This window comes from Shewanella sp. VK101 (genome assembly GCF_056497865.1).
In genome coordinates this window covers 173,014-230,684 of the sequence record NZ_CM151402.1, presented here as the reverse complement: position 1 = coordinate 230,684, position 57,671 = coordinate 173,014, and the positions used below count along the sequence as shown (strand labels likewise).

53 protein-coding genes and 1 pseudogene (1 of these 54 running past the window's edge) are annotated in these 57,671 nt (G+C 51.9%); 24 read left to right on the top strand and 30 right to left on the bottom strand.

Annotation, left to right across the window (positions count from 1 at the left end; genetic code table 11):
• Positions 1-58: 58 nt before the first annotated feature.
• The 17 genes from ACSHSR_RS01035 to gspC all read right to left on the bottom strand — a co-directional run bounded on the left by ACSHSR_RS01035 (position 59) and on the right by gspC (position 16,423).
• A complete protein-coding gene (locus ACSHSR_RS01035) occupies positions 59-1,930 on the bottom strand; it encodes an MFS transporter (protein ID WP_101060225.1) in 1,872 nt (623 codons plus the stop codon).
• A complete protein-coding gene (locus tag ACSHSR_RS01030; RefSeq protein WP_167716717.1) occupies positions 1,921-2,535 on the bottom strand; it encodes a TetR/AcrR family transcriptional regulator in 615 nt (204 codons plus the stop codon). The genes ACSHSR_RS01035 and ACSHSR_RS01030 overlap by 10 nt, the downstream gene beginning before the upstream one ends.
• A gap of 323 nt (positions 2,536-2,858) precedes the next feature.
• On the bottom strand, positions 2,859-3,296 hold the full coding sequence (locus ACSHSR_RS01025) for a GNAT family N-acetyltransferase (RefSeq protein ID WP_107005981.1): 438 nt from the start codon (positions 3,294-3,296) through the stop codon (positions 2,859-2,861).
• Between the two features lie 4 nt (positions 3,297-3,300).
• A complete protein-coding gene (gene cysQ, locus ACSHSR_RS01020) occupies positions 3,301-4,113 on the bottom strand; it encodes a 3'(2'),5'-bisphosphate nucleotidase CysQ (RefSeq protein ID WP_107111712.1) in 813 nt (270 codons plus the stop codon).
• Positions 4,114-4,174: 61 nt separating this feature from the next.
• Positions 4,175-4,738 (bottom strand): ADP compounds hydrolase NudE, encoded by a 564-nt coding sequence (nudE, locus tag ACSHSR_RS01015; protein WP_025010652.1) that lies wholly within the window; start codon positions 4,736-4,738, stop codon positions 4,175-4,177.
• Between the two features lie 205 nt (positions 4,739-4,943).
• The gene (locus ACSHSR_RS01010) at positions 4,944-5,705 is read right to left on the bottom strand and encodes a type II secretion system protein N (RefSeq protein ID WP_071238913.1); all 762 of its coding nucleotides are present in this window, start codon (positions 5,703-5,705) and stop codon (positions 4,944-4,946) included.
• 9 nt (positions 5,706-5,714) lie between these two features.
• Positions 5,715-6,194 (bottom strand): type II secretion system protein M, encoded by a 480-nt coding sequence (locus ACSHSR_RS01005; protein ID WP_025010651.1) that lies wholly within the window; start codon positions 6,192-6,194, stop codon positions 5,715-5,717.
• A complete protein-coding gene (gene gspL, locus ACSHSR_RS01000; RefSeq protein WP_071238912.1) occupies positions 6,195-7,385 on the bottom strand; it encodes a type II secretion system protein GspL in 1,191 nt (396 codons plus the stop codon).
• A 48-nt stretch (positions 7,386-7,433) separates the two neighbouring features.
• Positions 7,434-8,426, bottom strand: a complete 993-nt coding sequence (gene gspK / locus ACSHSR_RS00995; RefSeq protein WP_071238911.1) for a type II secretion system minor pseudopilin GspK — start codon at positions 8,424-8,426, stop codon at positions 7,434-7,436.
• Positions 8,426-9,163, bottom strand: coding sequence for a type II secretion system minor pseudopilin GspJ (gene gspJ / locus ACSHSR_RS00990; RefSeq protein ID WP_025889490.1), 738 nt, complete (start codon positions 9,161-9,163; stop codon positions 8,426-8,428). Before gspJ ends, gspK begins: the two co-directional genes overlap by 1 nt.
• Positions 9,144-9,527 (bottom strand): type II secretion system minor pseudopilin GspI, encoded by a 384-nt coding sequence (gene gspI / locus ACSHSR_RS00985; RefSeq protein ID WP_037467875.1) that lies wholly within the window; start codon positions 9,525-9,527, stop codon positions 9,144-9,146. The genes gspJ and gspI overlap by 20 nt, the downstream gene beginning before the upstream one ends.
• On the bottom strand, positions 9,514-10,089 hold the full coding sequence (gspH, locus tag ACSHSR_RS00980) for a type II secretion system minor pseudopilin GspH (RefSeq protein WP_071238910.1): 576 nt from the start codon (positions 10,087-10,089) through the stop codon (positions 9,514-9,516). The genes gspI and gspH overlap by 14 nt, the downstream gene beginning before the upstream one ends.
• A 1-nt stretch (position 10,090) precedes the next feature.
• Positions 10,091-10,525 carry a type II secretion system major pseudopilin GspG gene (gspG, locus tag ACSHSR_RS00975; protein WP_025010647.1) on the bottom strand — a complete coding sequence of 145 codons (435 nt, stop codon included), beginning with the start codon at positions 10,523-10,525 and terminating at the stop codon, positions 10,091-10,093.
• A 49-nt stretch (positions 10,526-10,574) separates the two neighbouring features.
• Complete coding sequence (gene gspF / locus ACSHSR_RS00970; RefSeq protein ID WP_093981841.1) at positions 10,575-11,798, bottom strand: type II secretion system inner membrane protein GspF; 1,224 nt, start codon at positions 11,796-11,798, stop codon at positions 10,575-10,577.
• 3 nt (positions 11,799-11,801) lie between these two features.
• Positions 11,802-13,367, bottom strand: a complete 1,566-nt coding sequence (gspE, locus tag ACSHSR_RS00965) for a type II secretion system ATPase GspE (protein WP_071238909.1) — start codon at positions 13,365-13,367, stop codon at positions 11,802-11,804.
• The gene (gene gspD, locus ACSHSR_RS00960; protein WP_025010645.1) at positions 13,360-15,483 is read right to left on the bottom strand and encodes a type II secretion system secretin GspD; all 2,124 of its coding nucleotides are present in this window, start codon (positions 15,481-15,483) and stop codon (positions 13,360-13,362) included. The genes gspE and gspD overlap by 8 nt, the downstream gene beginning before the upstream one ends.
• A gap of 25 nt (positions 15,484-15,508) precedes the next feature.
• Positions 15,509-16,423 carry a type II secretion system protein GspC gene (gene gspC / locus ACSHSR_RS00955; protein ID WP_025010644.1) on the bottom strand — a complete coding sequence of 305 codons (915 nt, stop codon included), beginning with the start codon at positions 16,421-16,423 and terminating at the stop codon, positions 15,509-15,511.
• 258 nt (positions 16,424-16,681) lie between these two features.
• Here gspC and hslR point away from each other — a divergent pair, with 258 nt between their 5' ends.
• From hslR to ACSHSR_RS00850, 21 genes are all read left to right on the top strand, one after another.
• Positions 16,682-17,080, top strand: a complete 399-nt coding sequence (hslR, locus tag ACSHSR_RS00950; RefSeq protein WP_025010643.1) for a ribosome-associated heat shock protein Hsp15 — start codon at positions 16,682-16,684, stop codon at positions 17,078-17,080.
• Positions 17,081-17,099: 19 nt separating this feature from the next.
• Complete coding sequence (gene hslO, locus ACSHSR_RS00945; protein ID WP_107111713.1) at positions 17,100-17,963, top strand: Hsp33 family molecular chaperone HslO; 864 nt, start codon at positions 17,100-17,102, stop codon at positions 17,961-17,963.
• A 166-nt stretch (positions 17,964-18,129) separates the two neighbouring features.
• Positions 18,130-19,671: a phosphoenolpyruvate carboxykinase gene (locus tag ACSHSR_RS00940; protein WP_208155519.1), complete on the top strand. Its 1,542-nt coding sequence runs from the start codon at positions 18,130-18,132 to the stop codon at positions 19,669-19,671.
• A gap of 362 nt (positions 19,672-20,033) precedes the next feature.
• Positions 20,034-20,330: a Flp family type IVb pilin gene (locus tag ACSHSR_RS00935; protein ID WP_044733382.1), complete on the top strand. Its 297-nt coding sequence runs from the start codon at positions 20,034-20,036 to the stop codon at positions 20,328-20,330.
• Positions 20,331-20,400: 70 nt separating this feature from the next.
• The gene (locus ACSHSR_RS00930; protein ID WP_107111715.1) at positions 20,401-20,703 is read left to right on the top strand and encodes a Flp family type IVb pilin; all 303 of its coding nucleotides are present in this window, start codon (positions 20,401-20,403) and stop codon (positions 20,701-20,703) included.
• A 38-nt stretch (positions 20,704-20,741) separates the two neighbouring features.
• A complete protein-coding gene (locus tag ACSHSR_RS00925) occupies positions 20,742-22,127 on the top strand; it encodes a Tad domain-containing protein (RefSeq protein WP_037474985.1) in 1,386 nt (461 codons plus the stop codon).
• On the top strand, positions 22,127-22,975 hold the full coding sequence (locus ACSHSR_RS00920; RefSeq protein ID WP_044733383.1) for a hypothetical protein: 849 nt from the start codon (positions 22,127-22,129) through the stop codon (positions 22,973-22,975). Before ACSHSR_RS00925 ends, ACSHSR_RS00920 begins: the two co-directional genes overlap by 1 nt.
• Positions 22,976-22,977: 2 nt before the next feature.
• The gene (locus tag ACSHSR_RS00915) at positions 22,978-23,634 is read left to right on the top strand and encodes a hypothetical protein (protein WP_025010637.1); all 657 of its coding nucleotides are present in this window, start codon (positions 22,978-22,980) and stop codon (positions 23,632-23,634) included.
• 1 nt (position 23,635) lies between these two features.
• On the top strand, positions 23,636-23,827 hold the full coding sequence (locus ACSHSR_RS00910; protein WP_025010636.1) for a hypothetical protein: 192 nt from the start codon (positions 23,636-23,638) through the stop codon (positions 23,825-23,827).
• Between the two features lie 14 nt (positions 23,828-23,841).
• Complete coding sequence (gene cpaB / locus ACSHSR_RS00905) at positions 23,842-24,750, top strand: Flp pilus assembly protein CpaB (protein WP_028780580.1); 909 nt, start codon at positions 23,842-23,844, stop codon at positions 24,748-24,750.
• A gap of 32 nt (positions 24,751-24,782) precedes the next feature.
• Positions 24,783-26,048, top strand: a complete 1,266-nt coding sequence (locus ACSHSR_RS00900) for a type II and III secretion system protein family protein (protein WP_479631181.1) — start codon at positions 24,783-24,785, stop codon at positions 26,046-26,048.
• Between the two features lie 9 nt (positions 26,049-26,057).
• A complete protein-coding gene (locus ACSHSR_RS00895; RefSeq protein WP_025010633.1) occupies positions 26,058-27,764 on the top strand; it encodes a TadA family conjugal transfer-associated ATPase in 1,707 nt (568 codons plus the stop codon).
• A complete protein-coding gene (locus ACSHSR_RS00890) occupies positions 27,757-28,608 on the top strand; it encodes a type II secretion system F family protein (RefSeq protein WP_025010632.1) in 852 nt (283 codons plus the stop codon). The genes ACSHSR_RS00895 and ACSHSR_RS00890 overlap by 8 nt, the downstream gene beginning before the upstream one ends.
• Positions 28,609-28,622: 14 nt before the next feature.
• Positions 28,623-29,486 carry a type II secretion system F family protein gene (locus ACSHSR_RS00885; RefSeq protein WP_044733386.1) on the top strand — a complete coding sequence of 288 codons (864 nt, stop codon included), beginning with the start codon at positions 28,623-28,625 and terminating at the stop codon, positions 29,484-29,486.
• Positions 29,487-29,488: 2 nt separating this feature from the next.
• On the top strand, positions 29,489-29,836 hold the full coding sequence (locus ACSHSR_RS00880) for a DUF192 domain-containing protein (protein ID WP_037437059.1): 348 nt from the start codon (positions 29,489-29,491) through the stop codon (positions 29,834-29,836).
• Positions 29,821-30,288, top strand: a complete 468-nt coding sequence (locus ACSHSR_RS00875; RefSeq protein WP_025010629.1) for a tetratricopeptide repeat protein — start codon at positions 29,821-29,823, stop codon at positions 30,286-30,288. Before ACSHSR_RS00880 ends, ACSHSR_RS00875 begins: the two co-directional genes overlap by 16 nt.
• Entirely contained in the window at positions 30,285-30,965 is a 681-nt protein-coding gene (locus tag ACSHSR_RS00870) for a TadE family protein (RefSeq protein ID WP_028780577.1), read from the top strand. The genes ACSHSR_RS00875 and ACSHSR_RS00870 overlap by 4 nt, the downstream gene beginning before the upstream one ends.
• 24 nt (positions 30,966-30,989) lie before the next feature.
• The gene (locus ACSHSR_RS00865; RefSeq protein WP_187575552.1) at positions 30,990-35,024 is read left to right on the top strand and encodes an IPT/TIG domain-containing protein; all 4,035 of its coding nucleotides are present in this window, start codon (positions 30,990-30,992) and stop codon (positions 35,022-35,024) included.
• A 49-nt stretch (positions 35,025-35,073) separates the two neighbouring features.
• Positions 35,074-35,487 carry a hypothetical protein gene (locus ACSHSR_RS00860; protein WP_144380383.1) on the top strand — a complete coding sequence of 138 codons (414 nt, stop codon included), beginning with the start codon at positions 35,074-35,076 and terminating at the stop codon, positions 35,485-35,487.
• A 36-nt stretch (positions 35,488-35,523) separates the two neighbouring features.
• A complete protein-coding gene (locus ACSHSR_RS00855) occupies positions 35,524-37,263 on the top strand; it encodes a hypothetical protein (RefSeq protein WP_479631180.1) in 1,740 nt (579 codons plus the stop codon).
• A 20-nt stretch (positions 37,264-37,283) separates the two neighbouring features.
• Entirely contained in the window at positions 37,284-37,625 is a 342-nt protein-coding gene (locus ACSHSR_RS00850; RefSeq protein WP_025010624.1) for a DUF5713 family protein, read from the top strand.
• Between the two features lie 62 nt (positions 37,626-37,687).
• On the opposite strand, the gene urdA is transcribed toward ACSHSR_RS00850, so the two are convergent.
• From urdA to ACSHSR_RS00825, 5 genes are all read right to left on the bottom strand, one after another.
• Positions 37,688-39,442: a urocanate reductase gene (gene urdA / locus ACSHSR_RS00845; RefSeq protein ID WP_025010623.1), complete on the bottom strand. Its 1,755-nt coding sequence runs from the start codon at positions 39,440-39,442 to the stop codon at positions 37,688-37,690.
• A 42-nt stretch (positions 39,443-39,484) separates the two neighbouring features.
• The gene (locus ACSHSR_RS00840; protein ID WP_025010622.1) at positions 39,485-40,249 is read right to left on the bottom strand and encodes an outer membrane protein OmpK; all 765 of its coding nucleotides are present in this window, start codon (positions 40,247-40,249) and stop codon (positions 39,485-39,487) included.
• A gap of 278 nt (positions 40,250-40,527) precedes the next feature.
• Positions 40,528-41,739 carry a sensor histidine kinase gene (locus ACSHSR_RS00835; RefSeq protein WP_062793501.1) on the bottom strand — a complete coding sequence of 404 codons (1,212 nt, stop codon included), beginning with the start codon at positions 41,737-41,739 and terminating at the stop codon, positions 40,528-40,530.
• 2 nt (positions 41,740-41,741) lie between these two features.
• The gene (locus tag ACSHSR_RS00830; RefSeq protein WP_025010621.1) at positions 41,742-42,404 is read right to left on the bottom strand and encodes a response regulator transcription factor; all 663 of its coding nucleotides are present in this window, start codon (positions 42,402-42,404) and stop codon (positions 41,742-41,744) included.
• A gap of 1 nt (position 42,405) precedes the next feature.
• Positions 42,406-43,146 carry a helix-turn-helix transcriptional regulator gene (locus ACSHSR_RS00825; protein ID WP_025010620.1) on the bottom strand — a complete coding sequence of 247 codons (741 nt, stop codon included), beginning with the start codon at positions 43,144-43,146 and terminating at the stop codon, positions 42,406-42,408.
• Between the two features lie 343 nt (positions 43,147-43,489).
• Here ACSHSR_RS00825 and ACSHSR_RS00820 point away from each other — a divergent pair, with 343 nt between their 5' ends.
• Entirely contained in the window at positions 43,490-44,185 is a 696-nt protein-coding gene (locus ACSHSR_RS00820; protein WP_101060204.1) for a hypothetical protein, read from the top strand.
• Between the two features lie 67 nt (positions 44,186-44,252).
• On the opposite strand, the pseudogene ACSHSR_RS00815 reads toward ACSHSR_RS00820, so the two are convergent.
• Positions 44,253-45,905 (bottom strand): annotated as a pseudogene (locus ACSHSR_RS00815) (HAL/PAL/TAL family ammonia-lyase).
• A 443-nt stretch (positions 45,906-46,348) separates the two neighbouring features.
• On the opposite strand from ACSHSR_RS00815, the gene ACSHSR_RS00810 reads away from it, so the two are divergent.
• Together ACSHSR_RS00810 and ACSHSR_RS00805 are read left to right on the top strand one after the other, a co-directional pair.
• Positions 46,349-48,169, top strand: coding sequence for a M14 family metallopeptidase (locus ACSHSR_RS00810; protein WP_479631179.1), 1,821 nt, complete (start codon positions 46,349-46,351; stop codon positions 48,167-48,169).
• 32 nt (positions 48,170-48,201) lie between these two features.
• Positions 48,202-48,618 carry a GFA family protein gene (locus tag ACSHSR_RS00805; protein ID WP_479631178.1) on the top strand — a complete coding sequence of 139 codons (417 nt, stop codon included), beginning with the start codon at positions 48,202-48,204 and terminating at the stop codon, positions 48,616-48,618.
• Positions 48,619-48,693: 75 nt separating this feature from the next.
• Here ACSHSR_RS00805 and ACSHSR_RS00800 read toward each other — a convergent pair whose 3' ends face one another.
• The 7 genes from ACSHSR_RS00800 to ACSHSR_RS00770 form a co-directional block, all read right to left on the bottom strand.
• Positions 48,694-50,031: a coproporphyrinogen III oxidase family protein gene (locus tag ACSHSR_RS00800; protein WP_144168698.1), complete on the bottom strand. Its 1,338-nt coding sequence runs from the start codon at positions 50,029-50,031 to the stop codon at positions 48,694-48,696.
• A gap of 257 nt (positions 50,032-50,288) precedes the next feature.
• Entirely contained in the window at positions 50,289-51,875 is a 1,587-nt protein-coding gene (locus ACSHSR_RS00795) for a methyl-accepting chemotaxis protein (RefSeq protein ID WP_101094686.1), read from the bottom strand.
• Between the two features lie 427 nt (positions 51,876-52,302).
• Positions 52,303-53,283, bottom strand: a complete 981-nt coding sequence (locus tag ACSHSR_RS00790) for a formate dehydrogenase subunit gamma (protein ID WP_044733397.1) — start codon at positions 53,281-53,283, stop codon at positions 52,303-52,305.
• A 53-nt stretch (positions 53,284-53,336) separates the two neighbouring features.
• Positions 53,337-53,906, bottom strand: a complete 570-nt coding sequence (gene fdh3B / locus ACSHSR_RS00785; RefSeq protein ID WP_025010615.1) for a formate dehydrogenase FDH3 subunit beta — start codon at positions 53,904-53,906, stop codon at positions 53,337-53,339.
• 29 nt (positions 53,907-53,935) lie between these two features.
• Positions 53,936-56,788 carry a molybdopterin-dependent oxidoreductase gene (locus ACSHSR_RS00780; protein WP_335901258.1) on the bottom strand — a complete coding sequence of 951 codons (2,853 nt, stop codon included), beginning with the start codon at positions 56,786-56,788 and terminating at the stop codon, positions 53,936-53,938.
• A gap of 18 nt (positions 56,789-56,806) precedes the next feature.
• Positions 56,807-57,004, bottom strand: a complete 198-nt coding sequence (locus tag ACSHSR_RS00775) for a twin-arginine translocation signal domain-containing protein (protein ID WP_025010614.1) — start codon at positions 57,002-57,004, stop codon at positions 56,807-56,809.
• A 371-nt stretch (positions 57,005-57,375) separates the two neighbouring features.
• A protein-coding gene (locus ACSHSR_RS00770; RefSeq protein WP_044733398.1) for a formate dehydrogenase subunit gamma crosses the window boundary here: on the bottom strand, positions 57,376-57,671 show its 3' end. It continues 709 nt past the right edge of the window; only the last 296 of its 1,005 coding nucleotides appear in the window; its start codon lies beyond the right edge, outside the window; the stop codon is at positions 57,376-57,378.

Genomic DNA, 57,671 nt, shown 5'->3' with positions numbered 1-57,671 from the left:
GCCCGGCAACTGCCGGGCTCTGTCCGTTATCTCCTACCTTCCTCAACAGCAATACCGCTCAGCTGTCGGGTTTGGCCAGCAGATCGGCTACCCGCTGCTGCAGTGAGTGACGGCTCTCTTCTGCGCCGGGTACCTGAGATGCAATATTGACCTTAAGCCTTGACCAGAAACGTCTTGGTCGGGTCGTCAGGGCATGTCCATCTTTGTGGCTAAAGAAAGATCCCCACAAACCTTTGAGCGCCATAGGCACCACAGGCACAGGATCCTTTGCCAGTATCTGTTCGATACCGGGCCGAAACTCATGCAACTCACCATCGGGAGACAACCTGCCCTCAGGGAAAATACACACCAACTCTTCATTGGCCAGCGCCTGGTGGATACGCTCGAAGGCCCGGGTATAGGTATCAATGCACTTTTTCGGTGAGCAGATAGGGATCACCCCGGCATGGCGGAACAGATACTTGAGCAAGGGCATTTCACTTATGCTCTTGTCCATCACAAAGCGCACCGGACGAGTGGATGCTCCCAGCAGCACCAAGGCATCGACGTAACTGACATGGTTACACACCAGCACGGCGGCCCCCTGCTTGGGAATGTTTTCCCGGCCTTCAACCTTGAGACGATACAACAAATGGCTCAGCAAGTAACTGATAAACCTCAGCGTAAACTCAGGCACCTGGCTATAGACATACAACGCCACCACGGCGTTGAATACCGCCAACAGAGTAAATAACTGAGGAATCGATAGGCCGACCAGCTCCAGCAATATTATCGACAATATCGCCGAGCACACCATAAACAGGGCATTGACTATATTATTGGCGGCTATGGCCTGGGCACATTCACCGGGGGCCGATCGCGACTGAATAAAGGCATACAGAGGCACAATAAACAGGCCGCCACTGACCCCTACCATAAACAGTGCGAACATCAGCCTGAAGTGTTCACTGCGGCCGACAAACTCGGCTATGTCGTAAAGATATCCCGCCGGCAGTTGGCTGTAGTCAGGAATGGCCCACAGCAGATCCAGGCCAAAGAAGGTTAACCCTGCTACCCCGAAAGGCAGCAACCCCAGCTCTACATGGCCAAAGGAGAAGCGTTCGCAGACAAAAGAGCCGACCGCAATACCTATGGAAAACAGCGCCAACAGCAGCGACACCACAGTGGCGTCCGAGTGCAGCGAGCCTCTGGCAAAATTGGGGAACTGGGTCAGGTAGGTGGCACCCAAAAACCAGAACCAGCTTATCGCCAGAATCGCCATCCAGATTGACGGCGTTTGCCGTACCCGCTTGATACTGGCCAAAGTACCGGACAAGGGGGCAAAGCGTACCTTGTCTATCGGCAACGGCGCCGGCAGTGATGGAATCGCCCGGCTGGAGAGGAAACCGGCCAAGGCCAGCATACATACAGTTATCGCCGCCCACATCAGGCCGTTGTCACTGGTTACCAGCAGCCCGGCACTCAGGGTGCCTATCAAAATTGACAGGAAGGTGCCCATCTCTACCCAGGCATTACCAGTTACCAACTCATCCTCTCTAAGCGCCTGCGGCAGCAGCGAGTATTTTACCGGACCAAAGTAGGCCGATTGGGTGCCGGTAAGAAACAGCAGCAGCAACATCAACAGATAGCTTTGCGCCATAATCGCCGCGGCGGCGCAGGACATGATGATAAGCTCCAGCAGCTTTAACCTGCGGATCATCAGCGCCTTGTCCATATTGTCGGCCACCATGCCCGCATGGGCGGAAAACAGAAAGAAAGGCAGGATGAAGATCCCTGCCGCCAGATTGACAAACAGATCGACACTCATCGGCAGGTTATCGACCTGGCTGTAGGTCACCAGCAGCAGCAACACATTCTTGTAGATGTTGTCGTTGAGCGCCCCCAAACATTGAGTGGCGAAATAGGGTAAAAATCGTTTGCTCAGGAACATGCTCCCTCCTCCTGTTGCATTGCCGTCCACCACAAGTGCACCTGAAATGTCAGTAACTGCAACCAAGAAGCCTGACTGAAAAGCTTATCGTCCAGCGCCAGGCCGGTCAGCCCATGGATACTGCTCCAGAAGCTGCGACTGGCGAGTGCCAGCTTGGATGAGGACAAGTTTGGCAACAAGTCACCGAGTTGCTGCTCGAGTAAACCTATCAGCTCGGCAATCAACTGTTGTTGCGATTCGGGCAGAGGTTCTTCCGGCCCCAGATGTAAGGCAAACACCAAACGAAATGCCTGTGGTTGGTTATGGGCAAACTCGGCATAGGCCTTACCTAACGCCAACAGCTGCTGCTCACCGGATGTGAATGTTTGTCCGCACACCAACTGCATTTGCTCAAGCAGACGCCCCAAGACCCTGGCGGATACACTCAAGAGCAGATAGTTATAGCTACCAAAGAGGTTGATTAGGGTACTGGGGGCATAGCCCACTTGGGAGGCGATCCGCCTAAGACTCAGGCTGGTATATTCCTCCTGCGTCAACAACTGCTCGACGGCATCCAGTGCCATGAGGCGGATCTCTTGATGACTGTGTTCCTTGCGTCTTGCCATAGTGTCCATTCCTGAGAAGAGATGGCAGCAGACTAACAGCCTTCAAAATAAAAAACAATGTTCACAATATGATATTTTTTAGACACCCGTGCTGAATACCATTAATTAACCTTGGAAAATATCTTCAAAAAAAGCTAGCGAAAATCGGGCGATCAGCCTCTGGAGCACAAGAGCCCCGAGCGTATCAGGGCTCCAGCACAAAGGCGCACGGGGCAAAACAAGCAGGAAATGGATTCAAAGGTTTGGGAATATGGCTCTATATTGAATCGAAGGGCGTTTTCAACCACGGCCCAGGCGCGTTCACTCAAACCACAAGTGCCAGCCTATTGACCTTGCCAGCGCAGCAGCAACCTGTGCTCACCGACGCCGAAATAGTCGGCTTCCAGCCCCAGGTTTTCAAACCCCATGCGGCTGTAGAGATGGCGGGCGGGATTATCCGGCGCTACCGTCAGTAACAGTTCATCGACACCATGGCGGCAGTCTTCCAGGCACGTACTGAGCAAGCTTTTGCCTATCCCTCGGCCCTGCTGCGCAGGAGACACGGCCAGTGACAGCAACCAGTGTCGCCCCGGCTGTTCACCGCTCACCCGCAGCAGATAACCGGCCAGTTTCCCGTCGACAAAGGCCCCCAGAAAACCTGTGGGCCAGGCATCCAGTGCTTGACGGAAGAAGAAGTCCGGGTAGCAGTGCTCACCGAAGGTTGCCAACTCCAAGGCCAATACGGCATCCAGATCGGCTCTGGATATTGGTCTTATCTGCATCCGATTAATCTCCGGCCAGTATCTTGTCCCACTCAAGGTTAGGGGAGCCGACCACGATAAAGTTGGGGTTTTCCAGCGATTCGTGCTCGTTGTAGGTCAAGGGCTGCAGCTCGGTATCCATCAACTGGCCACCGGCTTCTTCTATGATAATCTGCGCCGCCCCTGTGTCCCATTCACCCGTGGGGCCCACCCGCACATAGCAATCTGCCCTGCCCTCTGCGACCAGGCAGCTCTTGAGTGCCGCACCGCCGAGCACCACGAGTTCACAATGCTTGGGTTGGTTGAACAGCTTGAGCACAGACTGAGGGTCCTGACGCCGACTGACCGCCAGGCGCAACGAATTGTCCTGCTCTTTCGGCAACTGCTTACTGTGAATTCTCAGCTCTGCCTGGAGGGTACGTTTGTAAGCGCCAAGACCTGCTATGGCGTAGTAACATACTTCAGTCATGGGCACATAAACCACACCCATGATCGGGCGGTTATGCTCAACCAGGGCAATGATGACCGAGAAGTCGCCGCTGCCGGCGATGAACTCTCCGGTACCATCCAAGGGATCTACCAGCCAGTAGCGGCGCCACTGGCTACGCTCAGAGAGGGGAATATCGGCGGCTTCCTCGGACAAAACCGGGATCTCCGGGGTCAGCGCCTTTAAGCTGCTGCAGATAATCTCATGGGCCGCGATGTCGGCCGAAGTGACAGGGGTGTTGTCTTCCTTGGTTTCCTTGCTGAAACTGCCTTGTTGGTAGATCTGGCGAATTTTCTGTCCCGCTTCCGTTGCAATGACAATAACGTGATCTATCAACTCTTCTGGCTTCATAACTACTCCAAACGCCTTCCATCGGATAAGCAAAAGTCAGTGGCCGGGTGTGGCCAATTTTTTAGGGTGACTCAGTCAGTTTCAGCTGTTTCATCGCCAAAAACAAGGCGCTGACGCTGCGTCCTTCTGAAAAATCATTCATATCCAGCAGTTCTTGCCAACGCTCCAGGGGCCAGGGAACCAGTTCTATCGGTTCAGGTTCATCGCCTTCCAGGCGACTCTCGTAGAGATCTTCGGCCAGGAAAATCTGCATCTTACTGGCGAAATACCCGGGAGCCAGGCTTAACTCTTTCAGTTTAGTCAGTTTGCGGGCGCCATAGCCTATCTCTTCCTGCAATTCACGGTTGGCGGCTTCGGCGGCTGTCTCTCCCGGGTCGATCAGTCCCTTGGGGAATCCCAGCTCATAGTTATGGGTACCCGCGGCATACTCGCTGCCCAGCAGTAACCATTCACCATTGAGAACCGGCACCACCATCACGGCGCCGCGGCTGGCGCCTTTCATCCGTTCGTAGTGGCGTTCCTCTTGATTGGAGAAACGCAGATGTACCTGTTCTATTTGAAACAGACGACTGCGGGCAACAACTTCGGTGTGCAATATTTCCGGCTTCTTCTGCCGCTCTGTCATAGAGGCCTCTGACGCTGACAAACTGAAAATGTGACTCAGGCTACAATGTTATACCAATTCACACGAAATAACAGAGCCGCGGAGTTTGTCTGGGCGGTGGGAATTTTCAGATTAGTCCAAGCGCTGGCGGGTTACCGCAGGGGTTTTAAACGGGAAAGCTCAACTGAACAAACGGCAGCCGAGAGAACCCCGGCTGCCAGCCTCTTTAAAGGCCCGGGATCTTGCCGTTGTAATTGATAGGGAAATATCCCTGGGCATCTCGCTTGCCCAGAAATGGCAAAGCTTTTTTCAGATCTTCAGACTGAGCCTGAGTCTCACGAATGCGGGCTTTGACCTCAAGTTGTTCATTGGCCTTGAGCAGCAAGGTGCCGGCCACGCCTATGGCGTTTTTCTCTTCATCGGTCGCCAGTTGTACCTGACCGGCAACACACTGCAGACCGAGTTCTATGTCTCCCAAAGGATACTGGCCAAACTGATTCCTGATGCCGACCCGGTTGAGAAAGACTTTGCCGCTGAGCGCCTCACACCAAGGCTGCCCCTGCGCCAGGGTGTCGAGCAACACTGAGATATCACCGCTTACCTGAGTGCGAAATGGCAGACGACTGCCGGCCATTAAAAACTCGGCCGGAGCTTCAAAACGCAGCTTCTCGGCGCTGATACCGCCGGCAGCCAAGGTGACTTGGCCCTTGGCATTGACGGCACTGGCGCGGCTGCCCAATTGGAAGTCCAGTTTGGCTCTGCCGGTCAGCAGCGCCCAGGGGCTGAGCTCCCAACTCAGTTGCTCCAACTGACGTTGCTGCAATTTAATCACATCGATACTGCCACTCCAGATGGTGCCGCTGACACCGCCAAGCTGCAAATTGGCCGGCAGCGGGGCCAGCGAAACAGCCAAGCGTGCAGGGAAGAGTGCCAGCATAAACGCCAGGTAGATCAGCACACAGAGTATTATTTTACTAATCAGTTTCAAGACAACACCTTACGACTGAGATAACTGGATTCGTCTGACTTTCACCATGCCAGGGCTATCACCTTCGGCCAGATCCAGGCTATCCAGCGACAAGCCCTGTTTCTGTACCAGATCACCAAGATAGGAGATCAGGCTATCGAAGGGCACTTCATCCATCCAGATCTGGATCTGTTTTCCCTGCGGTGCCATGCGGGTGATCTCCAGGTCATAGCTGGCGGCGCTCTGGGTCACCACAGTACTGAGACTCCCCTTGAGAGCCGGTCTATTACCGCTCTGTTTGATACCGGCAATCTTATTGGCCGTCTGTTTCACAAAGCTGAGCATCTGGGTCTGAGCATTGAGGCTATTCTGCGCCTTCTGCTCGGCATTGCTTATCGGTGTCCAGATCCCCCAGTAAAGGATGCCAACAGCCACTATCACCGCCATGGCAGCGACCAGCTGTTGCTCCCTCTGTGCCAGTGATTCCCACCAGTTACGCAAATTTTCCATTTATTTGCTCCTTAGGGTCAGGGTACTGGTGACCGCATTTTCAGTACTGTTCATCGCCCCGCCCTCGAGACGGAATTTACGCCCGGCCAGCTCTTTAAACTGCTCTATCTGGGCATAGCTCTTGGCCGTCACCTGCATACGAATTTCACTGCGTCCGGCATCAAACCTCAGGCTGTTGGGCTTGAGATCCGGCACTTGTTTGAAAGCACCTTCGAGCCCATCCAGCATGGCAAAGAACTCACCACCCGAACCACTGCCCTGCAGGGTTCTGAGTTGAGATTCCAGCTGCGACCGCAAGTTAACTATCCGCGAACTACCGGGAACCACCTGACGATAAATACTTTCGCTCTGGGCCCTCAGTTCATCGGCCTCTGTCTGCATCTGATGTATGTTCAGCCCCTTGTTGACCAAACCGAGCAGCAGCGCGACAGCGGCGACGATAGCCACCCGCTTCCATAACAGCAGGTGCTTGCTGTATTCACGCTTGGGAACATAGGGGCCGGACAGCAGATTGATAGGCGACTTGTGTAGCCCCTTGGCCAACACCAGCATGGGCATTTCCAGTGGCATCTGCCGACACTCAAGCTCTGGCCATTGAAATTCGGTATAGCAGGCCAGACTCGGCGCCGTTTGCTGCTCTTCGAGCAACCCGGGCAGCAAGGGCTGCAGCCAGTCCTTGGGCATACTCATACCCATGCCTTCGCCGGTACGCAGCAACAGCTGATCTTCATAGGCCATCAGGGCCCAGTCACAGTATTCCCGTTCCAGTGCCAGACAATCCGGCACCATTTTACGCACCTTGAGCCCGGCCTCATCCAACCAGGAGAGCCAGTTTTGCATCTGCTCATGAGCAACCACAGCCACACTCAGGCTCTCGCCATCGCGGGGACCAACCACAAAGTGCAGTTCATCAACATTTTGGGCCAGGGTGTCTTCAAGCAGGAAAGGCAATGCCTTTAGAGCCTGGCGTTGCCCCTTCTCCGGCAGATTAACCGAAGTGAGCTGAAGGGCACTGGCCGGCACCAGTACGTCGACCGGGCGATTACCGGCTCGCTGCGCCAGAGTCTCCAGTGACCGCGCATCAGCCAGCTCTCCCGAGGCAATAATCTCCTGTTCCTGCTCAGACCATACGACCCAGGCGCAGGGCGAGCCCAGGTTTTTGCCTAAACGGATAAATAAGCGTTCACTCACTATTGTTCTCCACAATCCCTGGCCTTGGTGGCTTAGGGGCTTGTCCTGTTATTCTTGTCCGCCATATTGCCGGGTCAACACTTCGAGCTGATTACCACCCACTATGTGCAGCATGCTCTCCAATCGGAACAGGGCATCATCCACCCTGGCCTTGGCCTCCAGTTTGAAAAACTTACTGTCGACCACGAAACTGGACTTGAGCTGATCATTCTTACTGGCAATAGTGGTCAGCGATCCCAGCGCCCAGAAATCTTCTATCTTGTCGAAGCCCCCCGCAGGGCGCTGGTTAATAATACTTTCGGCCTCGCCTACCGAGATTTGATTTTCCAGCATTCCCGCCAGCAGTGCTGCCTGCTCGACCTTGATGGTGTTGACGTTCAGCAACTGTCGGTCATTTCCCGGTATGGCGCAAACATAGGGCCTTAAAATGCGATAAGTCTCTTGGTTAAAGCCAAAAACGGCCCGTAACTCACTGCTGTGACTCATTAAGGTATTGGCCGCCCGATAAGGGACCACCCTTGCTTCATACTCGGCATCTTCGGCACCGAAGGGCGAGGCTATCGAGTCCTCGTCCAGATAATCTTTCAAGGTATGGGTCAGACGCTCGGCGCCGAACTCATCCATCCCCAAGGATTCCAACAATCCCTTGAACTGTCTGACGGCCAGCGGCATCTTTTGCGGCTGACCATCTGCCGCCTCTTTGCTGCTGACACTCAAGGCATTGAGGTTAAAGCAGCTGCGAAGGTCGGAAATGGTGCCACCAATCTCGCCGTTCTCCGCCGGAAAAACCACATCCGCCATGGCCCAGTATTGCTGCAGATGCACCCGACCTTCCGAGTCATCCAAATCCTGCTTCAATACCTTACGCGCCAATTCTTCGGCCGAAATAGCGTACCAGTAAGCCTGGTCATACTGCGCCAGATTCAAGGTTCTGCGCACCGACAACTGGTTGCGCCCGGTAATACTGGTAGCCAGCACGGCCACAATCGCCACTATCAGCAATACCACTATCAGGGCGACGCCTCTTTGCTTGCCTCCCATCAGAACTCCTCCTTGCCTTGGCCTGAGTTATTGCCGTCCTGGCCGTCGGAGTCCTGCTTGTCGTCGTTCTGATTGCCATTGTTGTCACCCTTGTTGGTGTCGCCACCATTGTCGTCCTGTTTGTCGGCCGCAGGTGCCCCAACAGGCAACAGGAATTTGCGGGTGATAATACCTCTGTCCTCTGTCTCTATCTCTATGGCGATCGCCTTGGGCAACTTGCTGGCCTCAACCTTGCGTTGCCACTTATCCTCGACAAAAAACGCGTATTTGACTGATAACACCTTATCCATCAATACGGTTTTAATCGGTTCGGCACCAAACTCCGGCTCGGGGTAAGGGTAGTACCAACGCTCGAGCCGCCCCTCCTGCACTACATAGGCCACAGACTGCAGACTGCCTCTTGGCAGCAAGCCACCCGGATTGAGCCACCCCAGGCGAAAAAACACCAGCGCCTCGGACTCAGAGTCCAGAATATCTGTCCCGGTCTGAAACACTGTGCTGCCGCGGCCGCCTTCCAACAGCCTGGGAGTACGGGCAACCATCTGCCCCAGATCCCGCTCCAACACCCCAAAGCCCTGCTGCAGGTACTTGAGCTGTTTTGAAAAGTCGCGGGTGACCTCGTCATTTTTCAGCACAGTTTGCAATACGGCGTTAGCCGCCAGGCCCAGCATGGCGAAGATCGCTATGGCGATCAGCATCTCCAGCAGGGTAAAACCGCTATTCCTGCTTGAGTACATATGAATTCACCTGAGCGATGATCCGCCCGAATCTGTCATCATCACTGACACTGATACGGATCATCCGAAAATTATCATCTGTGGTCTTGACCACTTCTTTGCGCCAATACCAGGTTTGGCCGGCCAGTTCGCTGCGACCATCTTTACGCCCAAGGGCCGGAAAACCCTTTTCCAACCTGGCATCTACCATCTGGTTATCTGCTACCCACTGCGCCAGGGTGCGTTCTTCCAGTATCGGCATATTGGCAATCTGATCGCCTATGCTTTTGGTAATTGCCACGGCCGCAATGGCAAACACAGCCAAGGCGACTATGACTTCCAGCAGCGTCATCCCCTTTTGCCGGGCAGGTTTATTCAAAATCATCGAACCTCCCCAGTTTGAGGCGACCCAGGCTATCACCGCTGACCAGTACCTCTACGGTTTCGCCTTGACTATCGCGGGCGATAAAGCTCAGCTCGAAAGCGGTCATTTCGCCACTTGGCAACAGCATGATCTGCGGCTCGGGAAACTTCTTTTTGTCCGCGTCCGATTCCTCAATAAAGGGCTCGTCGAACCAGGAGTCCTGCTCTTCATCTTCCTGCACCAAAGGCAGGCCTTCGAGCTCGACCGACAGGCTGATGCCTTCCGGCAACTGCTTTTCGGCCAGCAGTCGGTCCTGTTCCAGCGGTTGCCATTTGTTCTCTTTAAACTGCACGAAGTGGTACTTGTCCTTGTCCACCACTATGCCGATAAACTGACCACTGAGCACAGTTTCATCCAGCACTGTCTCGGTGGCCGCCATAAACCTCTGCGCCTCACGGGTTAACTGCTGCTTGGGGCCACTATTACCCATGGTCATGGTCACAGCCGTAGCTGCCAGCCCCATCAGCAGCACCACCAACATCACTTCCAGCAGGGTAAAACCCCGTGAGTGCCTGATTTGCATCTTATTGGAAGTCTTGCAGATTCCAGTTGCCTATGTCGTCTTCTGTGCCGGGTTGGCCGTCAGGGCCTGAGCTGAAGACGTCGATCTTGCCGTGTTCGCCCGGGCTCATCAGCAGATAAGGGTTGCCCCAGGGATCCATAGGCAAGCGCTTAACGTAACCGCCGTCACGATAGTTGCGTGGCTCAGGAGAAATGTTGGGCTTCTCGACCAGAGCTTCCAGCCCCTGTTCGGTTGTGGGGTACACGCTGTTGTCCAGCTTGTACATATCCAGCTGGTTTTCCAGTGCAACTATGTCAGACACCGCCTTTTGCTGGTCGGCCTTGTCCTTGTTACCCATCAGATTGGGCACCACCATGGAGGCCAGGATCCCCAGGATCACTATCACCACCATCACTTCCAGCAGGGTAAAACCTTTCTGTCTGTTGTTGCTTTGCATTAACTTACTTCCTCCTAAAAAACCTCAAATGGCTGCGGTGAAATGAGACTCAGCCACTAATCATATTGTTGAGCGCCAATATCGGTTGCAAAATCGCCAGAACAATAAACAACACTATCCCGGCCATACTCACCACCAACAGGGGTTCAAACACCCCCAAGGCGATATTGACGTTGGACTCGAACTCCCTGTCCTGGTTATCTGCGGCGCGCTCGAGCATCTGCTCCAGCTCACCACTCTTCTCGCCCGAGGCTATCATATACAACATCATGGGCGGGAACAGCTTGGTATTAGTCAGTGCCGCCCCCAGACTGGTTCCCTCACGCACTCTGGCCGTGGCCTCTTCCACCGCCTGACGCACCCGCACATTCAGCAAGACCTCACTGGCAATCCGCATGCCATCAAGCAGCGGCACTGAGCTGGCACTGAGGATACTCAAGGTTCGGGCAAAGCGTGAAGTATTCAGCCCCTTGCTGACCTTGCCCACCACAGGCAAACGCAGCAACAGCTTGTGATACTTGAGTTTGAAGGCGGGCTTGGTGAGCATCTTCTGAAACAGCAGTGCCAGCAATACTATGGCGCCCAGGACGAACAAGCCGTAATGCTGAACAAAGTCAGAGGCGGCGATCAAAAACTGAGTGGTACCGGGTAACTCCTGGCCCATGTGTTCAAATTGGCCAACCACCTTGGGCACCACGGCCGCCAGCAGCACGGCGATAACACCGATAGCCACTGTGGTCAGCACTATGGGATAGATCATCGCCTGGGTCAGCTTGGTCTTGAGTTGTTGGCGCCGCTCCGTGTAGTCCGCCAGGCGATTGAGTACGATTTCCAGATGGCCGGACTTTTCGCCCGAGGCCACCATGGCACGGTAGAGATCATCAAACACATGGGGAAACTCGGCCATGGAGTCGGCCAGCGAGTAGCCTTCCACCACCCGCGAGCGCACCGCCATCACCATGGAGGCGAGACGGTCTTTTTCGCACTGTTGGCCTACGGCCTTGAGGGCCTCTTCCACCGGCAAACCGGCGGCAACCAGGGTCGCTATCTGGCGGGTGATCAGCGCCAGTTCGGCCACGGAGATCTTCTTGCGCCGGGCCAACCAACTGCCACTACTGGCCTTGGCTTCCTTTTCGGTAACCGGGGCGATATCCAACGGCATCAGCTTCTGCTCACGCAGCTGACTGCGGGCCTGTCTGGCGGTATCGGCTTCGATAACCCCTTTGACCTGCTTCCCGGCTTGATTGAGCGCCTTGTACTCGAATGCCGCCATGAATTACTCCTCGCGGGTCACGCGCAGCACTTCTTCCAGGGTAGTGATCCCCGCCAGCACCTTAACCATGCCGTCATGGCGAATGCTGGGGCTGTGCTGACGAATATATTTTTCAATCGCCAGTTCGCCACGGCCGCCGTGAATGAGTTCGCGGACATTGTCGTCCACCAGCAGCAGTTCATGGATCCCGGTACGGCCACGATAGCCGTTATGGCCACAACTCTTGCAGCCCTTGGCGCGATAGATCACTGCTTCTTCATCGCCTATGCCCAGGAGCTCACGTTCGCGGGCATCCGGGGCGTGGGCCTCCTTACACTCGTTGCATAGAGTCCGCACCAGGCGCTGGGCCAGCACTCCCAGCAGACTGGAAGACACCAGGAAAGGCTCAACGCCCATGTCCTGCAAACGGGTAATGGCGCCGGAAGCCGTGTTGGTGTGCAAGGTAGAGATCACCAGGTGGCCAGTGAGAGAGGCCTGCACCGCAATCTGGGCTGTTTCCAGGTCACGGATTTCCCCTATCATCACCACATCAGGATCCTGACGCAGAATGGCCCGCAAACCGCGGGCAAAGGTCATGTCCACCTTGGTGTTGACCTGGGTCTGGCCTATGCCTTCCAGTTCGTATTCAATCGGGTCTTCAACTGTGAGTATGTTGATGTCGTTGTGATTGATTTCGGTCAGACCGGCATAGAGGGTAGTACTCTTGCCCGAACCTGTAGGGCCGGTAACCAGAATAATGCCGTGAGGTTTACGGATCAGCTCATCAAACTGGCGGCGGATGCTGTCTTTCATCCCCAGCTGTGCCAAGTCCAGATTACCGGCGTTCTTGTCCAACAGACGCAGCACGACCCGCTCGCCGTGGCTCGACGGCATGGTCGATACCCGCACATCCACGGCGCGGCCACCAATACGCAGCGAGATCCGGCCGTCCTGCGGCACCCGCTTCTCGGCGATATCCAAACGAGCCATTACCTTGATCCGCGATACCAGGAGTGAGGAAAGCTTACGGTTCGGCTTGAGTACTTCCTTGAGCACACCATCGACCCGGAAACGCACCACCAGCTGCTTCTCGTAGGTTTCAATATGAATATCCGAAGCCTCTTCTTTGATGGCTTCAGACAATAAGGCGTTGATCAGCTTGATGATAGGTGCATCATCTTCCCCTTCCAGCAGATCTTCGGTCTGCGGCATCTCTTCTGCCAGGGTAAAGAGATCCATCTCATTGCCTATGTCTTCCATCAGCTGCTGCGCCTCGGAAGAGTTACTCTGATAGGCCTGGGTCAGGTAGCGCTCAAACTCATTGGCTTCCAGCTTGTGCAGCGGTAGCTCCTGACCGGCATAACGACGCACCTCAAACAGCACAGACAAAGGTGTTGCCTGGGTGTAATACAGAGTCAGCCGTTCATCTTGGTCTTTGCTGAGCACCAGGTTGTATCTGTGGGCGAAGGCGAACGGCAGCCGCTCACGGCTGTTGGAATGAAACAGTTCGTCACTCTCTGCCTCGGCGACCAGCACCAGCTCACTGGAAACCTGAGCCAGCTCTTCTGTTGGCGGCTGGACTTCACTCATCGGCTTCGCCCTGTTTGTTCTCATCCAATGTTTTCAGGGTGGAGTCCGTCTTGCGCATCTTGGTATCCAGCCCCTTACCTTGCTTATAGCGCTCGAGGATCTCATTGACCTCGGGTGGCAGATACTCTTCCTGGCTCCATTCTTCCAACATAGGCACATTGGTGTTTGGCATCAGGTTAATGCCGCGCTTCTGTTGCTCCAGCTGCAAGGCTCGGAAGTAGTTATACTTACGGCCGGCAATGCCTTCCATGGTGACACCATCACGAATAATGGTCGGCTTGATAAACACCATCAGGTTCTTTTTCTTCTTGCCGCTGCTGGACGATTTGAACAAGTGTCCCAGAATTGGAATATCACCCAGGAAAGGCACTTTCTGTACGCTCTCCTGCACCTCTTCATTGATCAGTCCACCCAGCACCACGATTTGGCCCGAGTCGGCCATCACAGTAGTCGTCAGGCGACGGGTGGCAAAGGTCACGTCCACATTGGTCTTGCCGTTGATGCCGGACACTTCCTGCTCAATGGTGAGCTTGACCGCGTTGCCTTCGTTGATCTGTGGCACCACCTTGAGCTTGACCCCGACTTCCTTACGTTCAACGGTTTGGAACGGGTTACTGTTGCCATTGGTCGAGTTTTGCGCACCAGTGAGGATAGGCACTTCGTCACCGACAATGAAGGAAGCTTCCTGGTTATCCAGGGTGGTAATAGAAGGCGTCGCCAACACGTTGGAGTTGGTATCGCTGGACACGGCCTGAACCAGAGCGCCAAAGTCGCCCATGGTCACGCCCCAGGCCATACCGTTCACCTTACCGAGCGCCTGAGCCAACAGGGTGATATCACCCTTGGTGTCAGGGTTTTGGGTACAGGTCAGGTTGTCACCCGAACCGGTACAGGTCTGGGAAGCCTTCTGATCCTGCGCCGCCCAGATACCCGCACCAATTTCACCTATGGTGGGGCCAAGGTTATTGAACTGAGTACCGCCACCTGCCTCGGTGGCCCACTGAATGCCGAAGCCAACGTCATCCCCTTCGGCCACCTCGACTATGATGGCTTCCACCAGCACCTGGGCGCGGCGGATATCCAACTGGTTGATCACACTCTCAAGGGTGCGCATCTGATCCGGCTCGGCGCTGATCACCAAAGCATTGGTGTCTTCATGGGCCATGATATTGATTTCGTTGCGGCGTTTGCCTCCGGCGCTGCCGGGGGCTGGTGCGGCACCATCTTTACCTTCCAGTTTTTGGGCAAAGCCGGTCAGGACTTCCACCAGGTCTTCGGCCTTGGCATAACGCAAGTAGCGAACCTTGGTGTTACCCGTGCTGGCCTGCTCGGCGTCGAGACGATGAATAAGCTCCACCACCCGCTGACGGCTGCGTTCATCGCCACTGACCACCACGGCGTTGATACGCTCGTCGGCCACCACTTTGGGCGCCTGGCCCGGCAGTTGTGCCTGGTTGGCACTGGCGCGATAGAGGGTATCTATAATACGTACCATTTCACCGGCAGAGGCGTATTCCAAAGGCACCACCTGCACTTCGGTGTCACCCTGTTTGTCCACCCGGCGTACAATCTCCACCAGCTTGTTGACCACATTGGCGCGGCCGGTGATCATCAAAACGTTGGAAGGATCATAGTTGACCACGTTGCCACCACCGGCGTTGTCATTGAGCTGACGCAGCAAAGGCGCCAGCTGTTTGGCTTCTGTGTTGTACAGCGCCACAATGCGGGTCACCATCTCATCGCCAAGTCCCGGGGTATTGTCATCGGCAACCCGAATGGAAGAGGTCTTGGCGTCTTTGTCTTTAATTACCTTGATGACATTGTTTTCCAGCTCGACCACGGCATAACCGTAGACCTGCAACACGTTGAGGAAGAACTGGTAATACTGCTCATCGTTGAGCATGTCATAGCTGCGGACATTGATTTTGCCGCGAATAGTAGGATCGACAATGATGGTCTTATTGAGGTTCTTACCAACTATGTTGATAAACTCCTGAATATCAGTGCCTTTAAAGTTCGCCGCATATTGCTCAGACCAAGCGCTTTGTTGGGTCAGCAAGGCCGCTGTGGCTACCAGACCAGCGATAAGCTTGGTTCGAATCCGTTTGTTGTTCATTATTGTACTTTCCCCTAAACCTGCTTTATTGCGGCAAACTGAACATGATTTCAACCAACTGACCTTCGCGCTCTACCATCACAGAGACCTCGGTCAGATCCGGCAGCTGGCCCATCACCTCCAGCGCCTGGCTCATATCAGTTAAATCATAACCATTGATGGATTTTGCCAGGTCATTGGGCTGGAACCCGGCATCCTTGAATAATCCGGCATCTTTACCCGGGTTGAGTCTGTACCCTTGTACTTCACCATCCTTTTGTACCGGAGAGATCGCCAGGTAATCGGTAATCTTGCTGGGATCGGCCAGCAACTCATCGCGGGAGGCCACCAACTCGCGGCCAATATCGGCATCACGGCGGTCAACCTTGGTCACATCACCACCGCTGCGGGCCTGTTGCAGCTGGGCGTTGGCTTGTGACTGAGTGGTATATTGCAGGCCGTCGAGCATCAGAGTCTCGTAACGGCCGGCATTGGTAATAATGATGCGGTCGGCATACACCTCTTTCAGCGATGCCGAGGTACCCTTGATCTTATCGCCCAGGCTGTAGGTTTCCTGACTGCCTTGAGACTCGATGATAGCCAGGCCTTTCTGCTCGGCACTGGATGCCACCACACCGGTCAACAAAATCGACAGTGAAGTTTTTGGGGCATCTGTGATCATTTCGGCGGCTGGCTCAGACTTGGGCTTGGTGCTGCTGGCATCTTTCTTGCCGAACAGTGCCAAGCCGTTGATAGTGCCGATATCGACATTCTGGGATTGGGTGCCAGAAACCGGGGTTGGTGTCCAGTTGGCTGTCGGTTTGCCTGTTGGGATCAGCTTCCAGCTGATCTGTGCCATCAAATACAGAACCAACAGCATCAGTAGCCAAAACACGGCAGAGCTGGCGGGTTTTTGCGGTATGCTGCCCGTCTTGGCGATAATCTTATCCAATAAATCCATATTTTCCGGACCCTCTAATCAGGTCTCTGTTCTGATTATGATAGTGACTGAACCCTTCGCCATGCTAACCCACACTCTTGTTTGCAACAAGACCATAACAGGGAGTAGATTGGCGAAAATTGTACGATTATGCTACCTTTGCGCGCCTGGAAAGGGTGTGAAGCGCTCCACTGTTTAACCCCGTATCGACGGCTTGGACAAGGGATTTATCCCCGAGTTGTGAGCTCATCCCCTTTTTCATTTATGACAGGAGTATCCATGGCCCATAGCAATGACAACGCCGAGGCGGTCCGGCTCGATAAATGGCTCTGGGCAGCGCGTTTTTACAAGACCCGCGCCCTGGCCAAAGAGATGATCAACGGCGGTAAAGTACATTACAACGGCCAAAGGACCAAATCCAGCAAACTGGCAGAAGTCGGTGCGCGCATTAGGTTACGCCAGGGATATGACGAAAAAGAGATCGTCATAAAAAAAGTTTCCGGTGTCCGTCAGGGGGCGGTTATCGCCCAGAGCCTGTACGAAGAAACACCGCAGAGCATACAAAAGCGGGAAAGTAATGCAGAAGCCAGAAGGCTCAACATACTGCATAATCCGGCGCCCGATACCAAGCCGGACAAGAAACAGCGGCGGCAAATCATCCGCTTCCGCGAGACCTGAATTAACAGTGAGAAACCCAATGAACCAAGATACTCTCCATCGCTATCTGTTTGATAACGCCGATGTAAGGGGTGAACTGGCCCAGCTCAGTGATAGCTACCGCCAGATAGTTAACACCCACGATTACCCGGAGCGCCTTAAGGTACTGCTGGGTGAATTGCTGGCGGCGACTTCGTTGCTGACAGCCACCCTGAAATTTGAAGGAGATATCAGTGTGCAGCTCCAGGGTCAGGGCGGCCCCGTGTCACTGGCAGTGATCAATGGTAACAACCGTCAGGAATTGAGGGGCGTTGCCCGTTGGCAGAGCGAGATTGCTGCCGATACGCCACTGGAACAGCTCTTTGGTCAAGGCTATATGGTTATCACCCTTACCCCGACAGAAGGCGAGCGTTACCAGGGCGTCGTGGCTCTGGATAAGCCCAGCATCGCCGAATGTCTGGAGAGCTACTTTGCCCAATCTGAGCAATTGCCCACTGGCATCTGGTTATTTGCCGATGGCGAACATGCCGCCGGTATGCTGCTGCAAGTATTGCCGAGTGAGCAGAGTGAAAATACCGAGTTTGAACACCTGACTCAGCTGACTGCGACTATTAAGGCCGAAGAACTGTTCAGCCTGCCGGCCACCGAAGTCCTGCATCGCCTCTACCATCAGGAGCAGGTGCGGCTGTTCGATCCGGTGAGCGTCAGCTTCAAGTGTACCTGCTCCCGTGAGCGCAGCGCTGCAGCCATCCGCACCCTGGCAAAAGAAGAGATAGACGCCATTATCCAGGAAAAAGGCCTGGTGGAGATGGGCTGTGAATACTGCAACAGCCACTATCGCTTCGACGCTATCGATATCGAAGCCATCTTTGCCAACGCTCAGGCACCGGATACTCCCCAATAATGGGGCGATAAATCTGTCGTTTTTCAAGAGGGCGAGTGATCGCCCTCTTTTTTTCACCATTTTCCAGATCTTGCTCACACTTCAGCCAGCGCTTAAGTTACAATCGCGCCAACCCGGCAGCAGACCGGGACCATACCAGACCTCACAATAGATGGAGACCTTACCTATGGCGGCAGAAGCAAACCGCATCCAACTCAATCTCAACAGTACCCAACTGGTCGAGCAGGCTATTCTGCGCGGCGAAGGCACTCTGACAGCCAACGGCGCCCTGGTGGCCCAGACCGGCGAGCGCACCGGCCGTTCACCCGCCGACCGTTTTATTGTCAAGGAGCCGGGTACCGAGGCCGATATCGAGTGGGGCGCGGTCAACCAAGCGTTTGAACCCCAAAAATTTGCTGCCCTATGGGAAAGGGTCGAGGCCTATCTGGCCGACAAGCAAGTATTTGTCTCTGAGCTGGAAGTCGGCGCCGACGCCGATCACTACCTGCCTATCAGAGTCACGACTGAATACGCTTGGCACCAATTGTTTGCCCGTAACCTGTTTATCGTGCCAGAGCACTATAACCAGAGCCAGAAACCCGAGTGGCAGATTATCAATGCCCCAGGCTTTGTCTGCTCACCCGAGCGCGATGGCACCAACTCAGACGGCACTGTTATCATCAACTTCGCCGAGCGCAAGGTACTGCTGGCCGGTATGCGCTATGCCGGTGAAATGAAAAAATCCATGTTCTCGGTACAGAACTTCCTGCTGCCGGCCAAAGACGTACTGCCGATGCACTGCTCGGCCAACGTCGGTAAAGATGGTGACACTACCCTCTTCTTCGGCCTCTCAGGCACAGGCAAGACCACACTGTCTGCCGATCCCAAGCGCTTCCTTATCGGTGATGACGAGCACGGCTGGGCCGAAGGCGGCGTCTTCAATATTGAAGGTGGCTGTTATGCCAAGTGTATCGATCTCAGCCAGAAGAATGAGCCGGTAATCTGGGATGCCATTCGCTTCGGTACTGTGCTGGAAAACGTGGTACTGGACGCGCAGCGCGTGCCCGACTACAAGGATGCCAGCCTGACCGAGAACACCCGCGCCGCTTACCCACTGGAGCACATCGCCCAGCGCAAGGAAGACAACCGTGGCAACGAGCCACACGCCGTGGTGTTCCTCACCTGCGACGTTTCCGGCGTCCTGCCCCCGGTAGCCAAACTCAGCAAGGAGCAGGCGGCCTATCACTTCCTCTCAGGTTATACCGCCAAGGTGGGTTCCACCGAAGTGGGCTCAACCGCCGCGATTCAGTCAACCTTCTCCACCTGTTTCGGTGCCCCCTTCTTCCCTCGCCCTGCCGGGGTATACGCCGAACTGCTGATGAAGCGTATCCAAGCCTTCGGCAGCCAGGTTTACCTGGTGAACACAGGCTGGACCGGTGGCCCTTACGGCGTGGGTAAGCGTTTCGACATTCCTGTCACCCGCGCCATTGTTGATGCCATCGTCAGCGGTGAACTCAAAGAAGTGCCGACAGAACATATCGAACAGTTGAACCTGGATATCCCGGTTGCCGTCCCCGGCGTCGACAGCACGCTGCTGAACCCGGTCAACACTTGGGCCGATAAGGAAGAATATGCCAAGTACGCCAAGCAGCTGGCAGAATCCTTCCAGAGCAACTTCGCCAAGTATCAGGTGTCTGATGCCATCAAGGCCGCTGGCCCTAAAGCCTGATAACGACAGTTGATGATGAAAACGGCTCCATTAAGGAGCCGTTTTCTTTTCCGAGAATTATATGTTCAATACCAAACCTAAGAGCCACAATACATTAATCGTTTCATCATCCATTAGGCATTAACTTAGTATCAGCATAAGTTGAGTTATCAAGTTAATCAGCCTGTCTTATTACTGTCATATATATACTTTAAGTTGCTCACTCCTGATTAATCATTAAACAATTCCCATATAAAAATAAGGGTATAACCAGTTACCGTACGACGATACAAATATACACTTTTGGGTAATTGTTATGACTAATGTGTAACGGGAAAATTACGCGACAATTTTGTCTCAAGCAAATGCATCAAGGAGTGATAATGTACAAGGGTAAAATTCGCGGTCAAGGTATGACCGAATATATCATTATAGTAGCGCTTATTGCTGTCTCCGCCATTGGCGTATACAGCTTCTTCGGTAAAACCATTCGAAATCAAGTGGCTGGTCTGGCAACAGAGATGTCCGGTGTTGATTCGACTGCTCAGATTGGTGCTGCCAAAACTGCTGCGGGGAAAACCTCTACTGTTGCCAACGGTGATTATAACTTGGGTAACTATAACGCTGCGGCAAATAAGGCTGCGGCTGGTGGTTCTTCTGGTGGTTCAGGCGGTAATTAATACCTCTCTTACCTATAAAATGGGGAATACGTCTGGTGATTCCCCTTCTCATTCGTTAAAGGATTAACTCATGGCATCTAATAAACAGATGGGCCAAGGGATGACGGAATATATCATCATAGTGGCTCTGATCGCGATTACTGCAATTGGCGTATACAGTTTTTTTGGAAAAACAATACGCAACCAAGTGGCCGGACTTTCAAGTGAAGTTTCGGGGCAAGACTCCTCTGGACAAATATCCAATGCCAAGACAGCTGCCGACGATGCCAGCAATACAGCCGATAGCAACTACAACCTGAGCAACTATAACGAAGGGGCCAATAAGACTGCCGGTGGTTCAGGTCAAGGCGGTGGCGACAGCGGAATCGACTAAACCAATACCAAGACCAGAGAGCAGGCAGGAGCAAAGGAATGATGCCTTCCCGTCAACAGGGGCAAGCCATGATAATGTCATTGATTCTTATGGCATTTGCACTAATGGTAATCCTCTTTAGTTTCAATGTGTCCCAACTGAATATCAAGGGCACTAAATTACAAAATACCGCAGATAATACAGCCTACAGCGTTGCCACTCTTGCTGCCAGGGACATGAATTTCAAGGCGTACACCAATAGAGCTGCGGTTGCCAATCAGGTCGCAGTAGCCCAACTCGTTGGCCTTTCATCTTGGTTCAACATGGCTGAAGTATTTTCACAGAATGCTTGCCGGGTATTGTGCGCAGTTCCCTACGTTGGCCAAGTGGTCAACGGTATCGCGCAAGTGGTAAAGGGGCTGAATCAAGGTGTGCAGCCTGCCATCAAAGTACTGGTCAATGTAGAAAATACCGTACTTAAAGCCATAAGTATCGCTCAGCAATCCATGCACTATGCAGGGGTAACAGCAGCGTTCGATAGCGCTGGCGATATTGTCAAAGCCAATGATCCAAATGCTCGTATGGATTTGATGCAAAACCCGCTATTGATACAAGATCTAAAGAATGTATGGGTAGACTTTCAAACTCTTCAAAAAAGACAAAACAGAAATAAGGGTGGCAGTCAGTATAAGGACTTTATAGGTGTCACTCTTAAATCCCGAGATCCTTTCAGCAACAAACGCACCTATAAACTGCCTTTCCCTTGGTCATTCCACTTTTTTCCGATCAAAGCCAAGACTTATAAAGCCGGCGGCAGCGAGCTTGTCAGCAACGGGAATCGTCCAGAATCATGGACATCCATGGATACCTTGAGTGTGCACTTTTCCAAGTTCAGATGTAAACGTTGGCGCTGCAAATGGCGTACCAGAGAAATTCCTGCCGGTTGGGGTGGAACCGTATCCGACAATAGAGCCATTCTCAGCAGGTTGAACGATAGAACTTACTGGGGAAGCAGCAGAGGACATAATAGAAGCGCATCCAACTTTGCAGCCGCCGATCAAGTGACCCGTGGCAGCTATGATGGCGTACAACCTTTCTATTCCCTGTCGAATTCCGCAAAAGGGAAAAGTGAAACCAGCAATATTCTGGTCGTGGTATCCAAAAAACAAGACAAAGTGAGAACCAGCAACAGCGTACCTCTCGGAGGGGACATGGTTGACCCTGCGACCAATGAAAAAATGCTGGGTGACAGAATGACCGCATTGGCCGCGGCACAAGTCTACTACTCGCGGCCGAGAGATCTGATGAAATCAGGTTCTGCCTGGGCCAGAAAAGATAGTAAGCATGAGTACGGCAACCTCTATAACCCATTCTGGCAAGTGCGCCTGAGCCAATCTACTCAAGGGGAGAGGGCCGCAGTTCAGGCTCTGACAAGGTTACTCTAATGCAGTTCATTCATCGACAACGGGGCCAGGCCCTGGCTGAATCAATCATAGGGATGAGCTTTGTGATAATCCCATTGCTACTGTTGCTACCTTTCGTCTCAAAAATAACCGGGGTCCAACACAGAGCTAATCAGGCGGCTCAATATGCTGCTTGGGAACGCACGGTATGGAAGGAGCAGGCACCGTCACGCATGGTCACTGGCAAGGGAATTTTCCTGGCAAAAAAAACGGAACAACAGTTATCAGCCCAACTCCCATGGCGCTTTTATCAAGGAAAAGGCCAGGTAATAGATAGTCGTCCACCTAAGCAATGGAACTGGGAACAGAATGTTCACCCCTTGCTGAAACACCAGACTCGCCATGATGGTTCTCTATCTGGCTTGATCAAGGATAAGGGGGAAGGAAAGAACCGTCTAAGCTTCGCCGAGCCGAGCTCCAAGATACCAGGTACGGTGAACTCTTTGATAGGCAAAGCACTTGGGGTGCTGGCCTATACCGGCTTCTCCCTTGAGCAAGATCAGTTCTACCACACTCGCGTGGAAACTGACCTGGTACAGATGCACCTCGAGCCATTCGACAGTATGCAGCTGACTTATAAGGGCAACAGCGCCTTACTCGCCTCAGGATGGAATGCAGCTGGCCCTGAGCATCTGCGTCGTAGAGCCGAACGCCTGGTACCAACCAACTACGCAGATGTCAGTTGGGTGAGAACCGCCCAAAAGGTTGCCAGCTTCATTCCCTTTGGTAAAGAACTGCACCCCAACTCCCTGAAGCTGGGCCATGTGGAAACTGAAGTACTGCCTGCCAACCGTCTTTGTAATTATGGTTCTAAAGGATGTGGAGGTTAACTATGAAACAACTCCTTTTGGGCTGTTGGTTTCTCAGCCTTCCTCTGCTGGCCGCTGAATGGCCTGAAATACAGTTTCCCGATTCCGCCACGGTGGAAGTGGTAGCTGAAGAAATGGTTTATCAAGGCACTCCCATGGCAACTTGGGTGATGCGGGATAAAAGCAATCAGATGATGACCGCAGCCTTCTTCAAACGCCAATGGCAGGGCAAAAGTGAACGCTTTGATGAACAGATGTTTGGCCAGGATTACATCATCAATAGCTTGCAACCACCTTTCCTGTTAACGGCCCGAATAAGGAAAGACTTTGATGGTGTTCTAGCTTACATAGGCATAAGTAAAGATCCCGGTAGCCCAGTCCATAGTAAGTTGGCATTTCCAATGCCGAGCGGTAGCACTGTGTTGTCTGATGTCAGTTCAAAGGATCTCTTCAAGAGTGGCCGAACCTTGGTTTTCAACAGCAACCGCACACTGGCAGATACCTTCCATTACTACCAACGTCACTTTCAACGTCAGGGTTGGAGCGAAGTTGGTACCTATCTGGATAGCGAAATCGGCACCCTGATGCTCACCCAGGGAAGCAACACTCTGGACATTAGCATAAACCGAAAAAATGGCTTGGTTTACGTGGTCGCTAACCAAGTTATGGAAGGGATTTAAGGTGTTAAACAAAAACCAAAAAGGACAAGCAAGCTTTGAGTATCTCGTGGTGTGCGGTGCCTTGGTCGCCGCACTCTTGACCCCAATAGAATCTCAAGGCGACCAGAATGTGGTCGAGCTGTGCCTGGAGGCTCTCAGAGCTTGGTATACCGCATTCGCCTATGCCAAATCACTGCCTGCATTACCTCTTTAGTATTGAGACAAAAGATGAAACTGAAATCGATAGACTTTAACTGGATCCTGCTGCTGGTTGCCATCGCCTTGGGTGGTGTCGCAGCCTTTGCAACCAAATCATATTTCGAGCAGCGGGAAGCCGAGCTCAGAGCTGAACTCAGTGACAGTGATGTCGTGATGGCTGACGTGCTTGTAGCCAATCAACCTCTTGAAAAAGGTATGATCATTTCTGAGCAGAATATGACCGTACGGCAAATACGAGCCGATATAGTCCCCTTGGAGGCCTACCATCCCAGTCAATTCGGTGAGGTGGTCGGCAAGATGCTATTACACCCGATGGCTCCCGGCAGACCCCTGCTTACTGCTTATGTACCCGGTCATGGTGTCAGTAAATTTTCCGACATGCTTGATGAAGGCCAACGTGCAGTGACTATCGAGATTGATGTCATTAACTCAACGGCCGGAATGTTGGTTCCATCTGATCATATCGATCTATTGTTGGCGTATGACGAACCGCTGGGTGACAACAACAACAATCGCAAGAAGTTACAGCTACTTCTGGAAGACGTCACTGTATTGGCAACCGGCAGACGCAGCCAGGAAGTACCTGATGAACTGGCAGACACCCTATTTGAAGATCCCGCCTCCTACAATACTGTGACCTTGGCTTTATCCGTGGATGATGCAGCCAGGGTGTCCTTGGCCCGCAACAAAGGTTCATTTGTCACTCTATTGCGTAATCAACAGGAAACTTTGCCACTGGAGTTTGCTTCCCTGTATCAGGATGAAATATTTGAAAAATCAGCTTCTGACAATAGTCGCCTGGTAGAGATTATTGTCGGTGGCGGCGGCGTTCAAACCCAATATCAAGAATACCCAAATCCAGATGCAGCCGAGCCTAAGCTGCAAATCACCCAACAAGAGACAAGAACCGCATTATGAGAAGTTTCATCCTCTTTCTGGCAGCCTTGCTGTTGCCATGGCAGACCTTTGCCCATAACAACCCTCCTCTCTCGCTTTATGTCGGCGCAGTGGAGCTCTATAAGGTCAACAATGTTGAACGCGTTGTGGTCGGAAATGGTGCAATTCTCAGTGCCAAAGTCATTGATGATAAAGGAGTATTGTTAATAGGTGAGTCTGAAGGTGTCTCAGACCTTCAGCTGTGGCAAAAAAATGGGAAACTCATCAAGCGCAGTGTCACTGTTTATGCCAAAAACCAACTGACCAGCATCCAGAATATCCAGCACCTACTGGCTTCTTTCCCCAAGCTAAGCGTGACTCAATCCAATGAGCTACTGGTCGTTCAGGGAGAAGTCGATGAGAAACATAAAGGCGTCGTTGAAAAAATACTGGCCAGTCACCCAAACCTGATTTCACTTGTTGAGTTCAAACAATATGCCCCGGACATGGTTCCCATGGTGAAAATGCAGGTGCAGATAGTCGAGTTCAATAAATCTCGTCTTAACAACATTGGTATTCAATGGGATTCAGTTATGTCAGGCCCAGCCTTTGGTGCAGCTAAAGCCTTTACTGCCAACCCCATTTTCAGTGTGACATCTCCTGGCAATTATGTCGGCACCATCAGTGAGGCTATTTCAGACAGCATTGGTGTTCTGGATACCAGAGGATGGAGTTATTTCGGCATAGTTACCGGAATTGGATCCAAGATTCAGTTGATGGCCGAAAAGGGGGATGCCCGCATGCTGGCGCAACCCAACCTCACCACTCGAAGTGGTGAGGCTGCCAGCTTCCTGGCCGGAGGCGAGTTCCCCATTCCTATGACCTCAGCCCTGGGCGTCGTCACCGTAGAATTCAAGGAATATGGGATCAAGTTGGATATCGAACCTGAGGTGGATGAACATCAAAACATCATTAGCCGAGTGCGAGCCGAAGTCAGTGCGATTGACCCTTCAGTTGCTATTGATGATGTTCCCGGCCTACTCACCCGTAAAGCAGAGTCCGTAATCAACGTCAAAAACAAAGAAACCATGGTGATTTCAGGGCTGGTCAACAGCGAAATGTCAAAGTCCGTTTCCCGTTTTCCACTGCTTGGTGATATTCCCATCCTGGGAGAACTATTCAAGTCACGTAATTTTAGGGAAAACAAGACCGAACTGGTTATTTTCGTTACCCCTACAATAGTTTATCCGGGTCATGAAGAGCACGAAGCACAGTTGGCCCGGGGTAAAGAACTGGCGGCAGAAGCTGACCAGCTAGAAGCCTTCTACATCCTGGACTAGGAGCGGTATATGTTCAGTATTATGGTGAGCACCAATAAAGGTACCCGGGTCGGTGAGTTTCAATGTATTCATTCCCAGTGCCAAATAGGCAAAGATCCAGACAACCTTATCGTCTTGAGAGGATTCAAAGTTTCACGCTTGCACGCCACGCTCATACAGGATGAAGAAGGCATCTTCGTGGAAGACAACAAGAGCCGCACCGGTATCAGGGTGAATGACGAAAAGCGGCAGCGTTTCGGTCCACTCAAGACAACAGACAGGATACAGGTAGGGGATTATCAGCTTCGCGTGATTAATCAAGATCCCGAATACCAGTTCGACAATAAAGATTCGTCAGCAGAATGCCCACCGGAGAATCCTGCTGACAAGCAGGTTGCAGACGTTGAAAGCACTAGGAACATGAAACCACTGGCTATGACCAATGCCAAGCTGGATCATATTCAATTCAGAAATGAGTGGCGCCGACGGGTACACAGAGAACTGCTGAAACAGATGGATCTTCGCAGGGTCAACGTCAACGAGATGAGCGACCAGGAGCTACGCCAGCAGAGTGAGTCTCTTATCCAGCAAATCATTAGCCAAATGCAGCTTCCTGCAGAGATTGAAGTCAACTCTCTAATAGAAGAAGTTCTGGATGAAACCATAGGGCTTGGCCCCTTGGAAGGCTTGGTTGCAGACCCTGAAGTGTCTGAAATCATGGTTAATAGTCATGATCAGATCTTTTATGAAAAAGCCGGCCAGCTGTTTCTTTCAGACGTTGCCTTTTCAGATGATCAGGCCGTATTGGGCGCCATAGAGCGAATAGTTACACCAATAGGCAGACGCATAGATGAAAGCTCACCCATGGTGGATGCGCGTCTTAAAGATGGTTCCCGGGTTAATGCAGTAATACCACCTTTGGCTCTTAAAGGCCCATGCATCACCATACGTAAATTTATGCAGCAGCGACTGAACTGTAGTGATCTGGTGCGCTTTGGTTCTATGAGTCAGGCAATGGCTGACTTTCTGGAAATTGCAGTTAAGCAGAAGCGAAATGTCGTTATCTCTGGTGGTACAGGTTCAGGGAAAACAACCCTGTTGAATGTTCTCTCCAACTTTATTCCGGAAAGCGAACGCATTATCACAGTTGAAGATGCCGCCGAGTTGCAACTCTATCAACCAAATCTGGTTTCACTGGAAGCTCGTCCAGCCAACCAGGAAGGTAAAGGCGCCATAGAGATCCGTGATCTGGTCAAAAACTGTCTTCGGATGCGTCCTGACAGAGTCGTTATCGGTGAATGCCGTGGAGGTGAGGCACTGGACATGCTTCAGGCCATGAATACGGGGCATGACGGCTCGCTGACTACAGCCCACTCAAACTCACCACGAGACTGTATCTCAAGGCTGGAAGTCATGGTGATGATGGCTGGCATGGAATTACCGGTACAAGCCATTCGTGAACAGATATCTTCAGCCGTCAATATCATAGTCCAGCAATCACGTTTCGCCGATGGTTCTCGTCGCGTTACCAGCATTTGCGAGGTTACCGGCATTGAAGGCTCCATAGTGCAACTCTCGGAGATATTCCGTTTTCAACAGACGGGTTTCAACGAGCACGGCAAAGTACAGGGTTACTATACGGCAACCGGTTCTGTCCCGGAGTTTTATGAGCGCTTAAGGCAACAAGGTATCAAGGTCAAACTGGATATTTTTGAGCGGGAGTCTCGCCATGAGTAGTCCGTTGTTCATCATAGGTTGCATTGGTATCAGTGCGGTGCTGCTGGTGTGGTCATTGAGGCACCTGTCGTCTAATTGGGCCAGAGAATATCAGGACAAATTCACCACATCAGCCAGTACAAACCTTGCCGATATGTTCATGTTCATCGAACCGCAGCAACTGTTTTTGATGAACATTATTACTTTGGTATCAGTGCCATTTCTAGTTTGGTTGCTGTTTGGTTCTTTGATACTGGGTATTGTCCTCAGCATAATATTGGCTCTGCTGCCACGCTTTGCATATCGCTATCTACGTAAGCGTCGCCAACGTAAGTTTGTCGAACAGTTGCCTGATGCACTTAATATGATCGCCTCTTCAATGCAGTCCGGCGCCAATACCACCTCAGCCATTGAATTTATGGCTGAGGAAATGGATGCCCCCATACGGCAGGAATTTCAGTTGTTTCTGCGGGAGCAACGCTTGGGGGTAGAGTTCAATACCGCTCTGAACAACATGTATGCTCGAATTCCTGAACCCGAATTTCAGTTAGTGATTGCCGGTATGCAAATATCCCGAGAAGTAGGGGGAAACCTGGCTGAAGTACTGTCAAGGCTGTCCAGTACACTGCGAAAAAAGCTGGAGATGGAAGGCAAGATAGACGCACTAACATCACAAGGTAAGCTTCAGGGATTAGTGATGACCTTGCTACCAGTGTTTATCGGGGTAGTACTCAATCACATGGAGCCGGATGCCATGGGACGCATTTTTACCGAGCCCTTGGGCTGGCTCACCATCGCAGTCGTCGTATTGATGCTGTTCTGCGGTTACATATCCATTCGTAAGATAGTCACTATCGATGTGTAGTAGGAGCCGCAATCATGGTTAATCTGATCATCCTCTGCTACGCCTGTGCTTTGGGCTTCACCATTATCAGTTGCGCAAGGATTTATCGCCGGGTTCCTCCCGATAACAGGGAGTTCATGGATCCGCTTTCACCAGGGTTAAAAATAATTTGGCCACTGGTGCAAGTATTGGCTTTCTACATCAGTGAGAAGCTCAGTGTCGACTATCTGGAACGGGTTTCCAAGAAACTACAGATATCCGGCCTGTCATACATCATGAGTGCCGAGCAATACTTCGCCATCAGGATCCTCAGCACGCTATTTGCAGTGGGACTGATGCTGGCAGCAACCGCGATGCTGGGAGAGGTCAATAGCCGCTACCTGCTCTTTGCTGCCATTGTTGGCTATTTCCTCCCTGTGATGACACTGAACGATCTGCGTAAGAAGCGTCAGCTAGACATTGTTAAAGTGCTACCTGTGTATCTGGACTATCTGACCATGTCCATCGAAGCCGGTTTGAATATGACTGGTGCGCTGACCCAAGCGGTTGAACGCGGTCCAGAAGGGCCTTTAAAAATTGAAATTGAAAAGGTTATCCGCGATATGCGCGCCGGGATGTCCAGAGCTCAGTCTTTTAGGAATATGGCCGAACGGGTACAAATAACCGAAATCAACAGCTTGGTAAGTGCCTTGGCTCAAGCAGAAAGAACCGGAGCAAGCCTGGGTAAAACACTTAGAATTCAAGCAGACCAGCGCCGAGTAGAACGTTTCCAACGTGCCGAAAAGAAGGCCCTGGAGGCTCCAGTAAAGTTGGTCTTCCCACTCATAGTGTTCATCTTCCCTGTCACCTTCATGATTCTTCTTTTCCCGATAGTTATGAAGTTTATGTACGAGCTATGAAGATGGAAACCAAGACACTTATTACAGCCTCAGGCTATGAATTAGGGCAAGTGTTTCTGGCCAACAATCCCTGGCTGCGTCTAAGAGGGTTACTGGGAAGGCCAAAATTAACACCTTCTCAGGGAATGTTAATCAGCCCCTGCAGCTCGGTACACACTATAGGAATGCGTTATCCGCTGGACATAGTGTATCTGGACGCCCAGCACACAGTCCTCAAAGTGGTTTCCGAACTCAAACCCTGGCGCAGCAGTTTTTGCCATGGCGCCCATCACACACTTGAGCTGGTAAATGGAACAGCAGCCAAGGCCCAAATCCATGAAGGAGAAACACTCAGATGGAAAAGTTCCTAATCACGCTTATGTGCACCCTGATGTTGATTATGCAAGGGTGCGCTTCTCAGACACAGCACCAGGGCAATCAGGCTATCATGGAGATACAAGCCAGAGCTGAACATGCCTACAAACTGGCGATGATGGATCAGGCCGAAAGTCTGTACCTCGAAGTGTTGAGATCTGTTCCCAATTACGCTCCCGGTTGGTTTCGTCTGGGCAACATCTATACCCGAACCGGACGTCAAGATGCTGCCATAGCGGCCTATCAACGTTGCATTGAGCTTGAGCCAGACAATCAAAAAGCTTGGTATAACATGAGCCTGGTACGCTTGAAACAATCTGCTCAGGTATTGGAAATAGCCCAACAGCATGGTGACACTAGTTCTGTGGTTCATAGGCAAATAAAAGCGTTGCTCCAAGCCATCTACGAACTTCAACGTGAACCCAGCCCGGAGCAGGCCGCGAGATGAAACGGTTAACATCGCAAACAGGCCAAGCGATGATGGAGTTTAACCTCGCTCTGCCCTTTCTGATGCCACTGGTATTGGTTGCCATGATGTTGCTCGTTCAATGGGGATTTATCTATTCCGCCAAGAGCACCTTGGATGCTGCAACCGTCAAAGCCGTGCGCTCAGGAGCCCTCAATCACGGTAGTTTGAGTGCCATACGTAAAGGGCTGAGCGAAGGTATGATGCCCCTTTACAATCAGGATCCCAGCCTGACAGGTACCTTGGGAGCGTTAGCCAAAGCCAGGATTGCGGTGACAACCCAAGCCAAGATAACCATTCTCAGCCCGGATAAGAAGGTCTTCGATCGCTTTAAAGTAAGGTCCACCTACCAGGGCAAGAGCCTCTATGAAATCCCCAACAATAACCTTATGTACCGTAATCCGGCGTTACAAAACCTTGGGAATAACCGACAACTGAACATCCAGGATGCGAATCTTCTACAAATAGAAGTTCGCTGGTGCCAAAAGTTAATCGTTCCCTTTGCCAACTATGTACTCAGAGAGATTGTCAGTTCGCCACTATACATGCCCAGCAAGGAGCAACTGGAGTGCAATCTGCTCAGCCGAGCTACCGGGGATATTTATCTTGCTATGGTCTCTGATGGCCTTATGCGTATGCAAACTCCTTTCAGGATGTAACCAACACTTATAGGGAAGTAAATCATGTCCAAAAAAACTTACCTGGCTCTGCTGATAGCCGGGATAATGCTGACCGGTGGTTGTAATGGTGAGCTAGAGCCAGATGAAGGCCCGGGTCAGGAAGTTCCAACTGACCCAACAGATCCAACCGACCCGACGGATCCAACTGACCCAGACCCGGTTGACCCACCCAGCCATGAAGGTAGCTGGGAAATACGTGATGAGGACAATGACGGTATTCTGGATGAGAGGGATGATTACCCTTTTGATCCAACAAAACATCAATTTCCTCAAATTATTGAGCAAGAACCCAACGATAACCCCTCAATCGCAACCCAGGCAGGAATGGCTCCCCCATTTACGGTGCGAGGAGCCATTTCTCAAAAATCAGACAATGGCGATCTGTTTTCCTTTGAAGGAGAAGCCGGTCAATTCTATACCTTGATGCTCAGCTATGAGGATCCGGATTTCAAACCCAATATCTACTTTTCTGATGCTCAGGGTAATGCACTCAACTTTGGTGAGTTGGAAATAGATCCTGTGCTCAAGAAAGTCGCTATCAGCGTTGAAATTCTCAAAGATGGCCTTTATCACATTGGCATCAACGATATTAACTTTGATGGCCGTCCTAGCTTCAGCTACAGCGCCCGTATTTTTGCTGATCGTGACAGTGATGGAGTTTATGACCAGCAAGAACTGGCATTGGGCATGGATCCAGAGAGTGATGACTCAGACCAAGATGGTATACCCGATACTCTGGAGTATCTGTATGGTTTAGCAGCCGATGACTTTGATCCAGATGGCGATGGTATTCCCAACTGGTATGACACAGATAGTGATGGTGATGGCCTGAGTGATGGATTTGAGGGTGGCGCCGATGCAGACGGCGATGGCCAGGGGAACTTCCTCGATTTGGATTCCGATGGCAATGGCATCGCTGATGCCATTGAGGCCGGCGACAATCCCAAGCACCCTTTGGACAGAGATCTTGATGGAGTCCCTGATTTTCTGGACTTGGACGATGACAATGATGGCGTCCTGGATATCAATGATCAGGACAGGCTGACCGCCGTCAGTATCAGCTCCGTAGCTATCCTGGGGCAGGCCTATACAGTCCATAACGATACCAAAGTCAGGTTTTTCCGCGAAGGCGATACACTGAACGTAGAATTGGATTCTCCCTTATCTGCCGGTCAACACTTTTTGGTTATCACCCGGGAAGGCTTACCTCCAATCAACTTACCTTTAACTCAAGCCTCAGGTCTTATCACTACAGTACTGCCCAAAGGTGCCAGTGAAGTTTTTGTCTCTGATGGTGCTCTGCGCACCAATGCGAGAGCCTTGAAACTTCAGCCTGCAGGCACCCCGGTTATCAGCACAGCCGGCGCAGTGATGCTTGACGAAAACGCCCAGGTGACTCTCTATGGTGACAGCCTAAATGGCAATATCACAGTGACAGCCAATGGAATACCTTTAGAGGTCATTTCAAATACAGCCCATTCTGCGAGAGTGAACGTCCCAACAGGACTTGTCGACGGTACGCTGCAAATCAACAATGCCCAGGGACAGAGCAACCAAGTACAATACTATGTACTCAAAGAAGCAGAAGTTACCCTCACCTCTGTAGGCGGTGTTGATCCCTTAGGAGTACGTGTAGAAACACTGCTGAATACCACAACGACACTGGATTACAACGGTCGGGCAAACATTAAAGTCTTTAAGAATCGGCTGACTCCTGTCACAGCCTTTGTTCCTACTGCAGATAATAGTCAGGGATATGTTTATCTAAACAGTTACTTGTTACCAGGCGAACAACAACTGACATTGGATATAAACAGTACGACTTTTAAGTACGTGCTGGACTTTATTGGCGTTGACAAGATCCCACAAGCTTCGTTGGTTAATTTTCGCGACACCATAGTGACTTATCCTGAGTTCATAGAACTGCAGGAACACTTCGCTGGCATGCTGCAAAGTTCTCCAATGGCACTGGAGCAATTATCTCAAGCAACAAACCTGTTGCTAATAAGCAACAGCAACAAGATATATCAGCGCTATAGTCAGAACCAGGTTGGCAAGACAGCCAAAGCCCAGTCATTCAATGCTTCTCCAATGGCTATGGCCATGGTCAAGCGGGCTTCAGCAACCGGAAGCATTAAACCAAACATCACCAATTATGGTACGGCTTACTTTGACTATAGTCTTGCGGCCACTAACTTCCTCGATAATTGGCTACCGTCGGATCCAAGCTGTCCCAATAACAGCGAGATCACCAAAGAACAGAAAAACAAACTCCAGTACGATGGCTGCTCAGAGCTGCAAAATCGTACCCGGCTTTATTTGAGTACCATGATTATCCCTCTGGGTGAAAATGGACAGTATGATGAGTCCAAGCTGGATAGTCCGCTGCGCAAGCACGCTCAATCAGCTTGGGATGGCAATATAATAGGACCGCAATCTGGAACATACTTTGGTCTGGAGTTTTGGTCCAAAGATCAGTACTACAATGTTTGTCCCTATCAAGATTGCCTTTACCAAGTTCTCGCTCCGGGTGTAGATACTCCTTTGGGGCCTTCACCATTTAGCTTTCGTAATCAGTCTGCCTATGATGAGGCCAACCTCAAAGCTCGCCAATACTTGGCAATTCGCACCGTCATAGACGGTATCTTGCTTAAGTTTTTTGACCTTATTTTAATCGGGGTAGGTTATGAACCGGCAGGATTCGACCCCGTGGTCATCACCAAGTTAGTGATCCAGTACTCACCCAAGCTGATAGAGGAAACTGAAAAACTTTATAAGGATGACAATGTTACTGGAACCGACCTTGCCAACTTCCTGGAACAGCTTGCGATAGAATTCTATAAAAATGAAATAGAAGTCTTCTACGATCCTGCCAATAGAGGCAAATTGGGCCCCATCACTACAGCAGTGCTGCAAAGTATGGGAGTAAAGCCCGAAGACCTGGCAGCCTTGGCTGCCGGAGCCGCGTTACGCAAATGGGCTCCTTTTATTGGCCAAATGGAAGCGATAAAAACTGGCGCCCAGGTAGCAGACATACTGATCGACCAGCTCAAGACCATTACAGATATGGTCGGCGTACCGGTGAAGTCTGACTTTACCCTCACTTGGGGGATGCAAATTGTCGACATAGACCCTGCCATTATGAAAGCAGAGCCTATAGACAAGCCGTTGTCTATCATCGGCACAGGGTTTGGCATTAACGAACGTTGGTATTGGTTTGATGAAGAACCCTTAACCGAACTGAAAGATGAGGGCAACAATGCTTATGAAGAGCGAGAATATGAATCTGTCTCCGAGGATGGCACTCTGCTGAAAATAAGCGTTCCAGGCTCTATGTTGAAAAACGCTGTCGGTCCTATCGCCGTTGCTGTTGAGCACAGAGGGCAGCGCGCTGAGTCACCTGTAAAAATCAAGATTGGTGATGGCCTTGAGATCATACGTTTGAAAGCAAGTAGCGGCCAACCCGGTGACTTAGTCGTCATCGAAGGCTTGGGATTCAGCCAAACCAAAGCAGATAATAGAGTCACATTCGCCGGTAAGAATGGTGAACGTATCGTTGCCTTTATCAACAAGGTCGAGCCAGGGAAACTAACGGTGAAAGTCCCCAATAATGTTGTCTCGGGTAATGTCACTGTGGAAGTAGATAACGAGCTCAGCAATGGACTCAAGTTTGAAGTACCCCATCTACTGGAAATCACTTTCGGTGATAACGGCAACTTCAACGACGATATCTTTAAACTGGTTGTCGATGATAAAGTACTGACCGATGGCAGTAGCCCGCAACGCCAGGTTGGCCCCTTATCAATACCGCTTACCTCAGGCACCCACACAGTAAAACTGGTAGGGATCCGGGCTGAAGATGAGATAGGCACCTATTACATCCAGTTTGAAGGCGATGTTCTCTCTGTCTCGGGGGATGAATTGGAAGGCCGTGACCTATTGAAAGATAGCGTCAAACAATTCCAGGTCGAAGTCGGAACTCCCCAACAGAAGGCTCGTAGTCAATATCAGCCGTTGCGCAATCTGCAGCAGGAATAAAATCAAGGGAAGAGCCGTAAGGCTCTTCCCTGTTTCAAGGAGTTGAATAATGAAAATTCCATTTGCATATCTTTCACTTGGAGTAACCCTTTTCACGCTGCCAGTGGCGGCCAAACCAAATGAGAAGCTGACTCAACAGTGCTTGGATAGTTTTGAAATCATCAAAAACCAGGATGTACAAGCCTTTGTGGCACTAATACCCTACGAAGCAAGTGCCAAGGAACAAGAGCATGCGGCCCAAATACTGGCCCGTTCACACAAGCGTTGGTATCAAGATAAGACTCTCGGCACCATTACTCCCCAAGATGTGAGTTACAGCGAACCCAGCAAAAGCAAGCAACAGAAAGGTGCACTTCAGGAAGCGCGGGTTAAGCTACTGATAGAAGGAGAAAACTACCGTTCTTCTGTCAGCTGCAAATTTCTCCAAACCGATAAAGGCTGGTTTCTTTCCAAGTTGCCTTAACCCGTTTTGACGAACTTAACTCAAGGATGAATCAATATGCGTAAACTTTCCCTCCTGTCGGTAGCACTCAGTGCTACGCTGCTCTCTGCCTGTGGCGGCTCCGATTCAGATGACAATCAACCACCTGTTACGACTGATATTAGTGTTCAGGGCCAGGTTAGTTATTTGGGTGCTGTGCCGGGGGCCGATGTCTGCGCCGATCTCAATCGTAACCTGTCTTGCGATGCTGATGAGCCCACAACAACTACCGACAACGATGGCAAGTATCAGCTCGATTGGCGCAGCGATGACCCAACGCCCGACTATTATCTGCTGGCCAGCTGGTTACCGCAGGCCAGTGACAATACCTCAGCCAAACAGCAACACAACAAGCAGAGTGTCGCTGCCCAGACTGCTGATGACGGCAGCCTGGTACTCTTTGCCCTGAACCAGCATACGGGTGCCATCAACCTAGTGACCCATTTGGAATTCAGTCGTTTACAGCAGATGTTGCAAGCGGGCATTGGTGACACCCAGCGTGATAACCTGCTTCAGGAACTCAGGCAGCTATATTCCCAGCTGTTCGCCCCGGAGAGCGAGAACCCTTACCAGCTTGCTGCCGATGTCACAGCAGCGCCGGCCTTTGCCGAGGCATTTTGGTTACTGCAGCACATTCACGCTTTGACTGAAGCTCAGATAGAAAAGCTACTCGGTGAAGGCAATCATGAGGCCATTCTGGCGGCCGAGCAGACCCTCGCCATGACCCTGAATGAGCTGCGGCAGTTGATCGCCGCCAGTGGTCAAACAGCGGAGACATTCCTGGCCACAGATCCCCAAGAGGTGCGTAACAAGGTAAACAACGCCATGGTTGCCCTGGGTTACCTGGAACCTCTTGATGACAAAACCATGAACGACAATGATTGGGTGATAGTACTCAATGGCTTGATGGAAGATGATGAGCAAGCTCATCTGCTTGATCTGGGGCTGACTGGCGGATCGGAGGTGTTCACCCTGCAATATGGCGACCCCTCCAAGTTTCTGACCGGAAGTGTCAACCAAGGCAAGGTCCTGGCCCAGGATGTCACTCTGGGAGATGAGGTCGCCAACGAGTGCTGGAATACTCAAATGGAGCGCTGGATAAATGCCGATCGCAAGGATCAGGGCTATAGCCCAAGCGCGTCGGTTATCGAAGGCAATCAACTACATACCTTCTATGATGGTACTCAGGTACCAATCACTATGCAGGTGGACAAGTACCAGGCCGACGCCGAAGACTGGCAAACCTTGCTGGCAGGTACCCCGGCCGCGCTGCAGTTGGCCAAGCTAGAATGGCCTGGGCAGGTTTACCGCATCTGGACGGCGCAGCAAGCCGATGTAATGTGCCGGAATGAAGAGTTTGTTTCCTGGGAGATGCCGGTTGCCAACGCCGAAGATCTCGACTCCAGGGCGCTGATAACCCTCTTCTGGCCTATAGCAACAGAGGATGAAATTACCCTGGATGGCGAGCAGCGTTTCACGCTGAACTTTGGCGATACCCCTGAAAGCTACGAGTGGCAGCTAATCCAAAGCCCGAGTGGTGCGCCTTTGTTGCAGATCACAGAGCTGCTGGACAATCCAGAGCTGGCCGACAAGGTTCTGCCCAGCCAATATCTGATCCAAGGTGACCAACTCATTGAAGTGAATATTTACCGCGCCTTTGATTTCGATGCCGGCAGGCAGCAATTGCGACTCACCTACGAGCAAAGCTTCAGCGATTCCCTGTATCAACATCTGAAACAACTGGCGCAGGCCAATTGAGCAAGTAATGAGGAAGACTAATGTCTGTTACCAACCCCGTCATCCAGCAGCGGCAATTGTTGGCACCTATGTATCTGGACGGCTATTTTCCGGATTTTCTGGTTGATAAACTCAAAGGCGTATTGCTGCAACTGTGCAGCGAGATAGAAGCCCTTAAGCCCGAGGATGAAGGCGCCTTGCTGCAACTGACTCACGCCGCTACCCTGGCCATCAATGAGCTGCAAGATGAGTTTGAAGCCAACGGCAGTGAACTGGAGACAGTCGCCCGGGATTGCCTCGCCGATGAGTTTTACATCATCAGCCGTGCTTATGGCTTCGACAGTCTGGATATCGAACAAGCCATCTCCCCCAGAGATTGGTGATAAAAAAACGGCCCTTGCGGGCCGTTTTTGTTTTCAGGGGAGATTATGAGTAGCTCGAAGGCTTAGTTGGCGGCAGCCTGCTGCCCGGCGATACGGCCAAAGACAATGATGTCTGTATAGGCGTTGCCACCCAGGCGGTTGGTACCGTGAGTCAAACCTGTCACTTCACCGGCGGCAAACAGACCTGGGATCACCTTGCCTTGTTCATTCAGTACGTGGGTCTTGGTATCTGTTACCAGACCACCCATGGTGTGGTGTACCGATGGCGTGGCTTTCAGGATCCAATATGGGCCCTTGCTCAAGTCCACCAGCCCGGCTCTGTGATTGAAGGCTTCATCCTTACCGGTTTTCGCATAGTGGTTCACATCCTTGATGGTCTTCTTGAGGTTTTCCAGCGGAATGTTGAACACCTTGGCGGCTTCTTCAATGCTGTTCACTTCATACATCAGACCACGGCTGGTGAAGTCTTTGTATTCACCTTGGTGCATACCAATGGTACCGGCCACATCGTCGATGTCCTTGTTCCACAGCACATAGGTGTAACGACCGGGTTGTTCCAGAATCGCATGGGAGATCACATCGCGACGTTCCAGCTCTTCCACAAATCGCTCACCGTTTTGGTTGACCAGAATCGCACCGAAGAAACGGGAGTCGGCGATCAGGGCAATGGCGCCAGTCTCTGGGTTACAGATAGGATAGGTTTGGATATAGCCCAGGTTGCGGGTGTCGGCGTGGATCTTCTCACCCATGACAATACCGTCACCTGTGCCACCTGCAATACCCGTAGTACCGTAACGCTCATCCAGCTCTGGGTTGTATTGCTTACGCATGGCCACGTTGGCAGAGAAACCACCGGTAGCGACAACAACACCGCGCTTGGCATGATAAGTGATCTTCTTGCCGTTTTTGGTCGCTTCAACACCGACGACCCGACCATTGTTGTCCATCAGCAGACGCTCGGCGGTAGTGTTGGTGTGAATAGGCAGGCCGACTTCTTCGGCCTTCTTGGCAAATTTGCCAATCACTTCGGCACCCGTGTGTCCTTTGGGGATCAGGGCGCGCTTGACGCTATGACCACCAAACTGGAACAGCTGGTTGGGATAGTACTCAACCTTGACATAGTCACGCAGCCATTCGGCGGCATCGACGGCATTGTCTACCATCACCTTGACCATCTCAGGATCACCCTTGAAGTCGCCCCCTTTGAGTGTGTCCTGGATAAACAGCTCTTTGGAGTCGGTAATTCCCATACTCTTCTGTACCCAGCTACCGGCTACGTTCATCTCGGCGCCGGAGATCAGCGAGTTACCACCTATGATGGGCATCTTTTCGATGATGACGGCAGAAGCACCGGCTTCCATGGCCTCCAGACCGGCACTGAAACCGGCACCACCAGAACCTATCACAACCACATCATAGGTGTATTCGGCCGGCGTCAGGGCTTCACCATGCTTGGCGGTGGCCGTGGCGGCAACCAGAGTCACACCTGCGGCTTCAACACTGGCAGCCACGGCTTTTTTGAGGGCATTGGAAGTCACGGTCGCACCGGAAACCCCGTCAACATCTACAGAGTTGTTGTCTATGATGGCCTGTTTCACATCTTTGAATGCGGCGGCGGCCAACACAGGGTTTTCTTTCTGCTTCAGCACATCGATAGCCACAATACGGCCATCCTGAATGCTGGTTTCTACCTGGATCTCACCATGCTTGCCCTGGGCAGTCCCCTGACTCTTGATGATCTCATGGGTCACCTGACAGCCGGTAATCACCACGGCAGTGGATACGGCCACGCCCAAAACGGATTTGTTCAACTGCATATTCAGTTCCTGTCGATTAAAAAAGGGAGCCTGGCTCCATTGTTAAAACTGGTATCCAAAAGCCAACCCATATTCGATACCGTCGTTGTACTGTGCACCCCAACTGTCGTACTGAGTCAGGTGCAACTTGCCGTAGAAGGCATCGGTAAATTGGGTCTGCCAACCCAGAATGATCTGGTGCCCATAGCTGTCGTAACTGAACAGCTTTTGGTGGTCCTCATCCCTGTCTATCTGCGCTTCGTAGTTGACGGACAAGTTGTGCTTCAATCCGGCAAAACTCAGCGGGTATTTGGCATTGAGCACCAGGGCATAACCTGAAATGTCATTGAAGTTCTCATCTGTTGGTGAGAAATGACCAAAGGTATAGTTGAAACCAACCCCGTAGTTCAGCGCCAAATCGCCAAACTTACTGTTGTGCGTAACCCCCAGATACAGGTTGTCTTCGACCAGAGTCTCACTGGCAGAGATAAAGTTCTGGGCCCAAAAGTTAAAACCGCTTTCACCCAGCTTATGCTCTATGATTGCCAATGATTTTAAAGTGGTTTTACCATCTTCATTCTTCTGGTTTTCCGCGACTTCACCCGGGTTTTCCAGCTTGATATTGGCGAAATAACTGCCCCAATCGGCCAAACCCAAATGATTCAGCTTGAGAAAGGGTTGGTTAAAGACGCCAGGGTTATCATCCTTGGTATCACTGGTATAAAACTTATAACCAAGATCCAGACTTGTTTTGGTTACATCGGCCTGCACATTGGCAGAAAATGCCATAGCCAGTGCCACCCCACTCAACAACCATTTTGAGCTCATAATATTTCCTCAGAAAAATACAATGCCAAGTAATTGAAAACTTTAAACACATGAATTGGACGAGAAAATAATAATTAATTGCCACCAATAGCAGCTGTGATCTTGGTCGATTACAATCCTTAAAAAAATAAACTCTGTGGTTTAAGGAAGTAGATAACAGGAGACCACAAGTTAAGTGAAAATTCCGTCAAACAAATTAAAAATAGACAGACCAAGCTATCTCTTTTTAAAATATTAATAGCCAATCTATAAATATAAGCCTAAGCTCACACATTCCTTTAATCTGTAATTTCTATCTCGGCAATAAACATCTGCGGTGGCCGATATTCCTTGAACTGCCAACCCAGCTGTTTCGCCAGTCGCTTGACCAACATCAGCCCCAGACCAAAACCTCCCATGCCATCCTGTAAGCTTGAGTTGCTGACTCGGATGCACTTGCCCCGCTGCTCCACCTTGACTTCGCCGGTGCCATGCTCGAGCGCATTGCGCAGCAGATTATTGAGCATGATGCACAGAGGCTCTTTCAGCACCAGTAGTTGGGTATCGTCACAATCCAATTGAATAACCCCCTGCTTGCCTTGGGCGTGCTCCTGCTCAGTTGCCAGCTGCCGCAACAACTCGGCCGGAGCCAAGCGCTGTTTTTCCAGCCGAGTGCTGCTCTTGTTGGTGAGCCACAACAGGGTTTCTATGATGGACTTCATCTGCGCCGTCGCCTGGCTGGCAGCCAGTACTGGCCCGGTCAACTTGCCCTTTTGCAAGGTGAGCAGCTCAAAGGATGACTGGCAGATAGCCACAGGAGTGCGCAGCTCGTGGCTGGCAAAACGCAGGAAGTTGAGTTCCCGCTGCTGGGCCTTTTGTAGCTGCTGCAGCGAAGTATTGAGCGCATCCACTATAGATTGCAGCTCGGCATAGCCTTGTTTGGGAAAACTGAAGCCATTCATGCTTTGCCAGTCGTGCTGTTTGATCGCCTGACTGATTTTGTGCACCGGGGTGATCACTTGCTTTTGCATATGAAACGCCAGGCTGGCCACCACCCCGAAGGTCATCACTATCAGCAATAAAATGGCGGTCATGTTCTTGGGCGCAAAAACAAGATCATGGGTGGCATCATAATGTAGCCATAGATACAGCGGCTGGCCTGAAGCCGTGTAATGCACACTCAGGGCATCGATATAGGGGCCATCGAGATGCTGATAACGAATACCCGTTTCTGAAGTGGGAGGCTGAAAGTCATTGATAGCTTTGATCTTATCCGGCACCCGCTGCCAGTCGGCAAACACGCTGATGTTGTCGGTATCCAGCTCTGTGCTGCCCTGAAGGAACACCGCTTCAGCCGCCTGCCCTGCGTTACGCAGAGTGATCTCATGCATGGAAAACATGCCGGTGCACATCATGCAAAGGGGGATGATGCTATTGATGGCCAGAGTGACCGCCAGAAAAATAAGCCCGTAAATTTGATAGCTGCGCTTGAGGCTGAACTTGGGCATCATCTTCAGTCACTCCTCAGGCAGAGTCCTACTCCGCGAATGGTGTGGATCAGTTGACTGTCGAACGGCTTATCCACCACCCGCCGCAACAGATGCAGATGGCTGCGCAGGCTGTCGCTGTCAGGTGGGCAGTCGGGCCAGAGCATACGCTCTATCTCTTCCCGCTCCACGGTTTCCGGGCTGCGGCGAGCCAGCAAGGCCAGTATCTGCCAGCCGGTGCGGCTCAGGGACAACAACTGCCCTTGGCGATAGGCCTCGTGTTTGCCAAAGTCCATCTCCAGCTCACCCAGTTGTAATCTTGGTGGTGCCGGACGGCGCTGAGCCACGACTCTTAGGCGGGCCACCAGCTCCTCCATGGCGAAGGGTTTGATCAGATAATCATCGGCGCCGGCATCGAAGCCGCTCAACCTGTCATCCAAACCGCTGCGGGCGGTCAGCATGATCACCGGCGTGGTCATACACTGGGCCTTCCAGCCCTGGCATGCTCGAACACCGTCCCCGTCGGGCAAGTTGAGATCCAGCACCACCACATCGAAATGCTGCTGTCTCAGCAGTTCATTGGCCTGAGCCAGGGTTTCGGCATAGTCACATTCAATGCCTTTTATCGCCAGGTACTGAATAATATTGTTTGCCAACAGACGATTATCTTCGACCAGCAGAATTAACATGTCAGATCAACTCAAATTGATGGGCCAGATGGATCAGATTTGCCCTGTTGCTGGCACCCAGTTTCTTGCGCATTGACTCCATATGGTATTCAACCCCACGAACACTAATGTGCAGTCGATCAGAGATCTCATGATTTTGTAGTCCGGTTGCGGCCATTCGCAGCACTTTTCTGGCATTGGCCTTGAAGATCCGGCTCTGCAGAAAGGGGTTGAACCTCTGCCTGTCATGTTCAAACAGCAGACTTTGCACCAAGATCAAGGTCTGCTGTACCCGTTCCGGATCCGGCTCGGGACGGCCCGATGCCAGCAATATGAAACGACCAAACCAGGTCGGGTTGGCATAGCTGGGGACAGGAAAGCTCAGAACAGTGTCGTAACCATGTTTGGCAAACAAAGTTTTTACCGGGTCGTGCTCTTGCCAGCGATACCGCCAGGCTTTATCTGCGCTTAAAGACTCGGCAAAGTTACTGTCGCTGCGGGCAAAATGTTCCAGATAGTACTGTTGCAGGGTCGCTATCCTACCGGAGGAAGCCAGTGAGGCTATTGGCCTTCGCAGCCACACAGGGGCGAACAAGCCTTGATTTTCCGGGTGTTCCAAATACTCCCTGGCATTGCTTGGCAGCCCCTGAAACCAGAACCCCTGGAACCCCAGCCTGGCGATCAGCGGGCCGACGGTTTGCAGTACTTGTCTGAAACTGCTCTGTGCTTCCGTGAGTGCAGCCTGATTCAATACTGTACTCATGCGATTACTCCTCAAGAATAAGAATCAAAGCCAACATAACTCAGGCTACGAATTGAACAAAGACAGTTGAAACAGATATTTAGAATAGGCTGCAAAAATGTAACCCCATGTAAAAACTACGGAGTTTTTGACGTTATTTTCACGTCACCTCCACTATGCTGATAAGGCCAGCTTCGAGCCGCTGTTTATAGCGCATGCCTGCCGCCAATGGCAGCGATAGTGGCCTCGAGCTCACTGAACCCCTGTCTGTTTGCTGTTGAATTTCCGAACAATGAAACCGTTGACCCTGAAAGCCAAGGCTGTTAATTATATTCGTACTCAGTAAAGTATAAGGATATACAAGATGAACAAATGGATATTATTAGCATGCTTTTCAGCAGGTTATACTTCATCTACCGCAATCGCAGAACCTGTCTCGGGTACGCTGCAACGCATTGAAGCCCATGCGGAATATTTTGGCTTTCAAGATCCGCAAGCCTACCTTCACTTCTCCGCCGAACTGAACCGGCTGATGGCCGGTGACAAGACACTGGGCGAGCCGATACTGTCTTCAACCACTTACAGCCAAACTCTGGGGGCCGGAATGGCCTTCTCGGCTCTTTCCAGTCAGCAACGAAGCGAACTCAGGGAGCTGGTTCAGGCGCGTAGAGCCAATATGGCCAAGAGCCTGGGGGTGAGCGAAGCGGCGCTGCAACAGAGGGTTGCGCAATATGCTGCCTATTCACGGCTGAATGCCAGGCTGCATGAGATCCCCATTGCCAAGGTAGTTCAAAACGCCTCACTCAGTGACAGCCCCAGACATCTGGAACTCAGTACAGAACAGCTGGCTGAATTGGGAGAGCCAGACTCACCTATAGCCCAGTTGGCCATTACTCAACTGGCGGCGCAGGCAGGTGTGCCCCAATTCACTCCGTTCGTGGTGCACTTCAGCGCCCGCGGTTCAGAGCAGAGATTTATCTACAATGACTTCTCCGGAGCCTGGAGCATTTCCGCCGAGACGGTGTGTCCAAGCCGCGAATGTGGCTCGAAAACCCAGTGAGCAAAGGCTATTCCCGATTCCCTAAACAAAGAGCCCCGGTGGTTAATCCTACCGGGGCTTGGTTTCCTTAGAACTTCATCAGGAACTGAGTCGAGGCCTCGACATCCGGGGTAAACAACCTGTCCTTGTCGTAGTAAGCCACCTGTTTGCGCAGCGCCTTTAACAGTTGTTCATTCTGGGGTGACAACTGCCTGTGGTTCACTTTCTTCTGCAGGTCCATCGCCTGGGCCACCTGCATCAGCTCAAAGCCATAGATGCGTGCCACGCCATCCACCACCTTGCTGAGATTCTTGCCGGCCTGGAAGTAGTTGCTGAAGTTATCCTCGATACCGCCTTGGTTGGCTATACCATAGAAGGACACGGGATTGGCCGCATGGGCTATCTCGACAAACAGGGCGGTGAAGCCATTCTGCAGGGTATAGAAAGCCTGACCATTGGCATCATCAGGGTCGACCAAGGCTCTTGGCAAACCTGTGAAGTAAGGGTCAATCAACTTGATCTGGCGATTACTGGAGTATTTGCCCAACTGCGCCATGGCATTGATAAAGGCTTCGGTCTGGGACGCCAATTGGATGGTATCGAAGTTGGCCGAGGAGTTAATCGCCCCAGATACCGGCCCTTGGGTAAAATACTGTGCCACTTGAGGGGCTTCGGCGTAACGTCCGGGTTTGGCATTGATGTAAACCGTAGGATTATCATCAGAGCTGTTAATCTGAATATTCACCAAGGTTTCCAACTGCTGCAGCTGCGACATGGCATGGGCCACAGGCCAGTGAGCACCGCGATAGGATAGCGCATCCTGCAACGGCCGCTTCTCGTCACGCTGGAATAGATATCCCCCCTCCAGATTGGTCAAAATCTCTTGACCTACCTTCTCGACATTCGGCATAGGTCTGGCCGCCAGGGTATGAGGTAGCAGAGGGCTGATATTGCCGTTGATCCCTTCAAGGGCCGCGGCAATGAGTCTGGGAGAGAATTGAATGATCTGGCGGGCATCACCAATGGCGTTGACCACCTGTGCCGTTGCCAGGGCGTTGTTGGACAGAATCGAGAGTGAGTCCTTGCCAAAGGGCACCAGCGGCTTGATCCCGGCCTGCTTCATCGCCTTGGCGGCAGACATCCGCTGGCCTTTGTAGAACACATCCCACTCGCCCATCATGGCGGCGCCTATGTGTGAGGCCAACAGGATATCACTCAACCCCACAGAGCCATCTTCCGGCACCACGGGGATAATGTCTTCGTTGATAAACTCCTAGTAAATGCGGGCCACGTCCGGCTGCACACCCACATGCCCCGTGGCTATCTGATTCAGGCGGATCGTCATCGCCATTTTCACGGTTTCCGGCGCTATGGGTTGGCCACTGGCCGCCGAGTGGGTAAACAGCATATTGCGGTTAAAATCTTCCGACAGTTTGCGGGCTTCGGCACTCAAAGAACCGTCTTTACCAAATACCGGGGTATCCTTGTTCTTGCCCACCCCAACGGTGAGCCCGTATACGGGAGTGCCTTTACGGGCAGAATCTATCAGGAGTTCATGGCTTGCATGAATTGTCTTTTGCGCTTCTTTGCTGAGAGCCACCTGCACTTGTTTATCTTTCAGCTGCAGTAGCTGCTCTATCTTGAGTGACTGACCATCCAGGGTAATCACCTCTGCCGCAGAAGCGCACCCCAGGGGTAAAGCCACTGCCGAAACTATCAATATATTGGATAAGCCTCTCATCAACACTGTTCTCCAAGAATAAAACGACTTAATCAGAACTTATTAATGTGAACGCCAAAAGCACTATTGATAATTTAAATGGCTGCCACATTAAAGCACTACTTTACTTATATAAGTTATTTATCCAGCAGCTAATAAAAACTGGTATAAATATAAAATTCTTTTTTAATTAACTCAGTTAGGAAATTACAACACAGAAAATAACTTAAAAAGCGAGATTGGGTATTTATTCAGACTGGATTGCAAATATGTAAATTACTGCCCTTGAGTGCCGTTTTTTGACATTACTTTGACAAAACAAAATTTAGGGAGGTGCAGTTTGCTTTCATTGCTATAACCACAACAGAAAGGGAGAGTCACTCCGGGTGACTTGCAGGGCTCGACAAATTGGTGAAAGATAGAGCGCTTCAACAATAACAATTATCCTGTACCCGGAGCCTTTCATGCGCATGCTGTCCCTGCTCTGGCTCGCTGTCGCGACGTTACCCGGCGCCGCACTTGCCGAACCAGCCACCCAAGCCAACACCTATATCAATGATGCCATTTTGCCGCCGCTCAACCCCTGGAGTGGTGCCAGCGAGGCCTTAATGCGTGCAGCCGACGACAGCTGGGCCACGCCTTTTGAGCAATCCGGCGGTATTGAAAGCCCAAGCTATCAGCAGACCTTTGCCTGGCTGGATAGGCTGATGACCCAAAGCAACAAGCTTAACAAGGTGAGTCTGGGCAAGAGCCCCCAGGGGCGGGATATCTGGATGATAGTGGCCAGCGCCGAAGGTGCTGCCACCCCGGCACAGCTGAGACGTAACCACAAGCCCAATGTTCTGGTGCAAGCCGGGATCCACTCGGGTGAAATTGACGGCAAAGATGCCGGCATGATGTTATTGCGGGATATCATAGTCGGCGACAAGGCCGAGCTGTTGGAACAGGTCAACCTGCTGTTTGTGCCGATTTTCAGTGTCGATGCGCACGAGCGCTCCAGCCAAAGCAACCGAGTTAACCAACGCGGCCCACTGAACATGGGCTGGCGAACCACCAGCCAAAACATCAACCTCAATCGTGACTACGCCAAGGCCGACAGCATGGAGATGCAACACATGCTGACCGCCATCAACGACTGGCAGCCGCAGCTGTATATTGATGTGCATGTCACCGACGGTATCGACTACCAATATGATGTGACCTTTGGTTACAACCTGTCTCAGGGGCTGAGCCCCGCAGGCTACAACTGGCTGCAGCAGGAATATCGCCCGGCGATAGAACAGGCGCTGACCCAGGCAGGTCATATCCCGGGGCCTCTGGTCTTCGCCTTGGACAATACCGATTTGAGCAAGGGTATGTCACTGTGGAATGCCTCGGCCCGCTACTCCAACGGTTACGGCGATGCCAGACACCTGCCGACCATATTGATTGAAAACCACAGCCTCAAGCCGTTTCGACAACGGGTACTGGGCACTTATGTAATGCTGGAGCAAACCCTCAAGACTGTGGGGGCCAAAGCGACCAAGCTGCGCGCAGCGATAGAGAAAGACAAGTACCGCTATCCACGGCTGGTGACCCTGACCTGGAAGTCACAAAAGCAGCAGCAGGGCTGGGATTTCAAAGGCATAGACTATCAACTGGAACAGAGCCCTGTTTCGGGCAAACAAGTGGTGCGCTGGACCGGCGAGCCCAAGCTTTATCCCAACCTGCCGGTAATAGGCAACACAGAGGCGGATATCCGGGTCAGCCGCCCGGCCGCTTACTATATTCCGCCCCAGTGGCAGGAGGCGATTGCCAAACTATCGCTGCACGGCATTCGTATGAGCCGCCTGGAGCAACCTCAAACACTGAAGCTGCAACAGTATCGCCTCAGCGAACCCCAGTTTGCCGCCAGTGACTATGAAGGCCGCCAGAGAGTCAGTGCCAAAGCCAAACTGGAAAAGGTTGAACTCACCTTACCCGCCGGTACCGTCAAAATAAGCACTGAGCAGCCGCTTGGCGATCTGGCGATGATACTGCTGGAGCCGCAATCGCCCGACTCACTGCTGCAGTGGGGCCTGTTCAACACCATATTCACCCGCACCGAGTATATTGAGGACTACGCGGTTGAACCTTTAGCACAACAGATGCTGGCCAACTCCAAAGCGCTCCAGGCCGAATTTGACCAGGCGCTCAAAGACCCGGCCTTTGCCGCCGATGCCAAGGCCAGGTTACGTTGGTTCTACGAGCGCAGCCCTTACTATGACAAGGCTTACCAGGCTTATCCCGTCTATCGCGCCAGATAGGCCCTGATAATTAACTATCCAGGAGTCGAGCGATGAAGCAGCAGGATGAGTTACAGGGAGGCTGCCTGTGCGGCGCCATACGTTATCGCCTCGAGGGTGAACCGTTCGATGCCGACCACTGTTACTGCAGTCAATGCCGTAAGAGCACAGGGGCTGTGGTGGGCAGTTGGATGGACTTCAAACTGGAGCAACTCACTTGGCAGGGTGAAGCCGTGCGGGAATATGCCTCTTCGGCCAAGATCCGCCGCGGCTTTTGCCCAAACTGTGGCACCAGCCTGAGTTATCGCAGTCTCGACCATCCAGAATTTATCAGCTTGAGTATTGCTTCTTTGGATGACCCAGACAGGGTGGCACCCAGATATCATATCTACTGCGCCAACAAACCCGCCTGGCTGGAGATTAGCGACGACTACCCCCGTTATCCCGGTAATCGCAGTCAAGGCGACTAGCCGACGGCAGAAGCGTTATTGCGCAATAAAAAATCCGCCCTGTGGCGGATTTTTTGTCATTCATTGAACCAAAGATTACATATCACAAGGCTTCAGCGGCTTACGCAGCTGCGCCCGGACATTATCCATACCGGCATAAAACTCTTTCATCATCAGCAGGCCCATCATCTTGCCGTTGTCTGTAATGATCAGCTCATCCGGGTTGCTGGGATCATTCTTGATGGCGCCAATCAGCTTCATCGAGCTCATCTCTTTGAACAGGGCTGTGTCCAGATTAACGCCGAAGGTGTCGCGGAAATACTTGCGCGACAGACGACCGGAGAACATCCCCAGCAGGAAACGATACTGCATCACATCTTTCTTGCTGTACTGCTTTTGCTGCTCAACACCCATCTTGCCGCTGGCGATCCGCTCCTGATACTTGCGCAGCGAGAAAGTATTCACATGCAGGGTATCGTTAAGGAAACTGAATGAGCCTGAACCCACACCCAAGTATTCGTCGTAATCGATAACGTACTCGTCAAAGCCCTCATCGTTGGCCTTACCAAAGGCCCAGGCCGACAACTGGTTGTACTGGCCATTGAGGGTATTGAGGATCATCCGGTACTGGTTGGCCATATCGGCCTGAGGCGCAGCCAGTTTCCCTTTGACGCTCTTGCGGGTCTGGTGGGTGATCATCAGGGGATAAGTGGTGATCTGGCGCGGATCCAGTCTGGAAGCCATATCCAAGTCATGCTGGATCACTTCGTCTGTCTGACCCCGGAAACCGAAGATCAAATCGACATTGATAATAGGAAACAGCTCTTTGGCGGCCATGATCTTGTCGAATGTTTGCTGGCCGGTGCCGAACTTTTCCAACCTGTCTGTCATCTTGAGGATGTCATCATTAAAGCTCTGCACCCCGATGGACATGCGGTCAACCAATCCCTTGAGCTGTTTAAAGCCGGGGCTGTCAAGGTGTTGGGGATCCGATTCACAGGAGACTTCCTTGATGGAAGGGAACAGGGTCTTGGCATACTCGATAGTGCGCGCCAGTTCATCTTCCAGCACAGTCGTAGTGCCGCCGCCTATGTACATGGACTCGAAGTCATAGCCCAACTGCTTGACCATATCCATCTCTTTACGCAGCGCCACAAAATAGGCACGAGCCTTGTCTTCCTTGAACAGGAAGCGGTGGAAGGTACAGTAAGAGCAAAGCGTGTGGCAGAAAGGCACATGGGCATAGAGCATGTATTTCTTGCCCTCTACCGGAGCCGGCATCACATCAGCAGAAATAGTGTCCAGCCTCAGGTTCTTGTCAACATAGTACTGCATCACCCGCTCCATGGCCCCCAGCATCCAGTCGGGTACTGTAATATTGGCTTGGTATGGAGTGACCAGTTGGCGATCGAGAGTTTGGATAATTGATGACATAAGGCTTCCTGTTAGTTTTGCTAATCCTTAGATACCACAAACAGTTAGGTGATTTCCAAGGTACTGCCAGCTGTTTGTAGACTACCTCCTGCACAGGAGTCAAAACGTGAACTGGCTAGAAGTTAACAATACCTATCAGTATCGAGAGTGGCGTTTTGTTAAGCAGATCATGTTTTAGCATTAACGGATGAAAAATCAACCTTTCGAGGGGTGCCTTTACACCAGGCAGCAAAAAGGGGTCCGCAGACCCCTTATTTTCAGCTGAGCTTAAACTGTCTGACCACACTGGAGAGCTGATCTTTGGCAGCGGCCAATGCCGCGGTGCTGCCGAGTGTCGCCTTGCCACTCTGATTCAGCTCTTCCACCATTTCGCGAATGACACTGAGGTTGCGGGTAATCTCTTCAGAAACCGAGCTCTGCTCTTCGGCAGCCGTGGCTATCTGGCTACTGAGGCCATTGATATCAAATACATGCTCGGTCAGCCCCTGCAAACTTTCGGCCACCAGAGTCGTGGTATCGGCCGTTGCCTGACAGCTCTGGCGGGTACGATTCATGGCATTGACCGCCGAATCTGCGCCCTGACGCAGCTGTTCCAACATATTGTTGATCTCTGAAGTGCTGGCCTGGGTGCGTGCCGCCAACGCCCTGACTTCGTCTGCCACCACGGCAAAGCCACGTCCCTGCTCACCGGCTCGGGCCGCTTCGATGGCCGCATTCAGCGCCAGCAGGTTGGTTTGCTCGGCAATCTCACCTATCACATCCAGCACACCGGCAATTCTACGGGTGCTTTCATCCATCTCGGCAATGGTCTGGGAGGCACTGTCGACTTCGCTGACCAGCGCCATCACATTGTTGGAAGCCTGTTCGACCGCCTGACGGGACTCATCCCCTTGAGCTCTGGCCTTATCGGTCAACTGTGCGGCGGAGGCAGCATCGTTGGCAACCCCTTGAGCGGTAGCGCTCATCTCTTCAACCGCGGTGACAACCTGGTCGGTTTCCAAGGCGTGGGCCTGCAATGCGGCCGAGTTGGACTCAGACTGCACATTGAGCTCACCAACCTGCTGCGCCATATGTTCCGAGGCTTGGGCGATTTCACGGATCATGACTTGTAATCTGTCGCTGAGCTGATCCAGATCGGCCGCCAGAGTGCAGAGTTCATTCTTGCCCTGGATCCCTATCTTGTGGGTCAGGTCGCCGACCGCCAGCTTGGCGACAGATTGTTGGATCCGGCTGACAATGGCCACCAGATGGCGGCTCATAAGGAGTGCCATCAGCAAGGAAGCCACTATGGCAAACAGGATCAGACCGAGCAGAATAGCTTCGGCATTATCCACCTCGGAAACCGTCATCTGCCCCAATTCCTGGTTACGCTCGGTTATCTGCGCCACCAGCAGATTGATCTCGGCACTCACCTCAGGGCCCAGATCTCGTCTTACCGGAGTGAGAAGCGGCTCTGTGCCGGTTCGCTCGGCCAGCGCCAGCTCATCGAAGTAGAGACGGGTGTATCTGTCGATTCCGGGTTTGAGAACGGTGATTCGCGCACCACCATTCTTCATAAAGGCTGTGTCGAATTTACTCAGGCGGGCTATCAGGTCATGCACTCTGTCTTGATGCTGGCGTACCCCTTGAGTGTTGTGCACCAGGGAAGCCAGTCGCAGTTGATAGAACTCTTCGCGGATCCCGGCGAAAGTCTCGGTCAGATTGTTGTTATTCACCAGACGTTCGCTGACGTCATTGAGTTGGAAAAAAGCACGATAAGCAAAGATGCCGATCACTATCAGTAGCACACTGGACAGCAAAGACGGCAGCATGGATAACACACTGGTTCTGGTATTGTTGATCATGATGGTATCTGATTGAATGAAGAAAAGACTCGTAACTTTGTTACGTTTGTAGAACCATTTTACATATTGGTGATTAAATAAGCAATCCATCATAATGTCATTAAAAATTTAAATAACTCTTAATAAACATGATGTTGTTTTATTTGAATTGCATTTTTTACACTTTGACAGTCAAATCGTTAACTATTTTACGGTTCAAATCAGAAATTTTGTTACGAAAACAGTTAAGCAGCAGAAGAATTAAGCTAAGGATTAAAATAATTTAATGATTAAAAACAGTTAATTAATGCCAATCACTCAAGAAAATGGCACTTTGACCACCTATTTAGAGGTATAAGCGCCATAAATAAAATAATCACCGCTTTATTTTTCATTATTGATAAAAAAGCCGTGTCGACTGACACGGCTTTTTTGCAAAGGGCTGGCCTCAGTCTCTGTATTTCAGAGTACCGTTGGCCTTGATCTCGTCATACCACAGGTTGTGGTGCTGAGTTGCCCAGTTTTCATCACAGTAACCGGAAACCATGCACTCCATACCACCTTCAGACATAACAGTTGCCATAAAGATATGCACTATGGAGAAGGCACAGATGATGATGGCACTGATTGAGTGCAACACCAGAGCTATCAGGCTCAGGGTACGGCTGGGTTCAAACAGGTTGGGGAACAGCAACAACATGCCTGAGGCAGAGATGATCAGTCCAAAGAAGGCAAAGGCCCAGAACCACATCTTCTCACCGGCGTTGGCAAAGCCGGCATCAGGGTGTTTGCCCTTGAAAGGACCGAAGTTGATGTAACCGCCCACGACCATGAACCACTTGACGTCATACATCTTGGGTAACTGGTTCTTGGCCCACAACAGAGTCATCAGCGCCCAGCCGAACATGAAGGGAATCGCCATCACGTCGTGCACTTGTTTGGCACCATTGACCATGGATGCCCAGAAGCCTTCACCCAGATAAGGCTGGAAGAAGAAACGCCCGGCCAGCAGCACCAAGCCGGTGAGGATCAGCAGCAAGCAGGGAATCGCCCCCAGCCAGTGAATGCTCACATCAAACTTGGACCAACGATGTACCATCTTGCCGGAGAAACCATGGTGCAGTTTGGAAATACCATTAACCATGATAAACAGGGCAAAAATGATGATCATGCCGAACAGGGCCAGCATCAACCCGGGGGCCAGCCAGTCGCTGCGCAGCTCCAGTACCCGCAGATCATAGGTGTTGATCGGCTGGTTGTGGAACTGGCTCTGGGACGTGGTGTAACCCGTTGCCCCATCCTTGAGCTGAGCCCAGATCTGGGCGTCGCTCGCTTGTGGTTCCACAGGTGCATCGGCACCATTGGCAAAGCAGACCGCACTGAACAAGAGCGCAATAGCCAAGCCTATGTGTTTGAACCATTTGTTCATATTAACCTCTCTCACCGACCCGGTAGTACCGGGTCGGATATTCGTGCCGTCTGTTACTTCCAGGCGCCGTTTTCGGCACCGCGATAAGCCACACGCTCGCGGTAGATGCCGGAAACCACTTCCGCATCACCGGCCAGCAGGGCCTTGGTTGCACAGAGTTCGGCACACATAGGCAGTTTGCCTTCTGCAATACGGTTGGCACCGTATTTCTGACGCTCGGCATCCGAATGGTTTTCTTCAGGACCACCGGCACAGAAGGTACATTTGTCCATCTTGCCGCGGGAGCCGAAGGCACCTGATTTCGGGAACTGAGGTGCGCCGAATGGGCAGGCATAGAGACAGTAACCACAACCGATACAGGTATCTTTGTTGTGCAGCACTATGCCGTCTTCGGTGCGGTAGAAGCAGTTGGCAGGACACACGGCCATACAAGGCGCGTCGCTGCAATGCATACAAGCCACAGAGATAGAGGCCTCGCCGGGCTGACCATCTTTGATGGTCACTACACGGCGACGTTGGATACCCCACTCGAGAGCGGAGTCGTTTTCGTTTTTACAAGCGGTGACACAGCCATTACATTCAATGCAGCGCTTGGTATCACACAGAAATTTCATTGTAGCCATAGTGGCAATTCTCCTCGCTTAAGCTGCACTTATGCTTTGACGATCTGACAAAGCGACGCCTTGGTTTCCTGCATCTGAGTCACTGGGTCATAACCATAGGTCAGCGCAGTGTTACAGGATTCACCCAATACGTAAGGCACTGTGCCTTCCGGATAGTTGGGTTCCAGGCTCTCGCCGTGCATGATCCCGGCAAAGTGGTAAGGCATCCAGGTCACACCAGGTTTAACCCTTGGGGTCACCATGGCTTGAACCAGAATTCGGCCGCCTTCGGCGCCTTCCAGCCATACCTTCTCACCGTCACGGATACCGCGGTCGGCAGCATCACCAGGGTTGATCTCAACGAACATCTCCTGCTGCAGCTCGGCCAGCCATGGGTTGGAACGTGATTCTTCACCACCACCCTCGTATTCCACCAGACGACCGGAAGTCAGTACCAGTGGGTACTTGCCACTGACATCTTTCTCCTGGATAGACTTGTACAGAGTCGGCAGACGATGTACCTGCATGTCGTCATAAGTTGGGTACTTGGCTACCAGATCGCGACGGGCTGTGTACAGCGGCTCGCGGTGTACTGGCACCTGATCAGGGAAGGTCCACACGATACAACGGGCCTTGGCGTTACCGAATGGGATACAACCGTGCTTGATGGCAACCCGGACAATACCGCCTGAAAGGTCGGTCTTCCAGTTCTTGCCTTCGGCTTCGGCTTTCTCTTCAGCAGTCAGCTCGTCCCACCAGCCCAATTGCTTGAGCAGCTTGTCGGAGAACTCAGGATAACCGTCCTGGATTTCAGCACCTTTGGAGAAGGAACCTTCGGCCAGCAGGTTCTTGCCTTGATATTCCACACCGTAACGGGCACGGAAGTTACCGCCACCGTCTTTGACGTGCTTGCTTGTGTTATAGAGGATCTGGGTACCTGGATGCTTCATCTCAGGTGTACCCCAACATGGCCAAGGCAGACCATAGGTTTCGCCCTTGCATGGGCCACCTTCGGCTTCCAGAGTCTTGTTGGAGAAAGTGCCCCAGTTCATTGTGTGTTGCTTCAAACGCTCAGGGCTTTGGCCGGACATACCGATAGTCCACATACCGCGGTTGATTTCGCGAGTGATGTCTTCGATCAGAGGCAGACCATTCTCTTTCTTGATACGCTTGGTGTACTGCTCGGCGAAGCCCAGTTTCTGTGCCAGACGATACATGATTTCGATATCTGTCTTGGACTCGAACAGCGGCTCGATAACCTGCTCACGCCATTGGATAGAACGGCCTGAGTTGGAGATGGAACCACGGGTCTCAAACTGAGTCGCGGCAGGCAGCAGGTAGACGCCATCCTTACGACGGTGCATAACACCGGCCATAGTTGGGAATGGGTCAACAACAACGACTGTATCCATCTTGTCCAGTGCATCACGCACGTCACGCTGACGGGTTTCAGTGTTGACAGACTGACCCCAGAAGAAGGCCAGGCGCACGTTGTCTTTCTGTGCCAGCTTCTGCTTGTCTTCCAACACACCGTCGTGCCAACGGGAACAAGGAATACCCGGAGTAGTCATAGGTTCGCGGCCCAGGTAAGTACCCTGGTCGAAGCGGCTCTTCATCCACTCCATATCCAGATCCCATACGTGGGTCCAGTGTTGCCATGCCGCAGAGGTCAGGCCGTAGTAACCTGGCAGGTTATCGAACAGCAGACCCAGGTCGGTAGCGCCCTGTACGTTATCGTGACCACGGAAGATGTTGGTACCACCACCGGAAACACCCATGTTGCCCAGAGCCAACTGCAGGATACAGTAAGCACGGGTGTTGGCATTACCTACGTGGTGCTGGGTACCACCCATACACCAAACCACAGTGCCTGGACGGTTATCGGCCATCATCTTGGCGGCCTGGTACAGGTACTCTTCGCTACAGCCAGTGATGTTGGCCACCTCTTTAGGTGGGAACTTCTTGGCTTCTGCACGGATGGTTTCCATCTCGAACACACGTTCTTTGATGAAAGTCTTGTCTTCCCAGCCGTTTTCGAAGATATGCCACAACATACCGTAGATAAACGGAATGTCGGTACCCGGACGGATAGAGCAATGCAGATCGGCATGAGCCGCGGTGCGGGAGAAACGTGGATCAACCACGATCAGCTTGGCATTGTTCTTCTCTTTGGCGATCAGAATGTGCTGCATGGAAACAGGGTGTGCTTCTGCAGGGTTGGCACCAATGAAGAAGATGGCGCGGGCATTCTGAATGTCGTTGAAAGAGTTGGTTTGCGCACCATAGCCCCAGGTGTTGGCCACACCGGCTACAGTGGTAGAGTGACAAATACGGGCAGAGTGGTCGACGTTGTTGGTACCCCACATGGCGGCCAGCTTACGATACATGTAGCAGCCTTCGTTGGAGAACTTGGCACTACCCATAAAGTAAACAGAATCCGGACCCGATTCCTGGCGGATCTTCAGCATCTTGTCACTAACTTCGTTGATGGCCTGATCCCAGCTGATACGCTTCCACTTACCGCCTTCAAGCTTCATTGGATACTTGAGACGCTTCTCACCATGGCCGTGCTCGCGCAGTGCAGCACCTTTGGCACAGTGACCACCGGCGTTGAATGGGTGATCGAAGGCAGGCTCCTGACCAGTCCAAACACCGTTTTGTACTTCGGCATACAGACCACAACCTACGGCACAGGCACTACAAATAGTACGCTTGACTTCGATAGGCGCATCATGAGGTACATCTTTGGCTTCGGCACGACGCATCATGCCGGCACCCAGCATAGAGGCGGCAGCGATACCACCGGCAGTAATACCGGCATTCTTCATAAACTGACGACGGCTGATCCCCAGTTTTGGTTTGTCAGCCTTAGGGGCGACATTGGATGTGCGAGTTAACTTCATCGCTTGAGATCTCCTGGATTAGCTACGCAGGCTGTTGTAATAGCTGCGGATATGCGCTGTTTCGTGATAGCCCTTTTTTGCGGACTTCGCTTCAACAGGCTCATTGGCCTGAGCGGCGCTCACCCCTGTAGCAGCAATCGCGGCACCCGCGGCACTGCCTATGGTGATAGCCTTCAGCAGGGATCTGCGGTTCAGATCTGGCTTCTGGTCTTTCATCTTCGCTCCTGATAATTTTCACCCGCGCTGCGGGTGACACGACTCTCTTTTGTGCACTCCAGCCCTTTAACAACTCAAGCTGCACTCATGTACAAAAAAGGTAAAAATTCCGTTACATATGAATAGAGTCCTTCTATAAGCGTGGGCAATATAAGGCTTTGCAACTGGATGGATTTTGATCTGGGACAGTTTGAATGTAAGCCCCATGGGAACGGCTGTTCAAAGCGTTAACTGCTTCAAACTTTCAATAAAAGGAAAATAGCGAAAGTATCAGTGACGCGCGAATTTTGAAGTAAACAATGTTAAAAAACAGATCATAAAAAAACACCCCGGCAGGCCGGGGTGTTTGCAGTCTTTAATCAGGTCTGGGCTCAATTATCTCGATATTTGAGCGTACCGTTGGCCTTGATTTCGTCATACCAGACATTGTGATGCTGCATCGCCCAGTTCTCATCACAGTAACCGGACTTCATACACTCCATACCGCCCTCAGACAGTACGGTTGCCATCCAGATATGCACTATGGTGAAGGCGATAATGAGCGTGGCACTGACACCATGCACCAACAACGCCGCCATTGAGGCTTCACGGGGTAAATCCAGGTTGGGCAGCACCATCATGATGCCGGAAATGCTGATAAACAGACCGAAAATGGCCAGGGTCCAGA

Coding starts and splice junctions, on each gene's coding strand:
- ACSHSR_RS00825 (WP_025010620.1), bottom strand. CDS start 43,146: ATGAGTACAGTATTGAATCAGGCTGCACTCACGGAAGCACAGAGCAGT.
- ACSHSR_RS00810 (WP_479631179.1), top strand. CDS start 46,349: ATGCGCATGCTGTCCCTGCTCTGGCTCGCTGTCGCGACGTTACCCGGC.
- ACSHSR_RS00850 (WP_025010624.1), top strand. CDS start 37,284: ATGTCTGTTACCAACCCCGTCATCCAGCAGCGGCAATTGTTGGCACCT.
- ACSHSR_RS00835 (WP_062793501.1), bottom strand. CDS start 41,739: ATGATGCCCAAGTTCAGCCTCAAGCGCAGCTATCAAATTTACGGGCTT.
- ACSHSR_RS00930 (WP_107111715.1), top strand. CDS start 20,401: ATGGCATCTAATAAACAGATGGGCCAAGGGATGACGGAATATATCATC.
- gspF (WP_093981841.1), bottom strand. CDS start 11,798: ATGGCGGCATTCGAGTACAAGGCGCTCAATCAAGCCGGGAAGCAGGTC.
- ACSHSR_RS01005 (WP_025010651.1), bottom strand. CDS start 6,194: ATGGAAAATTTGCGTAACTGGTGGGAATCACTGGCACAGAGGGAGCAA.
- ACSHSR_RS00780 (WP_335901258.1), bottom strand. CDS start 56,788: ATGAAGTTAACTCGCACATCCAATGTCGCCCCTAAGGCTGACAAACCA.
- ACSHSR_RS00895 (WP_025010633.1), top strand. CDS start 26,058: ATGTTCAGTATTATGGTGAGCACCAATAAAGGTACCCGGGTCGGTGAG.
- urdA (WP_025010623.1), bottom strand. CDS start 39,442: ATGCAGTTGAACAAATCCGTTTTGGGCGTGGCCGTATCCACTGCCGTG.
- ACSHSR_RS00775 (WP_025010614.1), bottom strand. CDS start 57,004: ATGAAAGACCAGAAGCCAGATCTGAACCGCAGATCCCTGCTGAAGGCT.
- ACSHSR_RS00915 (WP_025010637.1), top strand. CDS start 22,978: ATGAAACAACTCCTTTTGGGCTGTTGGTTTCTCAGCCTTCCTCTGCTG.
- ACSHSR_RS01030 (WP_167716717.1), bottom strand. CDS start 2,535: ATGGCAAGACGCAAGGAACACAGTCATCAAGAGATCCGCCTCATGGCA.
- ACSHSR_RS01025 (WP_107005981.1), bottom strand. CDS start 3,296: ATGCAGATAAGACCAATATCCAGAGCCGATCTGGATGCCGTATTGGCC.
- cysQ (WP_107111712.1), bottom strand. CDS start 4,113: ATGAAGCCAGAAGAGTTGATAGATCACGTTATTGTCATTGCAACGGAA.
- gspG (WP_025010647.1), bottom strand. CDS start 10,525: ATGCAAAGCAACAACAGACAGAAAGGTTTTACCCTGCTGGAAGTGATG.
- ACSHSR_RS00830 (WP_025010621.1), bottom strand. CDS start 42,404: ATGTTAATTCTGCTGGTCGAAGATAATCGTCTGTTGGCAAACAATATT.
- hslR (WP_025010643.1), top strand. CDS start 16,682: ATGGCCCATAGCAATGACAACGCCGAGGCGGTCCGGCTCGATAAATGG.
- ACSHSR_RS00940 (WP_208155519.1), top strand. CDS start 18,130: ATGGCGGCAGAAGCAAACCGCATCCAACTCAATCTCAACAGTACCCAA.
- ACSHSR_RS00820 (WP_101060204.1), top strand. CDS start 43,490: ATGAACAAATGGATATTATTAGCATGCTTTTCAGCAGGTTATACTTCA.
- ACSHSR_RS00880 (WP_037437059.1), top strand. CDS start 29,489: ATGGAAACCAAGACACTTATTACAGCCTCAGGCTATGAATTAGGGCAA.
- ACSHSR_RS00935 (WP_044733382.1), top strand. CDS start 20,034: ATGTACAAGGGTAAAATTCGCGGTCAAGGTATGACCGAATATATCATT.
- ACSHSR_RS00865 (WP_187575552.1), top strand. CDS start 30,990: ATGTCCAAAAAAACTTACCTGGCTCTGCTGATAGCCGGGATAATGCTG.
- gspJ (WP_025889490.1), bottom strand. CDS start 9,163: ATGTACTCAAGCAGGAATAGCGGTTTTACCCTGCTGGAGATGCTGATC.
- gspH (WP_071238910.1), bottom strand. CDS start 10,089: ATGCAAATCAGGCACTCACGGGGTTTTACCCTGCTGGAAGTGATGTTG.
- ACSHSR_RS00885 (WP_044733386.1), top strand. CDS start 28,623: ATGGTTAATCTGATCATCCTCTGCTACGCCTGTGCTTTGGGCTTCACC.
- ACSHSR_RS00800 (WP_144168698.1), bottom strand. CDS start 50,031: ATGTCATCAATTATCCAAACTCTCGATCGCCAACTGGTCACTCCATAC.
- ACSHSR_RS00795 (WP_101094686.1), bottom strand. CDS start 51,875: ATGATCAACAATACCAGAACCAGTGTGTTATCCATGCTGCCGTCTTTG.
- gspC (WP_025010644.1), bottom strand. CDS start 16,423: ATGGATTTATTGGATAAGATTATCGCCAAGACGGGCAGCATACCGCAA.
- gspK (WP_071238911.1), bottom strand. CDS start 8,426: ATGGGAGGCAAGCAAAGAGGCGTCGCCCTGATAGTGGTATTGCTGATA.
- ACSHSR_RS00860 (WP_144380383.1), top strand. CDS start 35,074: ATGAAAATTCCATTTGCATATCTTTCACTTGGAGTAACCCTTTTCACG.
- ACSHSR_RS00840 (WP_025010622.1), bottom strand. CDS start 40,249: ATGAGCTCAAAATGGTTGTTGAGTGGGGTGGCACTGGCTATGGCATTT.
- gspI (WP_037467875.1), bottom strand. CDS start 9,527: ATGATTTTGAATAAACCTGCCCGGCAAAAGGGGATGACGCTGCTGGAA.
- ACSHSR_RS00890 (WP_025010632.1), top strand. CDS start 27,757: ATGAGTAGTCCGTTGTTCATCATAGGTTGCATTGGTATCAGTGCGGTG.
- ACSHSR_RS00870 (WP_028780577.1), top strand. CDS start 30,285: ATGAAACGGTTAACATCGCAAACAGGCCAAGCGATGATGGAGTTTAAC.
- fdh3B (WP_025010615.1), bottom strand. CDS start 53,906: ATGGCTACAATGAAATTTCTGTGTGATACCAAGCGCTGCATTGAATGT.
- ACSHSR_RS00925 (WP_037474985.1), top strand. CDS start 20,742: ATGATGCCTTCCCGTCAACAGGGGCAAGCCATGATAATGTCATTGATT.
- ACSHSR_RS00920 (WP_044733383.1), top strand. CDS start 22,127: ATGCAGTTCATTCATCGACAACGGGGCCAGGCCCTGGCTGAATCAATC.
- ACSHSR_RS01035 (WP_101060225.1), bottom strand. CDS start 1,930: ATGTTCCTGAGCAAACGATTTTTACCCTATTTCGCCACTCAATGTTTG.
- hslO (WP_107111713.1), top strand. CDS start 17,100: ATGAACCAAGATACTCTCCATCGCTATCTGTTTGATAACGCCGATGTA.
- gspD (WP_025010645.1), bottom strand. CDS start 15,483: ATGAACAACAAACGGATTCGAACCAAGCTTATCGCTGGTCTGGTAGCC.
- ACSHSR_RS00805 (WP_479631178.1), top strand. CDS start 48,202: ATGAAGCAGCAGGATGAGTTACAGGGAGGCTGCCTGTGCGGCGCCATA.
- ACSHSR_RS00790 (WP_044733397.1), bottom strand. CDS start 53,283: ATGAACAAATGGTTCAAACACATAGGCTTGGCTATTGCGCTCTTGTTC.
- ACSHSR_RS00855 (WP_479631180.1), top strand. CDS start 35,524: ATGCGTAAACTTTCCCTCCTGTCGGTAGCACTCAGTGCTACGCTGCTC.
- nudE (WP_025010652.1), bottom strand. CDS start 4,738: ATGACAGAGCGGCAGAAGAAGCCGGAAATATTGCACACCGAAGTTGTT.
- cpaB (WP_028780580.1), top strand. CDS start 23,842: ATGAAACTGAAATCGATAGACTTTAACTGGATCCTGCTGCTGGTTGCC.
- ACSHSR_RS00875 (WP_025010629.1), top strand. CDS start 29,821: ATGGAAAAGTTCCTAATCACGCTTATGTGCACCCTGATGTTGATTATG.
- gspE (WP_071238909.1), bottom strand. CDS start 13,367: ATGAGTGAAGTCCAGCCGCCAACAGAAGAGCTGGCTCAGGTTTCCAGT.